Origin of the sequence: Streptococcus infantis (assembly GCF_047465035.1) — a bacterium.
GTDB lineage: Bacteria > Bacillota > Bacilli > Lactobacillales > Streptococcaceae > Streptococcus > Streptococcus infantis_T.
The window spans coordinates 57,672-112,100 of the sequence record NZ_JASHAQ010000006.1; the positions used below are offsets into that span (position 1 = coordinate 57,672).

General features: G+C 39.9%; 73 protein-coding genes and 1 pseudogene (2 of these 74 running past the window's edge). 64 read left to right on the forward strand and 10 right to left on the reverse strand.

Annotated elements, in window-relative coordinates:
- The 6 genes from QM406_RS03960 to QM406_RS03985 form a co-directional block, all read right to left on the reverse strand.
- Nucleotides 1-483, reverse strand: partial view of a DUF4097 family beta strand repeat-containing protein gene (locus QM406_RS03960; protein WP_060956328.1) — the 5' portion only. It extends 426 nt beyond the left edge of the window; 483 of the gene's 909 nt are visible here — the first part of the coding sequence; the start codon lies at nt 481-483; its stop codon lies off the left edge, out of view.
- Nucleotides 476-1,069: a DUF1700 domain-containing protein gene (locus tag QM406_RS03965; protein WP_049509999.1), complete on the reverse strand. Its 594-nt coding sequence runs from the start codon at nt 1,067-1,069 to the stop codon at nt 476-478. Before QM406_RS03965 ends, QM406_RS03960 begins: the two co-directional genes overlap by 8 nt.
- Nucleotides 1,056-1,382 (reverse strand): PadR family transcriptional regulator, encoded by a 327-nt coding sequence (locus QM406_RS03970; protein ID WP_000273853.1) that lies wholly within the window; start codon nt 1,380-1,382, stop codon nt 1,056-1,058. Before QM406_RS03970 ends, QM406_RS03965 begins: the two co-directional genes overlap by 14 nt.
- 173 nt (nt 1,383-1,555) lie before the next feature.
- Entirely contained in the window at nt 1,556-1,981 is a 426-nt protein-coding gene (locus QM406_RS03975) for a hypothetical protein (RefSeq protein ID WP_311522872.1), read from the reverse strand.
- Nucleotides 1,982-2,022: 41 nt separating this feature from the next.
- Nucleotides 2,023-3,519: a gliding motility protein gene (locus QM406_RS03980; protein ID WP_311522870.1), complete on the reverse strand. Its 1,497-nt coding sequence runs from the start codon at nt 3,517-3,519 to the stop codon at nt 2,023-2,025.
- 585 nt (nt 3,520-4,104) lie between these two features.
- Nucleotides 4,105-5,271: a CynX/NimT family MFS transporter gene (locus tag QM406_RS03985; RefSeq protein ID WP_414273485.1), complete on the reverse strand. Its 1,167-nt coding sequence runs from the start codon at nt 5,269-5,271 to the stop codon at nt 4,105-4,107.
- 214 nt (nt 5,272-5,485) lie between these two features.
- On the opposite strand from QM406_RS03985, the gene QM406_RS03990 reads away from it, so the two are divergent.
- The 4 genes from QM406_RS03990 to QM406_RS04005 all read left to right on the forward strand — a co-directional run bounded on the left by QM406_RS03990 (nt 5,486) and on the right by QM406_RS04005 (nt 9,598).
- Complete coding sequence (locus QM406_RS03990) at nt 5,486-6,520, forward strand: glycosyltransferase family 2 protein (protein ID WP_311522866.1); 1,035 nt, start codon at nt 5,486-5,488, stop codon at nt 6,518-6,520.
- Nucleotides 6,521-6,576: 56 nt separating this feature from the next.
- Entirely contained in the window at nt 6,577-8,430 is a 1,854-nt protein-coding gene (locus QM406_RS03995; RefSeq protein WP_414273486.1) for a polysaccharide biosynthesis protein, read from the forward strand.
- 144 nt (nt 8,431-8,574) lie between these two features.
- A complete protein-coding gene (locus tag QM406_RS04000; protein WP_414273487.1) occupies nt 8,575-9,009 on the forward strand; it encodes a DUF805 domain-containing protein in 435 nt (144 codons plus the stop codon).
- A gap of 175 nt (nt 9,010-9,184) precedes the next feature.
- Nucleotides 9,185-9,598: a DUF805 domain-containing protein gene (locus tag QM406_RS04005; RefSeq protein WP_414273488.1), complete on the forward strand. Its 414-nt coding sequence runs from the start codon at nt 9,185-9,187 to the stop codon at nt 9,596-9,598.
- A gap of 86 nt (nt 9,599-9,684) precedes the next feature.
- On the opposite strand, the gene QM406_RS04010 is transcribed toward QM406_RS04005, so the two are convergent.
- The 3 genes from QM406_RS04010 to sdaAB are packed head-to-tail and all read right to left on the reverse strand — an operon-like array spanning nt 9,685 to nt 11,902.
- Nucleotides 9,685-10,326: an HAD hydrolase-like protein gene (locus QM406_RS04010; RefSeq protein WP_414273489.1), complete on the reverse strand. Its 642-nt coding sequence runs from the start codon at nt 10,324-10,326 to the stop codon at nt 9,685-9,687.
- 23 nt (nt 10,327-10,349) lie between these two features.
- Entirely contained in the window at nt 10,350-11,222 is an 873-nt protein-coding gene (sdaAA, locus tag QM406_RS04015; RefSeq protein ID WP_414273490.1) for an L-serine ammonia-lyase, iron-sulfur-dependent, subunit alpha, read from the reverse strand.
- A gap of 8 nt (nt 11,223-11,230) precedes the next feature.
- Nucleotides 11,231-11,902 carry an L-serine ammonia-lyase, iron-sulfur-dependent subunit beta gene (gene sdaAB / locus QM406_RS04020; RefSeq protein ID WP_001191178.1) on the reverse strand — a complete coding sequence of 224 codons (672 nt, stop codon included), beginning with the start codon at nt 11,900-11,902 and terminating at the stop codon, nt 11,231-11,233.
- Between the two features lie 241 nt (nt 11,903-12,143).
- Between sdaAB and QM406_RS04025 the strand changes: the two genes are divergently transcribed.
- Entirely contained in the window at nt 12,144-12,761 is a 618-nt protein-coding gene (locus tag QM406_RS04025; RefSeq protein WP_414273491.1) for a LysM peptidoglycan-binding domain-containing protein, read from the forward strand.
- A gap of 52 nt (nt 12,762-12,813) precedes the next feature.
- On the opposite strand, the gene QM406_RS04030 is transcribed toward QM406_RS04025, so the two are convergent.
- A complete protein-coding gene (locus tag QM406_RS04030; protein WP_414273492.1) occupies nt 12,814-13,677 on the reverse strand; it encodes a helix-turn-helix domain-containing protein in 864 nt (287 codons plus the stop codon).
- A gap of 875 nt (nt 13,678-14,552) precedes the next feature.
- On the opposite strand from QM406_RS04030, the gene QM406_RS04035 reads away from it, so the two are divergent.
- The 59 genes and pseudogenes from QM406_RS04035 to tkt form a co-directional block, all read left to right on the forward strand.
- Nucleotides 14,553-14,759: a hypothetical protein gene (locus tag QM406_RS04035; RefSeq protein ID WP_414273509.1), complete on the forward strand. Its 207-nt coding sequence runs from the start codon at nt 14,553-14,555 to the stop codon at nt 14,757-14,759.
- A 378-nt stretch (nt 14,760-15,137) separates the two neighbouring features.
- The gene (gene mnmA / locus QM406_RS04040) at nt 15,138-16,259 is read left to right on the forward strand and encodes a tRNA 2-thiouridine(34) synthase MnmA (RefSeq protein ID WP_414273510.1); all 1,122 of its coding nucleotides are present in this window, start codon (nt 15,138-15,140) and stop codon (nt 16,257-16,259) included.
- A gap of 139 nt (nt 16,260-16,398) precedes the next feature.
- The gene (locus QM406_RS04045; protein ID WP_414273493.1) at nt 16,399-16,854 is read left to right on the forward strand and encodes an NUDIX hydrolase; all 456 of its coding nucleotides are present in this window, start codon (nt 16,399-16,401) and stop codon (nt 16,852-16,854) included.
- Nucleotides 16,855-16,862: 8 nt separating this feature from the next.
- Entirely contained in the window at nt 16,863-17,294 is a 432-nt protein-coding gene (locus tag QM406_RS04050) for an NUDIX hydrolase (RefSeq protein ID WP_153224683.1), read from the forward strand.
- Complete coding sequence (mnmG, locus tag QM406_RS04055) at nt 17,284-19,200, forward strand: tRNA uridine-5-carboxymethylaminomethyl(34) synthesis enzyme MnmG (protein ID WP_414273494.1); 1,917 nt, start codon at nt 17,284-17,286, stop codon at nt 19,198-19,200. The genes QM406_RS04050 and mnmG overlap by 11 nt, the downstream gene beginning before the upstream one ends.
- Nucleotides 19,201-19,290: 90 nt before the next feature.
- Nucleotides 19,291-19,425: a hypothetical protein gene (locus QM406_RS04060; protein WP_414273495.1), complete on the forward strand. Its 135-nt coding sequence runs from the start codon at nt 19,291-19,293 to the stop codon at nt 19,423-19,425.
- 44 nt (nt 19,426-19,469) lie between these two features.
- A complete protein-coding gene (locus tag QM406_RS04065) occupies nt 19,470-21,023 on the forward strand; it encodes a damage-inducible protein CinA (RefSeq protein WP_414273496.1) in 1,554 nt (517 codons plus the stop codon).
- A 118-nt stretch (nt 21,024-21,141) separates the two neighbouring features.
- Nucleotides 21,142-23,349 (forward strand): anaerobic ribonucleoside-triphosphate reductase, encoded by a 2,208-nt coding sequence (nrdD, locus tag QM406_RS04070; protein WP_414273497.1) that lies wholly within the window; start codon nt 21,142-21,144, stop codon nt 23,347-23,349.
- 11 nt (nt 23,350-23,360) lie between these two features.
- Complete coding sequence (locus QM406_RS04075) at nt 23,361-23,501, forward strand: hypothetical protein (protein ID WP_000521611.1); 141 nt, start codon at nt 23,361-23,363, stop codon at nt 23,499-23,501.
- A 37-nt stretch (nt 23,502-23,538) separates the two neighbouring features.
- Nucleotides 23,539-24,039 (forward strand): GNAT family N-acetyltransferase, encoded by a 501-nt coding sequence (locus QM406_RS04080; protein ID WP_311522853.1) that lies wholly within the window; start codon nt 23,539-23,541, stop codon nt 24,037-24,039.
- A 4-nt stretch (nt 24,040-24,043) separates the two neighbouring features.
- A pseudogene (locus QM406_RS04085) lies at nt 24,044-24,130 on the forward strand (anaerobic ribonucleoside-triphosphate reductase activating protein); the annotation flags it as partial.
- A gap of 163 nt (nt 24,131-24,293) precedes the next feature.
- Nucleotides 24,294-24,434 (forward strand): hypothetical protein, encoded by a 141-nt coding sequence (locus QM406_RS04090; protein ID WP_000521609.1) that lies wholly within the window; start codon nt 24,294-24,296, stop codon nt 24,432-24,434.
- A 37-nt stretch (nt 24,435-24,471) separates the two neighbouring features.
- A complete protein-coding gene (locus tag QM406_RS04095; protein ID WP_075230998.1) occupies nt 24,472-24,972 on the forward strand; it encodes a GNAT family N-acetyltransferase in 501 nt (166 codons plus the stop codon).
- 5 nt (nt 24,973-24,977) lie between these two features.
- Nucleotides 24,978-25,574: an anaerobic ribonucleoside-triphosphate reductase activating protein gene (gene nrdG / locus QM406_RS04100; RefSeq protein WP_075230997.1), complete on the forward strand. Its 597-nt coding sequence runs from the start codon at nt 24,978-24,980 to the stop codon at nt 25,572-25,574.
- Complete coding sequence (locus tag QM406_RS04105) at nt 25,571-26,194, forward strand: uridine kinase family protein (protein WP_414273498.1); 624 nt, start codon at nt 25,571-25,573, stop codon at nt 26,192-26,194. Before nrdG ends, QM406_RS04105 begins: the two co-directional genes overlap by 4 nt.
- Nucleotides 26,195-26,458: 264 nt before the next feature.
- Nucleotides 26,459-26,767: a 30S ribosomal protein S10 gene (rpsJ, locus tag QM406_RS04110; protein ID WP_001284513.1), complete on the forward strand. Its 309-nt coding sequence runs from the start codon at nt 26,459-26,461 to the stop codon at nt 26,765-26,767.
- An 82-nt stretch (nt 26,768-26,849) separates the two neighbouring features.
- Nucleotides 26,850-27,476, forward strand: a complete 627-nt coding sequence (gene rplC, locus QM406_RS04115) for a 50S ribosomal protein L3 (RefSeq protein ID WP_000160197.1) — start codon at nt 26,850-26,852, stop codon at nt 27,474-27,476.
- Between the two features lie 24 nt (nt 27,477-27,500).
- Nucleotides 27,501-28,124, forward strand: coding sequence for a 50S ribosomal protein L4 (gene rplD, locus QM406_RS04120; RefSeq protein WP_000024549.1), 624 nt, complete (start codon nt 27,501-27,503; stop codon nt 28,122-28,124).
- On the forward strand, nt 28,124-28,420 hold the full coding sequence (locus tag QM406_RS04125; RefSeq protein ID WP_001055347.1) for a 50S ribosomal protein L23: 297 nt from the start codon (nt 28,124-28,126) through the stop codon (nt 28,418-28,420). The genes rplD and QM406_RS04125 overlap by 1 nt, the downstream gene beginning before the upstream one ends.
- Nucleotides 28,421-28,437: 17 nt before the next feature.
- Complete coding sequence (rplB, locus tag QM406_RS04130) at nt 28,438-29,271, forward strand: 50S ribosomal protein L2 (protein ID WP_000512914.1); 834 nt, start codon at nt 28,438-28,440, stop codon at nt 29,269-29,271.
- Nucleotides 29,272-29,375: 104 nt separating this feature from the next.
- Nucleotides 29,376-29,657, forward strand: coding sequence for a 30S ribosomal protein S19 (rpsS, locus tag QM406_RS04135; RefSeq protein WP_000533766.1), 282 nt, complete (start codon nt 29,376-29,378; stop codon nt 29,655-29,657).
- A gap of 11 nt (nt 29,658-29,668) precedes the next feature.
- Nucleotides 29,669-30,013, forward strand: coding sequence for a 50S ribosomal protein L22 (gene rplV / locus QM406_RS04140; protein WP_000818137.1), 345 nt, complete (start codon nt 29,669-29,671; stop codon nt 30,011-30,013).
- A 12-nt stretch (nt 30,014-30,025) separates the two neighbouring features.
- A complete protein-coding gene (gene rpsC, locus QM406_RS04145; protein ID WP_000529936.1) occupies nt 30,026-30,679 on the forward strand; it encodes a 30S ribosomal protein S3 in 654 nt (217 codons plus the stop codon).
- A 3-nt stretch (nt 30,680-30,682) separates the two neighbouring features.
- Complete coding sequence (rplP, locus tag QM406_RS04150) at nt 30,683-31,096, forward strand: 50S ribosomal protein L16 (RefSeq protein WP_000960948.1); 414 nt, start codon at nt 30,683-30,685, stop codon at nt 31,094-31,096.
- A gap of 9 nt (nt 31,097-31,105) precedes the next feature.
- Nucleotides 31,106-31,312, forward strand: a complete 207-nt coding sequence (gene rpmC, locus QM406_RS04155) for a 50S ribosomal protein L29 (protein WP_000772918.1) — start codon at nt 31,106-31,108, stop codon at nt 31,310-31,312.
- 24 nt (nt 31,313-31,336) lie between these two features.
- Nucleotides 31,337-31,597, forward strand: coding sequence for a 30S ribosomal protein S17 (gene rpsQ, locus QM406_RS04160; RefSeq protein ID WP_000440801.1), 261 nt, complete (start codon nt 31,337-31,339; stop codon nt 31,595-31,597).
- Nucleotides 31,598-31,622: 25 nt separating this feature from the next.
- Entirely contained in the window at nt 31,623-31,991 is a 369-nt protein-coding gene (gene rplN / locus QM406_RS04165) for a 50S ribosomal protein L14 (protein ID WP_000616548.1), read from the forward strand.
- 83 nt (nt 31,992-32,074) lie between these two features.
- The gene (gene rplX, locus QM406_RS04170; protein WP_000497691.1) at nt 32,075-32,380 is read left to right on the forward strand and encodes a 50S ribosomal protein L24; all 306 of its coding nucleotides are present in this window, start codon (nt 32,075-32,077) and stop codon (nt 32,378-32,380) included.
- A gap of 23 nt (nt 32,381-32,403) precedes the next feature.
- Complete coding sequence (rplE, locus tag QM406_RS04175) at nt 32,404-32,946, forward strand: 50S ribosomal protein L5 (protein ID WP_000013542.1); 543 nt, start codon at nt 32,404-32,406, stop codon at nt 32,944-32,946.
- A 17-nt stretch (nt 32,947-32,963) separates the two neighbouring features.
- The gene (locus QM406_RS04180; protein WP_001085699.1) at nt 32,964-33,149 is read left to right on the forward strand and encodes a type Z 30S ribosomal protein S14; all 186 of its coding nucleotides are present in this window, start codon (nt 32,964-32,966) and stop codon (nt 33,147-33,149) included.
- A 283-nt stretch (nt 33,150-33,432) separates the two neighbouring features.
- Nucleotides 33,433-33,831, forward strand: coding sequence for a 30S ribosomal protein S8 (gene rpsH / locus QM406_RS04185; protein WP_000245504.1), 399 nt, complete (start codon nt 33,433-33,435; stop codon nt 33,829-33,831).
- Nucleotides 33,832-34,016: 185 nt separating this feature from the next.
- Nucleotides 34,017-34,553, forward strand: coding sequence for a 50S ribosomal protein L6 (gene rplF / locus QM406_RS04190; RefSeq protein WP_000086625.1), 537 nt, complete (start codon nt 34,017-34,019; stop codon nt 34,551-34,553).
- 83 nt (nt 34,554-34,636) lie between these two features.
- Nucleotides 34,637-34,993: a 50S ribosomal protein L18 gene (rplR, locus tag QM406_RS04195; protein ID WP_000624044.1), complete on the forward strand. Its 357-nt coding sequence runs from the start codon at nt 34,637-34,639 to the stop codon at nt 34,991-34,993.
- A 17-nt stretch (nt 34,994-35,010) separates the two neighbouring features.
- The gene (gene rpsE / locus QM406_RS04200; protein ID WP_000874203.1) at nt 35,011-35,505 is read left to right on the forward strand and encodes a 30S ribosomal protein S5; all 495 of its coding nucleotides are present in this window, start codon (nt 35,011-35,013) and stop codon (nt 35,503-35,505) included.
- 13 nt (nt 35,506-35,518) lie between these two features.
- A complete protein-coding gene (gene rpmD, locus QM406_RS04205) occupies nt 35,519-35,701 on the forward strand; it encodes a 50S ribosomal protein L30 (RefSeq protein WP_000057243.1) in 183 nt (60 codons plus the stop codon).
- A gap of 146 nt (nt 35,702-35,847) precedes the next feature.
- Nucleotides 35,848-36,288, forward strand: coding sequence for a 50S ribosomal protein L15 (gene rplO, locus QM406_RS04210; protein WP_000766079.1), 441 nt, complete (start codon nt 35,848-35,850; stop codon nt 36,286-36,288).
- 12 nt (nt 36,289-36,300) lie between these two features.
- On the forward strand, nt 36,301-37,611 hold the full coding sequence (gene secY, locus QM406_RS04215; RefSeq protein WP_075230994.1) for a preprotein translocase subunit SecY: 1,311 nt from the start codon (nt 36,301-36,303) through the stop codon (nt 37,609-37,611).
- Between the two features lie 155 nt (nt 37,612-37,766).
- The gene (locus QM406_RS04220) at nt 37,767-38,405 is read left to right on the forward strand and encodes an adenylate kinase (protein WP_075230993.1); all 639 of its coding nucleotides are present in this window, start codon (nt 37,767-37,769) and stop codon (nt 38,403-38,405) included.
- 117 nt (nt 38,406-38,522) lie between these two features.
- Nucleotides 38,523-38,741 carry a translation initiation factor IF-1 gene (gene infA, locus QM406_RS04225; RefSeq protein ID WP_001029883.1) on the forward strand — a complete coding sequence of 73 codons (219 nt, stop codon included), beginning with the start codon at nt 38,523-38,525 and terminating at the stop codon, nt 38,739-38,741.
- 24 nt (nt 38,742-38,765) lie between these two features.
- On the forward strand, nt 38,766-38,882 hold the full coding sequence (rpmJ, locus tag QM406_RS04230) for a 50S ribosomal protein L36 (protein ID WP_001808836.1): 117 nt from the start codon (nt 38,766-38,768) through the stop codon (nt 38,880-38,882).
- 17 nt (nt 38,883-38,899) lie between these two features.
- A complete protein-coding gene (gene rpsM, locus QM406_RS04235; protein WP_000090783.1) occupies nt 38,900-39,265 on the forward strand; it encodes a 30S ribosomal protein S13 in 366 nt (121 codons plus the stop codon).
- A 17-nt stretch (nt 39,266-39,282) separates the two neighbouring features.
- On the forward strand, nt 39,283-39,666 hold the full coding sequence (rpsK, locus tag QM406_RS04240) for a 30S ribosomal protein S11 (RefSeq protein ID WP_001118385.1): 384 nt from the start codon (nt 39,283-39,285) through the stop codon (nt 39,664-39,666).
- 42 nt (nt 39,667-39,708) lie between these two features.
- Entirely contained in the window at nt 39,709-40,644 is a 936-nt protein-coding gene (locus QM406_RS04245) for a DNA-directed RNA polymerase subunit alpha (RefSeq protein ID WP_000568996.1), read from the forward strand.
- A gap of 11 nt (nt 40,645-40,655) precedes the next feature.
- Nucleotides 40,656-41,042, forward strand: a complete 387-nt coding sequence (rplQ, locus tag QM406_RS04250; RefSeq protein ID WP_000331493.1) for a 50S ribosomal protein L17 — start codon at nt 40,656-40,658, stop codon at nt 41,040-41,042.
- Nucleotides 41,043-41,507: 465 nt separating this feature from the next.
- Nucleotides 41,508-41,774, forward strand: a complete 267-nt coding sequence (locus tag QM406_RS04255; protein ID WP_000644115.1) for an ACT domain-containing protein — start codon at nt 41,508-41,510, stop codon at nt 41,772-41,774.
- Nucleotides 41,775-41,783: 9 nt separating this feature from the next.
- Complete coding sequence (locus tag QM406_RS04260) at nt 41,784-43,121, forward strand: PFL family protein (RefSeq protein WP_049548844.1); 1,338 nt, start codon at nt 41,784-41,786, stop codon at nt 43,119-43,121.
- Between the two features lie 329 nt (nt 43,122-43,450).
- Entirely contained in the window at nt 43,451-43,822 is a 372-nt protein-coding gene (rnpA, locus tag QM406_RS04265) for a ribonuclease P protein component (protein WP_045762469.1), read from the forward strand.
- Nucleotides 43,797-44,624: a YidC/Oxa1 family membrane protein insertase gene (locus QM406_RS04270; RefSeq protein ID WP_000728106.1), complete on the forward strand. Its 828-nt coding sequence runs from the start codon at nt 43,797-43,799 to the stop codon at nt 44,622-44,624. Before rnpA ends, QM406_RS04270 begins: the two co-directional genes overlap by 26 nt.
- Nucleotides 44,625-44,638: 14 nt before the next feature.
- Nucleotides 44,639-45,604 carry an RNA-binding cell elongation regulator Jag/EloR gene (gene jag, locus QM406_RS04275; RefSeq protein WP_049548843.1) on the forward strand — a complete coding sequence of 322 codons (966 nt, stop codon included), beginning with the start codon at nt 44,639-44,641 and terminating at the stop codon, nt 45,602-45,604.
- 55 nt (nt 45,605-45,659) lie between these two features.
- Nucleotides 45,660-46,283 carry an HI_0552 family protein gene (locus tag QM406_RS04280; protein ID WP_414273499.1) on the forward strand — a complete coding sequence of 208 codons (624 nt, stop codon included), beginning with the start codon at nt 45,660-45,662 and terminating at the stop codon, nt 46,281-46,283.
- A 130-nt stretch (nt 46,284-46,413) separates the two neighbouring features.
- Nucleotides 46,414-47,871: a PTS ascorbate transporter subunit IIC gene (locus QM406_RS04285; RefSeq protein ID WP_060956301.1), complete on the forward strand. Its 1,458-nt coding sequence runs from the start codon at nt 46,414-46,416 to the stop codon at nt 47,869-47,871.
- A 22-nt stretch (nt 47,872-47,893) separates the two neighbouring features.
- A complete protein-coding gene (locus QM406_RS04290) occupies nt 47,894-48,175 on the forward strand; it encodes a PTS sugar transporter subunit IIB (RefSeq protein WP_000241466.1) in 282 nt (93 codons plus the stop codon).
- A 76-nt stretch (nt 48,176-48,251) separates the two neighbouring features.
- Nucleotides 48,252-48,737, forward strand: a complete 486-nt coding sequence (locus QM406_RS04295; protein ID WP_414273500.1) for a PTS sugar transporter subunit IIA — start codon at nt 48,252-48,254, stop codon at nt 48,735-48,737.
- Nucleotides 48,738-48,753: 16 nt separating this feature from the next.
- Nucleotides 48,754-49,419 carry a 3-keto-L-gulonate-6-phosphate decarboxylase UlaD gene (locus QM406_RS04300; protein ID WP_414273501.1) on the forward strand — a complete coding sequence of 222 codons (666 nt, stop codon included), beginning with the start codon at nt 48,754-48,756 and terminating at the stop codon, nt 49,417-49,419.
- Nucleotides 49,420-49,422: 3 nt separating this feature from the next.
- Nucleotides 49,423-50,286, forward strand: coding sequence for an L-ribulose-5-phosphate 3-epimerase (locus QM406_RS04305; RefSeq protein ID WP_414273502.1), 864 nt, complete (start codon nt 49,423-49,425; stop codon nt 50,284-50,286).
- A 1-nt stretch (nt 50,287) separates the two neighbouring features.
- Complete coding sequence (locus QM406_RS04310; protein ID WP_006153388.1) at nt 50,288-50,995, forward strand: L-ribulose-5-phosphate 4-epimerase; 708 nt, start codon at nt 50,288-50,290, stop codon at nt 50,993-50,995.
- Between the two features lie 167 nt (nt 50,996-51,162).
- Entirely contained in the window at nt 51,163-52,836 is a 1,674-nt protein-coding gene (locus QM406_RS04315) for a BglG family transcription antiterminator (protein WP_414273503.1), read from the forward strand.
- Between the two features lie 116 nt (nt 52,837-52,952).
- Nucleotides 52,953-54,044, forward strand: a complete 1,092-nt coding sequence (gene ulaG / locus QM406_RS04320; protein WP_006153413.1) for an L-ascorbate 6-phosphate lactonase — start codon at nt 52,953-52,955, stop codon at nt 54,042-54,044.
- 114 nt (nt 54,045-54,158) lie between these two features.
- Nucleotides 54,159-54,429, forward strand: partial view of a transketolase gene (gene tkt, locus QM406_RS04325; protein ID WP_414273504.1) — the start only. The gene runs 1,706 nt beyond the window's last position; only the first 271 of its 1,977 coding nucleotides appear in the window; its start codon is at nt 54,159-54,161; the stop codon falls past the right edge of the window.

Here is a 54,429-nt window from a genome sequence, read left to right on the forward strand (position 1 = left end):
AGCAATTGAAAGGATACGATGGTTTACCTGGGCAGTTAGATTTTTTAAGTCTTTTCCTCTTGGTAATGAGAGAACAACTTCATCATTGCGACTAGAAATTCCGCTTGCGATATAGAGAATACCCTCGATACTAGAACCTATAGAGCGACGTGTAGTTGACTTGGTGTCAGTTATTTCAAGACTTTTCTCTTTGATAGAGTGTTGAAGATTTTCTTTTTCAGAGATGGTTGGATGGTACTGGATGTGAATCTTATCATCGCTTGACTCCGTAATGACAAGCGAATGTTCTGTTAGTGAGATGTTTAGATTTTCAATATCTTGATCAAAAACGAGTTCTTCCATTCGACTTTCAAATACTGGATTTTGAGACATTGCAAGGAGGCTTCTGACTCCGTCTGTTTGGATGCCGATGATCATCATGGAAAAACCAATGATACTGGTAACAACACCAAAGATAAGAAATCCTTTTGTCCATTTACGCATGTCTTTCACCTCTCTTTCCTCTATTAAGAATCCATTGGATAAGTCGAAGGACTAGTAATCCAAAGAAACGGGTCACATAGGAAGTTGCTAGCAAGACTAGGGATGAAGCTCCGATAGCTAGTAAACCTCCACCAAAAATCAGAATAAAAGCAGATGTAGATTCAGCCAGGACGTAGAAGCTTTCAAATAGGAGAATAGCTCCGAGAACCATTCCAGCTGCTGATACAGCAAAGAAGGCTATAAGTACGCTGACAGCAGCGATAAAAATCCCGATGATAGCCATGAGAAGACCAATTCCGACCGGAATTCCGATAGGAGCTGCAAGAAGGGCTAGTAGAGCGATGCGTAAAATATGGCGGTCGTTCTTGCTGGAATTTTCTTCGTTGATTTTCTTATCAAGAAGTGTAGTCAGGACATCATGGGCAGCTTCTTTTGGACTTCCCAAGCTAGCGATAAGCTCCTCCTCACCTTCTGGACCCGCATCATCAAAGAGTTCTTTGAAGTAATCCATGGCTTCAATGCGATCAGATTGAGGAAGCTTCATCAGATAGGCTTCAAGCTGATTCAAATATTCAGTTCTTGTCATGGCGAATGCTCCCTTCTATGATGCCGTTGATAGTGTCAGTATAGAGTGTCCATTCTTCTCGAAGGACAAAGAGTTGCTCCTCTCCGATTTCTGTCAAGGAGTAGTACTTCCGCATCCGACCTTGGTATTCGCGAGAGTATGTAGTCAGATAGCGGTTGGTATCCAGTTTTTTCAAGATGGGGTAGAGGGTGGATTCCTTTATTTTGGCAATGAGTTTAATGGTTTGGCTAATCTCATAACCATAGGAATCCCCTTGTTCTAGGATGGCCAAGATGAGAAATTCAATCAAGGCCGATGATGTTGGAAAATACATGGGGCACCTCCTTTTTTAGTATGTAAAAATTTTATATATAATTATTCTACACATACATCATACATCTATTTGTAAGCCCTGTCAAGCAATATGTGTAAAATTTTTATATATAAAAAATCTCCTAGTAAAAACTAGAAGATTGGAGGCTGTTTTGCATTACTTTGAGGCAATACCTATCTGCAATCCTCATCATAAATGGGCGGAAGATAAAAATACTTGTCTTCAATCTTGATTTTGGCACAGAGGGTGCCGTTTTGATAGACATATCCGTTAAATGGAGGATAGCTATCCAAGTTTTCTAGGATATTCTCAGGCAAAGATCTGAAATTGTAATCCCTCAGAGCCCCAGAACCAATCAATCTTTCAGTCCGATAAGCCTTGATTTCTTTTTCATATTTTTTGAGAAATTCTTCTCGTTTCCTTTCAAAGAGAGCCAAATCTCCGTCATCTAACTCGTAATAGCGTTCGTAACCAGCAATCCAAGAAATATAAACACACAGTAAAGATTTTTCTATCTCAGGAGAGTAGCCAATTGTAAAGTAATTTTCTTTGTCGACCTGCCGATTTTCTACTGTGATAGTCTGTATAAAGTTAGTCATGATAATCTCCGTTTCAGGAATGAACTAGAAAGGCTTCTCATTTAAAAATCCTTTAGCTCATCAAAGATTTCTATAAATTTTTCTTTGTCCATTCCTAAATCTTCAGGTAGTAAATCTAAGATCTCAACTAGGGCACTATAGATATCCTCTCTCTCGATTGTTTCAATAAAACAGTTACGTTTGTCCATTTTATTGAAACCTTGAGTATATTCTCTTATGAGAACTTCTACGTTTGTCATAGTGTTCTCATTGGGGTTTTCTAGAAGCTTTATAAGGCTTGCTCTAGTCTTTCTATATAGAGAGGCTGCTTTTTTTGCATTTGCGGTTGAAATATTTTCTTGTCCATCCCATGAGCGAAATGGATTATCTAGGTTTTGGGCTAGCCATTCAGCTTTCCTCGGTTTTGTTATCCAAAGATTCAGTCCCTTGTCCTGTTGTTTTTTATAATATTTTTTGGCTACTTTAGCGGCATCTTCTGGTAAGCTACTCATCCAAAACATGCTTAATTGAGGTAAATCTTCTGGTTTTGGGATATCCTCTGCAGTAAAGCCAAACAAATCAACGGTTGAAAAATTGATTAACTCTTTTAACTCTGATAATTTATGGAAATTAAGAATATTACCAGGTTTCCCCCACAATCTCAATTCCCTAAGATTTGGATAGTTATTCAAGATTTGTGCAAAGTCTATTTCAAGGATGTTAGAACAATGGATGGCTCCCAAATCCTTTAATCCCAGCACCTTAGGCAGAGAACGATCAAGTTGTAATCGTAAGCTGGCTCCATGATCCTTTACAAGTATCTGACAATTGTCGCTCATGTCTCCTAATAAGAGTAGCTCCTCCAAATCATCATTCAATCTAAGTTCCTCTACACCTGTCAAATCAATGGAAAGTCGGTGTATGGATGTCTTAGAAAAATCCAGTTTTGTTTGTCCATGCTTTTCAAGAACTAGTTCTGTAATAAAAGGAGTCGATTGCAAATATTCATATATATTTTTGTGCCATTTAGTTAATTCTAACTTAGATAAACAAGGGAAGACCTTTAATTCTAATGCGTCTTCAAAAGGCGTCCACTCGTCATTGATATTGTGTTTAGAAATACGATACTCATTTCCTGCAAATGAAACCTTTTCCTTGCTTTTATCTGCTTTCTTAAATAAATCTCTTTTTTCTTTTGGTATTTCTTGCCATTTCAGTTGCCTATAAATATCGTAACCATTCCCCCAAAACATAGCATATGTGTTTGTGCTTTCGGTTGTTAATGGTCTTGTATTCCCAATAAAAATATAATTTGACGGTACATGAATATCAACATTACACAGATGTAAGTTTCTTTCCCAGTACATAAAATCTATATAGAGTGGCTTCAAAGAAGCTAGCTCTTCTTCTTTAATAGGTTGATCTCCTGACCAGTCTAATGACAACAGGACAGCCTGAGGCTTTTTCTCCCCCTCTTCGATCTTGGTTATCTGACAAGCTATGTATTTTTTTAGATGGAAATTGTAAACACAATAGACGTCCCCTGCTTTTGCTAGCATATAAATTTCTCCTTAAATGTTACTACATTTTCAATAGTCTTTTTAGACTTTTAAACAAATACTTGTTTGTAATTGAGTTAAAACAAGTAAAGTTCTTTAAGATTTTATTTTAGATAGATTTCTGGTTTCTCAATGACTGAGCCATCCTTCAATTTTGGGAATTGAAGGATTTTATGATGCAAAAGGCTAACCTCCTTGGAAGGTTTGATTGTTAGATATTCTAGCCTTATCAGATTAATGATTGAAGTTGCGTCCTTACTTTTTAGGATACCAGTAAAAAAGTTGAAATAGCGTAACTATGGTATATCATTTAAAAAGTTAGAGGAATCTACATGGATGTTTTTAGGGGCAAAACAATCCCCTTCAATTGAGAGAGTTTCGACTTCTTTGAGAGATAAATTGTATAGTTGTTTCCATCATGGTCTTCTTTATCAAATTTAAACGATAAATCTTCCTAGGTATATTATAGCATGTTTTAGCTTAACGAAAGTCTTGTGAGGAGGCCTTTCAAACCTTTTTAAAAGAAAAAAGCCAGACAGATGTCTAGCTTGAAAAGTGAGTTTATTGTAGAAATTCTAAAATTTTTTAGAGGATTTTATCCGCTCGATCCACCATAAAGAGGGCGATTGTCATGATGATATCAATTACTAGAAGAATCAGTACCGCTGGAACACAAGACTGGAACATGTTAAAACTGTAACCAAAGAGAGTTGGTCCAAAGGCGGCTAGAATGTAACCACCAGTCTGGGCAAACCCAGATAATTGGGCTGTCTTTTCAGGAGAGCTGGTTTTGATGGAGAAACAAACCATGAGGTAAGGGAAAAGAGCGCTACAAGCAGTACCAATCAAGAGATGGGCTACTAACCAGTAAAGGAAACTATTGCTTGGGTATAAAAGCATGGCAATTCCTACCATACCAGCCAGAGAGATGACTGTTAACATGATTTGACGGTGACGATTGGACAAACGAGTTGTGAGACTTGGAATGGTCATCGAGAAGGGGATACTAATCAGTGAAAAGATAGAAGCCAGAAGACCAGCGTCCGTATGAGCTAGCCCTGCACTGATGGCCATGGTTGGTAACCAGGTCATACTGGTATAGAAGAGTAAGGACTGTAGTCCACCGAAGACAATAATAGCCCAAACTTGCTTGCTTTTTAGGATATTCTCTTTTTCTTTTTTCTCTTCATGCCTTTCTAGGAAATGATTGTGGCCATGGTTGGGGAACCAGACAAATAAGGTTAGTAGGCAGACCAAGGATAGGCAGAGAATCAAGCCCTTCCAAGATGTTGCCTGAGTAATGGGGACAGATAGATAAGAGGCTAGTGCTGTCGCGATTCCCATAGTCGTCACATAAACCGTTGTCAGGAAGCTAATCTTTTGTGGGTAGTTTGCCTGAATCAGGCTAGGAAGAAGTACGTTAAAAATAGCGATACTTGCTCCGATGAGTAAGGTTCCCAGATAGAGAAGGGGGAGATTGAAGATACGAATCACTGAACCCACAGTCAAGACGATAAGACTATAGGTGAAAAGGTGCTCGAGTCCAATTTTTTGAGCCAAACGAGTCGCAAAAGAGGAGAAGAGGGCAAACATCAAGAGAGGGAGACTGGTCAAAACACCAAGTGAACTAACTTCCACGCCTAAACCTTGGGCAATATCTCCTAAAATAGTCGGTAAGGCCGTAAAAGGAGCTCTTAAGACCGCTCCGATTAAGATAATTCCTAGAATAAAAAAGAGTGATCGTTTGTTCATGTGCACCTCAATAAACTGATTTTGATAACAGCTTATTTTAAGGCTTTTTCCCATAGATGTCAAGATGGTGTGAGAAACTCCGCTCCTTAGTTGAGCGAAATCATGGGTAAAAAGAAGGAGAGATTTACTAGTTTTTTTCTGGGATTCAAATAAAAATAGGAAAGTCTGAAAAATTGTGATAAAATAGTGAAAGAAAATATTTAGGAGACTGTAAGTGATTCAACAAATCGATAATTTAATCGTCTCTATTGTGATTAGTGCTTATAATGAAGAGAAGTACTTACCAGGCTTAATTGAAGACTTAAAAAGACAGACATACAATAAAGAAAATATTGAAATTTTATTTATTAATGCAATGTCTACGGATAAGACAACCGATATTATTCAGCGATTTATCTCTGAGGATACCGAATTTAGATCAATTAGATTGTATGATAATCCTAAAAAGAATCAAGCAAGTGGTTTTAATTTAGGGATTAAGAACTCTAATGGAGACCTTATTTTGAAGATTGATGCGCATTCCAAAGTCACAGAGGATTTTGTGAAGAATAATGTTGAAATCATCAATCAGGGGGAATATATCTGTGGGGGGCCTAGACCAACACTTGTGGAAGGTGAGGGTAAATGGTCACAAGCTTTACATATCGTTGAAGAAAATATGTTTGGAAGCAGCATCGCAGATTATCGAAACAGCTCTCAAGACAGATATGTGTCTTCAATTTTTCATGGCATGTACCGTCGAGAAGTTTTTGAGCAAGCTGGTTTAGTCGATGAACAACTCGGAAGAACAGAAGACAATGAACTTCATTATCGTATCAGAAATCACGGATATAAGATAAGATTTAGTCCCAACGTTTTATCTTATCAATATATTCGACCAACATTTAAAAAGATGCTCCACCAAAAGTATTCAAACGGGCTATGGATTGGATTGACAACTCATGTTAAACCAAAATGTCTATCTATTTTTCATTATGTTCCCTTTGCGTTTGTGTTAAGCATTTTTGTAAGTGCTATGTTACTACCTTTTTCTCCATTGTTTTTAGTGCTTCTGTTAGCAGTATATAGTTTACTTGTAATATCTTTGACGATACTTGCTTTATTGAAACATAAAAATGAAGTATTACTGTTAATGCCTTTTATGTTGTTTTCTATTCATTTTGCCTACGGTATAGGTACAATAGTTGGATTAATCAAAGGTTTTAAATGGAGAAAAGGTTATAAATACGAAATTCAGTATTTAAATTAAAATTTCTTAAGCGTGCTTAATTAAACATTTTCTCTGTGTAGGAGGATACCATTCACATGAATAAAAAAATGACAGATTATGTAATTGATCTGGTTGAAGTGTTAAATAAACAACAAAAACAAGTCTTTTGGGGGATTTTTGATGCTGCCAGCATGATTTCCTCAATCATTGTTTCTTATATCTTGTTTTATGGATTGATCAATCCAGCTCCTGTGGACTATGTCATCTATACAAGCTTGACCTTCCTTTTCTATCAAATCATGATTGGATTCTGGGGTCTCAATGCTAGTATTAGTCGCTATAGCAAAATCACAGACTTTATGAAGATATTCATCGGAGTAAGTGTCAGCAGTGTCTTGTCTTATCTTCTTTGTTATGCCTTCTTGCCACTTTTCTCTGTGCGCTTTATTGTCCTCTTTATCTTGTTGACAACCTTCTTGATTCTCTTCCCTCGTATCACTTGGCAGTTGATCTATTCTAGACGTAAAAAGAGTGATGGAGAAGGGGAACATCGTCGTACCTTCTTGATTGGTGCGGGAGACGGTGGAGCTCTCTTTATGAACAGCTACCAGCATCCTACGAGTGATCTTGAGTTAGTGGGTATTTTGGACAATGATGAAAAGAAAAAAGGTCAAAAACTAGGAGGAATCCCAGTCTTAGGATCTTATGAACAGTTACCAGAACTCTCAAAACGTCATCAGATTGAAAAAGTTATCGTTGCGATTCCTTCTCTTGATCCATCCGAGTATGAGCGTATCCTAAAAATGTGTAACCAACTTGGCTTGAAGTGTTATAAGATGCCCAAGATTGAGTCGGTTGTACAAGGATTGCATCCTCAGGTAGGTGGTTTCCAAAAAATCGATATTACGGACCTTTTGGGACGTAAAGAAATTCAACTAGATGAGTCACGCCTAGGCTCAGAAATTACTGGAAAAACCATCTTAGTAACAGGTGCAGGAGGTTCTATCGGGTCTGAGATTTGCCGTCAGGTTAGTCGCTTTAATCCAGAGCGCGTGGTTCTCTTGGGTCATGGGGAAAACTCCATTTATCTGATCTATCATGAATTGATTCGTAGCTTCCAAGGAATTGACTATGTTCCTGTGATTGCAGACATCCAAGACTACGATCGCTTGCTTCAAGTATTTGAGCAGTACCAACCAGCCATTGTTTACCACGCTGCTGCCCATAAGCACGTGCCAATGATGGAACGTAATCCAAAAGAAGCCTTTAAGAATAATATCCTCGGAACTTACAATGTTGCCAAGGTAGTTGATGCCGCTAAGGTACCGAAGATGGTCATGATTTCGACAGATAAGGCTGTTAATCCACCAAACGTAATGGGAGCTACCAAACGTGTGGCAGAGTTGATTGTTACAGGATTTAACCAACGTAGCCAGTCTACCTATTGTGCGGTTCGTTTTGGGAATGTTCTCGGTAGCCGTGGTAGTGTGATTCCAGTATTTGAGCGTCAGATTGCAGAGGGTGGTCCAGTGACTGTGACAGACTTCCGTATGACTCGTTACTTTATGACCATTCCAGAAGCTAGCCGTTTGGTGATCCATGCAGGAGCTTATGCTAAAGATGGAGAAGTTTTTATCCTTGATATGGGCAAACCAGTTAAGATTTATGATTTGGCCAAGAAAATGGTTCTTCTCAGTGGGCGTACTGAAAATGAAATTCCAATTGTAGAAGTGGGAATCCGTCCAGGTGAGAAACTCTATGAGGAGTTGTTGGTATCTACTGAATTAGTTGATAATCAAGTCATGGATAAGATTTTTGTTGGTAAGGTTAATGTCATGCCACTTGAAGTCATCAATCAAAAGATTGAAGAATTCCGTGCCTTGCAAGGTTCAGAGTTGAAGCAAGCCATTATCGGTTTTGCCAATGAAACAACTCACGCTGATTCATAATAAAAGTAAGGTATTATCCCTAGAATTCTTTTTGACAGGAGGGAAGGGATAGTATCTTTTTTCTAGATTTGGAGAGACTTTCAGAGTTTTTTGAACAAACTTGTTATTGAATAGATATAGTAAATAAAAAATTAGGAGTAACTTATGATTAACGCTTATAAGAATTTCTTTAAAGGTTATGTAGATTTTACAGGCCGTTCAACACGTTCAGAGTTTTGGTGGGTTTGGTTAACAAACATACTACTTCTTATCCCTCTCTACTCAGCATACTTTAATGTTATATTTAGCGAAGGAAGCGAGGGTGCTTTTCTTGCCTTGGGTGGCCTTGCTATTATTTACATGATTTTTGGTCTGGCACTTTTCTTGCCTTGGCTTGCGTTGACAGTTCGTCGTCTCCGTGACGCTGGTTTCCATTGGGCACTCATTTTCGTTGGCTTTATCCCAATGGTTGGAGGAATTGCTTTACTAGTCTTGTTAGCTATGCCAAGCAAGGAAGTAGAGGTAGTAATCCTTAATAAAGCTGAAGAAGTTGAAGAAGTTGTGGAAGTTTCACCTTTCGAAGAACCAGACAACAAATAGGATAGTCAAACTTTACCATCTATTTAGCTGACTAGCATTCTTCCTACTAGTAGGTAAATCACTAACACTCCCATATCCATTTGTGGATTGAGGAGTGTTTTATTTTGTAAATATTTGTGATTTCTAGCAGTATCTGATAGACTAAAATATACAACTAAACAATTAGGAGTAACTTATGATTCAGGCATATAAAAATTTCTTTAAAGGCTATGCAGATTTTACAGGCCGTTCAACACGTTCAGAGTTTTGGTGGGTTTGGCTGATGAATAGTATTTTGTTCCTACCCCTTTATATATTCTATTTTCAAATGGCATTGAAGGATTCCCGAGAAACAGATCCTATTTTAGGAGTAGCAATCATAAGTATTTATATGATTTTAGGTATAGTATTCTTTACACCAAGTCTTGCTGTAAAAGTTCGTCGGCTAAGAGATGCAGGCCTTCACTGGGCTTTCATCTTCCTTTACTTTGTTCCAATGGGTGGTATTGCTCTATTAGTTCTGCTAGCTATGCCAAGTAAAGAAGTAGAAATAGTAACAATCAATAGATCTAAAGAAGTTGAAAGCGAAGAAGTTTCCCCTTTTGAATAATTGGACGAGTACGGGGAATGTCATTCTCCTCATTAAAATCAGACAAAAAGCTCCCAAACCTAACTTTTAGGCTGGGAGTCTTTTGTTTAACGTTTTAATTGTAGATGCTGTAAAATGTCTGTTGGGTGGTGAGCAATCCAGTCAGGATGATAGTCCATGAGGTCTTTCTCCTCACCGAATCCCCAGGTTACCGCTAGTTTTTTAATGCCAGTTTCTTGGGCACCAATCATATCAAACTTGGTATCTCCGACAATAACGACTGTTTCGGGAGTTAGATGATGAGTTTCCAGAGCCTGACGAATAACATCTGCCTTGTGTAGGGCTTGAGGGCTTGAACCATAAATGCCATCAAAGAAGTGGTCAATCCCAAAATTGCTTGTCATGTCAACTGCGGTTGGTGTATTCTTCGTAGTAGTGATATAAAGAGGATAATGCTCAGCTAGTTCTACAAGTAAATCTTTGATATGTGGAAAGAGTTGGGCTTCGTACACACCCTTTTCCTTATAATAAGAACGATAGAGCTGGATGGCTTTCTCTATTTGCTCAGCTGGTAAACAACTAGCAAAGCTGGTTTCTAGTGGGGGTCCCATAAAACCTCGAATGGTTTTGGCACCAGGACTAGAAACTCCAAGTTGGTCAAAGGTATAGGTGAAACCATTATGGATACCGATAGAACTATCAACTAGCGTTCCATCTAAGTCAAAAAAGATAGCAGATATAGATGACATTGATTCTCCTCATAATGATGAAATTATTCGCCGAAGATTTCTTTTTGAAGGCGACGACCTGTAGGTGTGGCAGCGAGCCCCCCTTCAGCAGTTTCACGAAAGGCAGTTGGTAAGCTAGATCCTACTTGATACATGGCGTCAATGACCTCATCAACTGGAATTTTCGATTCGATACCAGCTAAAGCCATGTCGGCTGCGATGAAGGCAAAGCTGGCTCCCATGGCATTCCGCTTGATGCAAGGAACTTCAACCAAACCTGCAACGGGGTCGCAAATGAGACCGAGCATGTTTTTGATAACGAAGGCGATAGCCTGGCTCGCTTGATAAGGCGTTCCGCCTGCAGCTAGAGTTAGGGCAGCGGCACTCATGGCTGAAGCTGAACCGACTTCGGCCTGGCAGCCACCTTCGGCTCCCGAGATAGAAGCGTTGTTAGCAATCACGAGTCCAAAAGCACCTGCAGCGAATAAGAAGTCTAGTTGTTGTTCATGAGTTAAATCCAACTTTTGGATAGCAGCAGTGAGAACGGCTGGAAGGCAGCCTGCACTACCAGCAGTAGGTGTTGCACAGACCAGTCCCATCTTGGCATTGTGTTCATTAACGGCGATAGCATTACGGGCTGCAGACAAGACAGTGAAGTCTGATAGGGTCTTTCCTTTTTTGATGTAGTGGTCGAGCTTGGCAGCGTCACCACCTGTCAAACCGCTACGAGATTTATTCTCATTGAGTCCAAGTTCAACGGAAGCTTTCATGACTTCAAGGTTGCGCTCCATGAGAAGGATGACTTCTTCGCGTTCACGACTGGTTAGCTCAAACTCGGTCTTAATCATGAGTTCAGCTACATTGCCTTGAAAACCAAGTTCGGCTTGTTTGACTAATTCTTTGATAGAGTAAAACATATTTTCTCCTATTGAAAGAAATTGACATTGTGCAGATGAGGAATTTTACGAATTTCTTCGATAGATTCATCACAGTTGCGACTATCAACTTCGATAATCATAATGGCTTTCTCGCCAGCCTTTTCTCGGGTTACATTCATCTGAGCGATATTGATGTCAAAGCGAGAGAGGGCCTCTGTTACGTGAGCAATCATACCTGGAACATCTTGATGAACGATGATGATGGTAGGAGTGTTCATGTTGAGGGATACCGCAAAACCATTGAGCTCTGTCACTTGGATATTACCACCCCCGATTGAAATTCCTGTTACACTGATGGTCTTGTGCTCATTCTTAACAGTGATTTTCGTAGTGTTTGGATGAGGTGCGTTGCTATCTTTTTGGATAGTCCAGACGATTTTGATGCCACGCTTGTGGGCGATTTCTAAACTGTTAGGGATTTCTGGATCATCTGTATCCATTCCTAAGATTCCAGCTACAAGGGCAAGGTCTGTCCCGTGTCCACGATAGGTTTTTGCAAAAGAGTTAAAAAGTTGGAATTCGACCTCGGTAGGAGTATCGTCAAAGATAGATGAGACGATTTTCCCGATTCGAACAGCTCCTGCTGTATGACTACTAGATGGTCCGATCATGACTGGCCCAATAATATCAAAGACAGATTGAAAACGAAGTGATTGCATCTGTTTCCCCTTCAAAAGATTCTTACCTCTATTATATCAAAGATTAGATGCAAGCGCTCAATTCCATGATAAAATATCTAAAATCCCCATAAAGCCTCTAAAATCAAGCCTTTTGTAACAAAAAGAGGCTATTTAAGTGAAATAAAACATAGTCTTGTAACATTTCTACATAAAACCGTCAAGAAACAGTAATAATAGTAGGGTATGATGGAAATATAAGAAAGAAGGAGAATCTTTTAATATGAAATCAACAACTAACAAAATTAAAACAGGACTTGTAGGAGTAGCAGCAGCGCTTGCTTTCCTTGCACCATCACTTACTTTTGCACAAGAAACAACAACTTACACAGTAAAATCAGGTGACACTCTATCAGGAATCGCTGAAAAATACAATACAACTGTTGAAAAATTGGCAGAAAAAAATAAGATTAAAGATATTCATTTGATCTATGTAGACCAAGTATTGGTTATTGATGGTGAAGCACCAGCAACTTCAGCTGCGACAGCAGAAGCTCCAGTAGCAGCACCTGCAGCTACTGAAACAACAACTTATGAAGCGCCAGCAGCAAGCGTAACTGTAGCAGAAGAAACTGTTACTACAGCATCAACTTCAGCATCAACTTCAACTGTAAGCGGATCTGAAGCAGAAGCTAAAGAATGGATCGCTCAAAAAGAATCAGGTGGTAGCTACACAGCTACAAACGGACGTTACATCGGACGTTACCAATTGACAGATTCATACTTGAACGGTGACTACTCAGCTGAAAACCAAGAACGTGTAGCAGATGCTTACGTTGCAGGACGTTACGGTTCATGGGCAGCTGCTAAGAACTTCTGGCTTAACAACGGTTGGTACTAAGAACTAACTAGCAGAATAAGATGCAAAAGTCGAGGGATTTCCTCGACTTTTTTTATATTTCCTTTGCTTGATAACAGGTCTCTACTTCCTTTTTGAGGTGAGATAGCATTGAGGTTTCATCAGTTAACTCCAGAAGGGAGAAGCCCTTTTGAATAAGATGATCATTACTAGTACAAATACCTATTCGAACATAGGCGATAGCTAAAATATCGTATCTTCTCTTTTTCTTAGCATCCTCTAGTAAGGTGTAGCAGATTTGTTGACAGGTATTTTTATCTTGATTGTACAAGTAAATGGTGGACAGATTGAGTAGGATTGCCATTCGTAATTCATATAAATGTCGATAGTTTTTATATTCTTCCAAGCGCTGCAAGATTTGTTCAGTGATCAGATGGAGGTGTTCAATGGGAAAGCTGAAAAGGATGGTATTGAGGATTTTTAGGTCACTTTCATACCATGTATCTTGTTTTTCAATTTTTTCCCAAAGCTTTTTGACCGTTTGTTTCACTTGGATTGAAAGCTGTCCTGTTCCATGTTGACGGATATAAATGACAATTTCCAGCATATCTCTGATTTCCTCTATAGGGATATCGTGATGAATCTTAAGATAGTCTTGGCATGTTTCAAATAAATTGACTAGACTACTGGTACCAAAGATGGAACTTGTATTGAGATAGGTTTGCATGATTTCTGTTCGCTGGCTCGGTCTATAGAGATGGCAGATGTATTCAAACTCTTCAAAACTCATATTGATTTGACGGAGAAGAAACTCCATGTTTTCATATTTGGGAGTTGCCTTGCCACTTTCAAACTTGGAAAGGCTGGTTCTTGAAAGGCCATTTCCACAGACCTCTTCTTGGGTCAATCCTTTTGACTCACGTATGTCTTTATATACTTTCCCGAAATCATAGCGCATGATTTCCTCCTTTTCGTGAAAAAAGTTAACAGTAAATAGAATTCTATTAAATATATTGTATCATAAGAATATAGAAAGTAAATAAGAGGTATCATGTAGCTAGAAAATAATAGATTGGAGGTTGTTTCAATGCGTAAAAATAAAGATCTATTTCGGGTAATCATTGTCTTTGTGGCAGGGGTTATGTTGATTCTAGCAACCCCAGTGTTATTTAGAGTTGTTATAGAACTACTGTCAAAATAAAATCTGCATTGATTAGATTCATTAGGATTTAAAATCATTACATGAGAGCTTCTGGATAAATTTAATTTGCTGTAAGATTTGCTTATTTCATCAATTTCTTTTAGTTGGAACTCTGATTTGTAATTTACCATATTTATATTCATAGAAATTAAAGTGAATATCATGAGAAGAAAATAAGAAAGGTGATTTTATCTATAGTAGGTAGAATCTAAAAAATAAATTATGATTCATTTAAAATTTTATATCAAATCCGTTCTTTGTTCATTGGTATTGTTTATCCTTTTAATTCTTTTTATTAAAAATATATATTACCCTGCTCTAAAGATAACTATTGAAGTTATTATGACGTTTTCGATAGGTAGTCTTTGTTATGCCATTTTTTGTAAAACAAATCGTGCTGCTTTTCTGCCAATTTCGGTTGTTTTATTTTTGCTGACTCTCTATTTGCTGGGAGGATAGTATTTTAGCAGGAACTTTGTCAGTTTGCATTTTTCTCTTGGAGAAATTATGACGGTTGAAATTTTAGTGGCTTTAAGTGGAGTAAATTTATTGTTAAGATTTTTCAAAAAAAGAGAAGTCAATAGATTTGCTTGTGGATTATAAAGATGAAAGGTAAAATTGGAATATTTAAAATGAAACATTTTTTTGCAGGAATTGGTGAGATAAGATTTATTAGTTATCTATTGTCTCTACGTGTAGGACTAGCCCCTCTTTTTCATATATATGTTATAGGTTCTGAAATGAGTTTTGTGAAAACAGTATTATCTATTTTGGGAATTATATTTGTTTGTATTTTAACTATTGCTCGAATTTATAGGACTTTTTTCTATAAAGAATAGTTTGGACTTGAAATGTATTTAAAACCAGAGGTTGGTAGATTATCAGCCTCTTTCTTGTCTTCTCCAACCAAGCATGTTATAATGAAAACTGCTCAAACGACCTTCAATCGTTAAGCAAACACGACCTTCAATCGTGAACTAGTCATTTCGTTTATCTTTTATTACGTCGTTAACTCGAAATGAGATGCAAGCTGAGCTTGTCTGATTTATAACCTCAATCAGTCTCCCAGACTGATTGAGCGAACTCAAGTTATGCCTGCGACTCGTTGCCTAGTCCTAAAAGCAAACGAAAAGACTATACTCAAAGAAATTCTATTGAAAGTCATAATAAATAGAATTTTGAAGGGTATGAATAAACGAATAGATGGGAGAACTACTATGAGTGATAACTCTAAAACACGTGTTGTCGTGGGGATGAGTGGTGGTGTTGATTCGTCGGTGACGGCTCTCTTGCTCAAGGAGCAGGGCTACGATGTGATCGGTATCTTCATGAAGAACTGGGATGACACAGATGAAAACGGCGTCTGTACGGCGACCGAAGACTACAAGGATGTGGCTGCGGTGGCAGACCAGATCGGCATTCCCTACTACTCTGTCAATTTTGAAAAAGAGTACTGGGACCGCGTTTTTGAGTATTTCCTAGCGGAATACCGTGCGGGACGCACGCCAAATCCAGATGTTATGTGTAACAAGGAAATCAAGTTCAAGGCTTTTTTGGACTATGCCATGACTTTAGGGGCAGACTATGTAGCGACTGGGCATTATGCCCGAGTAGCGCGTGATGAGGATGGCATCGTTCACATGCTTCGTGGCGTGGATAATGGGAAAGACCAGACCTATTTCCTCAGCCAACTTTCGCAAGAACAACTTCAAAAAACCATGTTCCCACTGGGACATTTGGAAAAACCTGAAGTACGAAAAATAGCGGAAGAAGCAGGACTTGCGACTGCTAAGAAGAAAGATTCGACAGGGATTTGCTTTATCGGAGAAAAGAACTTTAAAAACTTCCTCAGCAACTACCTACCAGCTCAGCCTGGTCGCATGATGACTGTGGATGGTCGCGATATGGGCGAGCATGCAGGCCTTATGTATTATACGATTGGTCAGCGTGGCGGACTCGGTATCGGTGGCCAACACGGTGGTGACAATGCCCCTTGGTTCGTTGTCGGAAAAGATCTAAGCAAGAATATCCTCTATGTCGGACAAGGTTTCTACCATGATTCGCTCATGTCAACCAGCCTAGAGGCGAGTCAAGTTCATTTTACTCGTGATATGCCAGAGGAATTTACGCTCGAATGTACGGCTAAATTCCGCTACCGTCAGCCTGATTCTAAGGTGACAGTACATGTCAAAGGAGACAAGGCAGAGGTCATCTTTGCGGAACCGCAACGCGCGATCACACCAGGACAGGCAGTTGTCTTTTACGATGGCGAAGAGTGTCTAGGTGGTGGTTTGATTGACAATGCTTATCGAGATGGACAGGTTTGTCAGTACATTTAGATTGACAAATTTTCTCAATTTGCTACAATAATAAAAGCAATAGAAATGATGGTCAAAGCTCATGGATGTTGCAGGCTTTTTGTCCTGCACTTCTTACGAGTTTTGACTGTTTTTGTGTCGTTTAAGAGAAAGGATAAAAATGACTCAACAAGACTTTCGGACCAAAGTGGGGGACACGGTCTTCGGTGTTCGGGCGACAGCCTTGATTGTCCAAAATCACAAGCTTCTAGTTACCAAAGACAAGGGCAAGTATTACACTATTGGTGGTGCGATTCAAGTCAATGAGAGAACGGAAGATGCGGTAGTCCGTGAAGTGAAGGAAGAACTGGGTGTCAAAGCTCAAGCTGGGCAACTAGCTTTTGTAGTTGAAAATCGTTTTGAACAAGACGGTGTCTATTATCACAATATCGAGTTTCATTATCTAGTGGATTTGCTTGAAGATGCCCCGTTGACCATGCAGGAAGATGAGAAAACGCAACCCTGTGAGTGGATTGACTTGGACAAGTTTGAGGATATTCAGCTGGTTCCAGCCTTTTTAAAGACAGCCCTACCAGATTGGGACGGACAATTACGACACATCCATCTTAACGAATAGGAGAGAAAATGATGGTTAAGCTTATTGCCCATGTACTTGTTCATAGTGGTGGTGATTATTTACTCATTCAGCGTTCGGAAATTAAAAGAGGACAACCCAACGTTTATCCGACTTACTGGGATATTCCTGGTGGCGGGGTTGAAAAGGGTGAACTTCCGCGAGATGGAGCTCTTAGAGAATGTATTGAAGAAGCGGGAATTAGGCTAGACAGCAGTTCGCTCAAACTTCTTCACGAAGATAGTCAACTGGATACCTCAAAGGATATTGTCTTTACTCGCTTAGTTTATAAAGCAGAGTGGGTTGGGGAGAAGCCAATTATCAGATTAGATCCTGAAGAGCATACGCACTTTAAATGGGTTACTATGGATCAAGCTCTAGAGGAGGAGAAGTTAGTTCCCTATTTGCGAGAAATTTTTGAAAGGTTAAGAAATGACTTATAATTTTACAGAAGAATACGATATTATTGTAATTGGTGCTGGGCATGCCGGGGTGGAAGCATCCCTAGCTGCAAGCCGTATGGGTTGCAAGGTTTTGCTTGCGACCATCAACATCGAAATGCTGGCTTTCATGCCTTGTAACCCTTCTATCGGTGGTTCTGCCAAGGGGATTGTCGTTCGTGAAGTGGATGCACTTGGTGGCGAGATGGCCAAGACCATTGACAAGACTTACATCCAGATGAAGATGCTCAACACAGGGAAAGGTCCAGCTGTCCGTGCCCTTCGTGCGCAAGCTGACAAGGAGCTTTACTCTAAAGAAATGCGCAAGACAGTTGAAAATCAAGAAAATTTGACCCTTCGTCAAACCATGATTGATGAGATTTTGGTCGAAGATGGAAAGGTTGTCGGTGTTCGTACAGCGACCCATCAAGAATATGCTGCTAAGGCTGTTGTCGTGACGACAGGGACTGCCCTCCGTGGAGAAATCATCATCGGAGACCTCAAGTACTCATCAGGACCTAACCACAGTCTAGCTTCGATTAACCTTGCTGATAACCTTAAGGAATTAGGCCTCGAAATTGGTCGTTTCAAGACAGGAACCCCTCCACGTGTCAAGGCTTCCTCTATCAACTACGATGTGACAGAGATTCAGCCAGGAGACGAAGCGCCTAATCACTTCTCATACACTTCACGTGATGAGGACTATGTTAAAGACCAAGTACCGTGCTGGTTGACCTATACCAATGGTACCAGTCATGAGATTATCCAAAATAACCTCCACCGTGCGCCTATGTTTACAGGTGTGGTCAAGGGAGTGGGGCCTCGTTACTGTCCATCGATTGAGGACAAGATTGTGCGTTTTGCGGACAAGGAACGCCACCAACTTTTCCTAGAGCCAGAAGGGCGCAATACAGAGGAGGTCTATGTTCAAGGACTTTCAACCAGTCTGCCTGAGGATGTCCAACGTGACTTGGTACATTCCATCAAAGGGTTGGAAAATGCAGAGATGATGCGTACTGGTTATGCTATTGAATACGATATGGTCTTGCCTCATCAATTACGTGCGACTCTGGAAACCAAGAAAATTTCAGGTCTCTTTACTGCTGGTCAGACAAATGGTACATCAGGATATGAAGAGGCTGCTGGTCAAGGGATTATCGCGGGTATCAATGCAGCTCTGAAAATCCAAGGCAAGCCTGAGTTGATTTTGAAGCGCAGTGACGGTTATATCGGAGTGATGATTGACGACTTGGTAACAAAGGGTACCATTGAACCCTACCGTCTCTTGACCAGTCGTGCGGAATACCGTCTCATCCTCCGTCATGACAATGCCGATATGCGTTTGACAGAGATGGGACGCGAGATTGGTCTTGTGGATGATGAACGCTGGGCACGCTTTGAGATCAAGAAAAATCAATTTGACAATGAGATGAAACGCCTAGACAGTATCAAACTCAAGCCAGTCAAGGAAACCAATGCCAAGGTCGAAGCGATGGGATTCAAACCATTGACTGATGCAGTCACTGCCAAGGAGTTCCTCCGTCGTCCAGAAGTCTCTTACCAAGATGTGGTTGCCTTCATCGGACCTGCTGCTGAAGAATTGGATGACAAAATTATCGAATTGATTGAAACAGAAATCAAGTACGAAGGCTACATCTCAAAAGCCATGGATCAGGTTGCCAAGATGAAACGCATGGAAGAAAAACGTATTCCAGCCAACATCGACTGGGATGATATTGACTCCATCGCGACAGAGGCTCGCCAGAAGTTCAAACTCATTAATCCAGAAACCATCGGTCAAGCCAGCCGTATTTCTGGGGTTAACCCAGCAGATATTTCCATTCTGATGGTGTATCTGGAAGGTAAAAATCGAAGTATTTCAAAAAATTTAGAAAAAAAGGCTGACTAAAGAAAAAGTGCTGAATTCTCTTTTGGGAATTCAGCTTTTTTTGATAGAATCGTCCTCTATTTTCGAATAAAGAGAAAAGGAGGAATGATTATGCTGACGGTAGAAGAAAAAAATTTTTTAGACCACTATAAAAATGCTTCCTATCATCGTTTTTATGAGATTGAGCGCTTCGCTAATCTCTGTCAAAAGTTAGACAAATGGCTACCACAGGCTGACAAGCTCTAGACTTTTTGATATACTAGAACAAATTAAAACATAGGAGAGAATGAATGAACGTATATGGCAGATTAGAAGAGGAACCAACTCCATCTTGGACGGGAATTCAGGATGATTTAGTTGGGAGAGAGGAGCGCTTCGAGGATGAACCAAGTTCATTTGCTCCCTTACCATTATTTAAGATCCTAATCTGGAGCACTCTAGTTGTACTTGTATCTGTAGTTCTTCCTTTCTTGCTAGGACTAACTAGCCCAGAGCAGGCACAAGATTTTTATATGGGATGGGCGATGCACCAGGGGGGAGATATCTACACAGACTATTTTGGAACGAGTGGTCTTCTCTATTACTTTTTACAGTATCTAAGCAAGGGTAGTATTTTGTTTGCAGCCTTTACTTGGCTTGCTCTAGTGGGTGCTGGGATTTTTCTTTTCCGTTCAACTTATACCTTGACGGAGGAGAACAAGCAGTCGCAACAAGTGTTGACCATCTTTTATCTTCTTGCTGGAGGACTTAGCTTTGGCGGTGGTTATGCCACCATTTTGGCCCTTCCATTCCTGTTTTACGCTCTTAGTTTAGTAACAAGGTATTTGGTAGAGTATAATCATGACAAAGGTTTCGTGCGTATTGGGATTAGCCTGGCTCTAGCGTTTTTCTTTGCCCCGCTAGTCACAACTTTATATGCTCTGATCTTATCCTTTGCTTTGTTAGCCTTTAATATTGGGCGTGGTCGCTTGGTTCATGGGTTCTATCAATTCTTTGCAGCTGGTCTTGGGTTCTCACTTTTCTTTTATCCAATTGGTTACTATACGGCTTATAGTGGGAGTTTCGGGAATGCTATTAGTCAAATTCTCTATCCAGTAGATAGTTTGAAGTTTATGTCCAATCCGTCCTTACTGGACAACCTCCTTTTTTATGGATTGTTAACAATTGGTCTTGGAGGATTAAGATTCGTATTTACAGGGCTTTTCCAGTCTAAGCCAAGCAAGCAATACGTCTTATCTATTTTTGCTTCAGTAGCTATCTTATTGTTACTAGGATTGGAAATTTTCTCTACAGAGCCGATTCACGGTAGTCGTCTAGTTACTTTTCTTCCTTTCTTGTCCATTCTTCTATTGACTCACATTCGAATTGGGGAATTAGAAGGAGCCAATCGCCGTAGAAGACATCGAGAAGTTCCTTCAATATGGGCAATATTTCTTCAGGGTAATGTCTATTTGCCGATTTTAGCTTTGGCCTACCTATTTTTGGCTCCTCTAGTCGCCCGTTATGTCCTTCACTCAGAACAATATCAAGAACGAACTCGCATAGAAACTACGGTTAAAGGACAAACGCAGGCAACAGATCGTATTTATCTATGGGATGATTTTACTAATGGTTATAAGACTAGTGAACGTTTAGCAGCTAGTCAGTTGCTATCACCAAAATTATATACTGGCCTTGATGTAAATCGTAGCAAACTTGTCAATGATTTACGTGATAATCAGCCTAAAGTGATTGTGGTCAATACCAAAACAGCTCTCTGGACAGAAGTAGAACAGCTTCTGGCAGAAAGTTATCAACCAGTTCAAAGTGAATTCAAAGACTTTAAACTTTACAAATTAAAATAAAATAATCAATATCTAGTGTAAATTTTATGAAAATATGAATTTTGCTACTAGATATTGATTTTTATTTTTATAGTGATATAATACTTTAAGAAAGAAAATTTAAGAAAAGAGCCTGGATATGATTGTATTAGAAGAGAAAACAAACCCTGATCCAACCTTATTCGTCGAAAAGCGTGACGGTAGACGCGTCATTTTTGATGTAGATAAGATTGACAAAGCCTTGCACAAGGCTGCGGAAAAAGTCATGGATGTAACCCCCTTGGTAGAAAAGCGTCTTAATACTCTAGTTGAACGTATTGTAGAAGAGATTCATAGTCGCTTTCCTCAAGGTGTAAAAATCTATGAAATCCAAAATATAGTAGAACATGAGTTATTGGAAGCTAAAGAATATGCTTTGGCAGAGGAATATATCACTTACCGAACTCAAAGGGATTTTGAGCGCTCAAAAGCAACAGATATCAACTTCAGTATCCATAAACTTCTCAACAAAGACCAGGCAGTTGTCAATGAGAATGCTAATAAAGATAGTGATGTTTTTAATACCCAGCGTGATTTGACGGCGGGGATTGTTGGGAAATCAATCGGTCTTCAAATGCTTCCTAAGCATGTGGCTAATGCCCACCAAAAAGGGGATATCCACTATCACGATTTGGACTATAGCCCTTACACCCCGATGACCAACTGCTGTCTGATTGATTTCAAGGGTATGTTGGAAAATGGTTTTAAGATTGGGAATGCTGAGGTAGAGAGTCCGAAGTCTATTCAGACTGCAACTGCTCAGATATCGCAAATCATCGCTAACGTTGCATCAAGCCAGTATGGAGGCTGTTCAGCAGACCGTATTGATGAAGTCTTGGCTCCTTATGCAGAAAAAAATTACCAAAAACACCTCAAGGATGCTGAGGAATGGGTCCTACCTGATAAACGCGAAGAATATGCTTGGAAGAAAACCCAAAAAGACATCTATGATGCTATGCAATCATTGGAGTATGAAATCAATACCCTCTTTACATCAAATGGACAAACACCTTTTACTTCACTTGGTTTCGGTCTAGGAACCAATCGTTTTGAACGAGAAATTCAAAAGGCGATTTTAAACATTCGTATCAAGGGGCTTGGTTCAGAACACCGTACAGCCATCTTCCCGAAACTTATCTTTACTCTTAAAAGAGGTCTTAACTTAGAGGAAGGCTCTCCTAACTACGATATCAAGCAGTTGGCCCTTGAGTGTGCAACTAAGCGCATGTATCCAGATGTCTTGTCTTATGATAAGATTGTCGAGCTAACAGGTTCTTTCAAAGTTCCGATGGGATGTCGTTCTTTCCTTCAAGGATGGAAAGATGAAAATGGAGTAGAAGTCAATTCAGGTCGTATGAACCTAGGTGTGGTAACAGTCAATCTTCCTCGTATTGCCCTTGAATCTGAAGGCGACTTGAACAAGTTCTGGGAAATTTTCAACGAACGTATGAATATCGCAGAAGATGCTCTAGTTTATCGTGTGGAAAGAACCAAGGAAGCCACTCCAGCTAATGCACCAATTCTTTATCAATATGGAGCCTTCGGACGTCGCCTTGGTAAGGAAGAAAGTGTTGACGAGCTCTTTAAGAATCGCCGTGCTACTGTTTCGCTTGGCTACATTGGACTTTATGAAGTAGCGACAGTATTCTTTGGCAACAATTGGGAAACCAATCCAGAAGCTAAAGAATTCACCCTTGATATCATTCGAGATATGAAACATCGAGTAGAAGAGTGGTCAGACCAATATGGCTATCACTTCTCTATTTATTCGACACCATCTGAAAGTTTAACAGACCGCTTCTGTCGTTTGGACACAGAGAAATTCGGTTCTATTCCAGATATAACGGATAAAGAGTACTACACAAATTCCTTCCATTATGATGTCCGCAAAAATCCAACACCGTTTGAAAAGTTAGACTTTGAGAAGGTTTATCCAGAAGCGGGTGCGTCAGGTGGCTTTATCCACTACTGTGAGTATCCAGTTCTTCAACAAAATCCAAAGGCCTTGGAAGCTGTTTGGGACTATGCTTATGATCGAGTAGGTTATCTAGGAACTAATACTCCGATTGATCGTTGCTACAAGTGTGATTTCGAAGGAGATTTTGATCCAACTGAGAGAGGTTTTGCATGTCCTAACTGTGGCAATAGCGACCCTAAAACAGTCGATGTTGTTAAACGGACCTGTGGCTATCTTGGAAATCCGCAAGCGCGTCCGATGGTGAATGGTCGTCACAAGGAAATTGCTGCGCGTGTCAAACACATGAACGGTTCAACCATTAAAACAGCAGGGCATGAAGTAACAAATTAGAAAGAGATAGCATGGGAAAATATCAATTAGACGATAAGGGTAAGGCCTTGGTTCAACGATTCCACGAAAAGCATTCAAAGGGTGGAGTCAATAAAAAAGATCGAGTAGCCAGCCTTAGAGAACAATTTTTAAATAAGAACAAGAAAAAGTGAGAGTCCCCTCTCACTTTTCTCATAGCGGGAGGTAAAGATGATATTACGCAGACCAACATTGGCAGATAAAGAAACAGTTTTGGAGATGATGGCAGAGTTTGAACAGACTCAATCAGCCCACGATGGTGGCTTTTGGAATGCTGAGGGTTTTATTTACGAAGAGTGGTTGGAAAGTAACCAGAATCATGAAATGGGGATTAATTTGCCTGAAGGGTGGGTGCCTGATATTCAGTTAGTTGCTTTTGCAAAAGATGGTAAAGCAGTTGGATTCCTCAACCTTCGATTGCGTCTCAATGACTTCTTATTGGAAGAAGGTGGTCATATTGGCTATTCCATCCGACCGTCTGAAAGAGGCAAAGGTTATGCTAAGGAAGCTCTCCGTCAGGGCTTGCAAGTTGCTAAGGAAAAGAACATCCATCGTGCTCTTGTGACTTGTAGCACAGAAAATCTAGCAAGCCGAGCTGTTATCTTGGCTAATGGTGGAGAGTTGGAGGATGTTCGAAATGTAACGGAGCGCTATTGGATAGACTTGGAGTAGAAGTATGACATGGAATACACCAAAACCAGGCGAGTGGAAGAGTGAGGAACTTAGTCAAGGGCGTATCATTGACTATAAGGCTTTTAACTTTAAACAGTAGATGTTGTTAAACGAACCTGTGGTTATCTTGGGAATCCACAAGCTCGTCCGATGGTTAATGGTCGTCACAAGGAAATTGCTGCGCGTGTCAAACACATGAACGGTTCTACTATCAAAACAGCAGGACATGAAGTAAGAAGTTAGAAAGAGATAGCATGGGAAAATATCAATTAGATGATAAGGGCAAGGCCTTGGTTCAACGGTTCCACGAGAAACATTCAAAAGGTGGAGGCAATAAAAAAGACCGAGTGGCTAGCCTAAGAGAGCAATTTTTAAATAAGAATAAGAAAAAGTGAGAGTCCGCTCTCGCTTTTCTCTTAGTTGGAGGTAAAGATGATATTACGCAGACCAAGATTGGCAGATAAAGAAACAATTTTAGAGATGATGTCAGAGTTTGAGCAGACTCAATCAGCCCACAATGGAGGATTTTGGGATACTGAGAACTTTGACTATGAAAAGTGGTTGGAAACTAGCCATAATAAAGAAATGGGAATAGGATTGCTGGAAAATCGCGTTCCATCAATTCAGTTCGTATTGTTTGATGAATCAGGCCATGCTTTAGGTTTTTTAAATTTACGGTTGAGACTGAATGAGGGTTTACTGAATTATGCTGGCCATATTGGCTATTCTATCCGCCCTTCCGAAAGAGGCAAAGGATATGCCAAGGAAGCTCTCCGTCAAGGTCTACAAGTGGCTAAAGAAAAGAACATCCATCGTGCTCTGGTGAATTGTAGCGCGGAAAATCCAGCAAGCCGAGCTGTTATCTTAGCTAATGGTGGAGAGTTGGAGGATGTTCGAAATGGAACGGAGCGCTATTGGATAGAGTTGGAGTAGAAAGCATGACATGGAATACACCAAAACCAGGCGAGTGGAAGAGTGAGGAGCTTAGTCAAGGGCGTATCATTGACTATAAGGCTTTTAACTTTGTGGATGGAGAAGGGGTGCGCAATTCTCTCTATGTAGCCGGCTGCATGTTTCACTGTGAGGGCTGTTACAATGTAGCGACCTGGTCTTTCAATGCAGGAATTCCTTATACGCCAGAATTGGAAGAACAAATCATGGCAGACTTAGCCCAGCCCTATGTTCAAGGATTGACTTTGCTAGGAGGAGAGCCATTCCTCAATACAGGTATTCTTTTGCCCCTTGTAAAACGCATTCGAAAGGAATTGCCAGAAAAAGACATCTGGTCTTGGACAGGCTACACTTGGGAAGAAATGATGCTGGAAACTCCAGATAAGCTAGAGCTTTTATCTATGATTGATATCCTGGTCGATGGTCGCTATGATCGGAGCAAGAGAAATCTTATGCTTCAATTCCGCGGCTCTTCCAATCAACGAATTATCGATGTACAAAAGTCTCTCCAAAGTGGAAAGGTAGTCATTTGGGACAAGCTTAACGATGGAAAAGAAAGCTATGAACAGGTGAAGAGAGAATGAAGAAAAAAGAATTAATAGAAAGACTAGTATCAGAAATAGAGTCGGGAAAAGTAAAAACGCTGGGTATCTACGGTCACGGCGCTTCAGGAAAATCAACTTTTGCTCAAGAATTGTACCAAATATTGGATGCTGAAAAGGTAAATTTACTAGAGACAGATCCCTATATTACTTCGGGACGACATTTAGTAGTACCTAAAGAGATACCAGACCAAAAGGTGACAGCATGTTTACCGGTAGCGCATGAGCTGGCAAGTTTACAAAGAGATATTCTTGCTCTGCAAGCGGGTATGGACATCTTGACAATTGAGGAACCTTGGAAGGCTAGCGAGATCTTATCTGGAGCAAAACCAATTCTGATAGTCGAAGGGATGTCTGTGGGTTTTCTACCCAAGGAACTCTTTGACAAAACCATTTGTTTCTACACAGATGAGGAGACCGAATTAAAGAGACGTCTAGCTCGAGATATGACTGTGAGAAATGGCGATGCATCCATTATATTGGCTAGTCAGCAGATGAGACGAGAGCAGTATCTACAATACTATAAAGAAACCGAGTCAAGAGCTGATATCTTGGTAGATCAATCAGATGATAAATTTCAAATTAAAACTAACATTATATAGAAGAAAAGACAGATAATCTAGCACTTAAATATGAAAATTTATTAAAATGGAATAAGAAAACAGTTTCATCTAAAAAATTTAAAAAAACCTGTCAAATCCCTTGCAATCGCAGGGGCTTTGTGTTATTCTATTATGGTGCTGTAAATTACAGCTTTAGCTTTGATGCAAGAGGTTGCGACACGCTCGGTTGCATTGCCACGCAACGCGCGTCGGTTTTCTTGTGGAGCTAGCCTATTATCTTAAATAGACGAAAAGGAGAAAAAGATGGCAAACAAAAAAATCCGTATCCGTTTGAAAGCTTACGAACACCGTACGCTTGACACAGCGGCTGCAAAAATCGTAGAATCAGCTACTCGTACAGGTGCACAAGTTGCGGGTCCAATCCCACTTCCAACTGAGCGTAGCCTCTACACAATCATTCGTGCGACTCACAAATACAAAGACTCTCGCGAACAATTTGAAATGCGTACACACAAACGTTTGATCGATATCGTTAACCCAACTCAAAAAACAGTTGACGCTTTGATGAAATTGGATCTTCCAAGTGGTGTAAACGTAGAAATCAAACTTTAATTTAAAGCTTGATAACTTGAGCATAAAAAACGCTCGTTAAAAACTTTTTGAATAAAAAATATAGAAAAGGAACTATTTTCTCATGACAAAAGGAATCTTAGGGAAAAAAGTGGGAATGACTCAAATCTTCACTGAAGCTGGCGAATTGATCCCTGTAACAGTTATTGAAGCAACTCCAAACGTTGTTCTTCAAGTTAAAACTGTTGAAACAGACGGATACAACGCTATCCAAGTTGGTTTCGATGACAAACGCGAAGTATTGAGCAACAAACCTGCTAAAGGACATGTAGCAAAAGCTAACACGGCTCCTAAGCGCTTCATTCGTGAATTCAAAAACGTTGAAGGCTTGGAAGTTGGTGCTGAAATCACAGTTGAAACTTTCGCAGCTGGAGATGTTGTTGACGTAACTGGTACTTCTAAAGGTAAAGGTTTCCAAGGTGTTATCAAACGCCACGGACAATCACGTGGACCTATGGCTCACGGTTCTCGTTACCACCGTCGTCCAGGTTCTATGGGACCTGTTGCACCTAACCGCGTATTCAAAGGTAAAAACCTTGCAGGACGTATGGGTGGCGACCGTGTAACAATTCAAAACCTTGAAGTTGTACAAGTTGTTCCAGAAAAGAACGTTATCCTTATCAAAGGTAACGTACCAGGTGCTAAGAAATCTCTTATCACTATCAAATCAGCAGTTAAAGCTGGTAAATAATAAGGAAAGGGGAATACAGTCAAAATGGCAAATGTAACATTATTCGACCAAACTGGTAAACAAGCGGGCGAAGTTGTTCTTAACGATGCAATCTTTGGTATCGAACCAAACCAATCTGTTGTGTTTGATGTCATCATCAGCCAACGTGCTAGCCTTCGTCAAGGAACTCACGCTGTTAAAAACCGTTCAGCCGTTTCAGGTGGCGGACGCAAACCATGGCGTCAAAAAGGAACTGGACGTGCTCGTCAAGGTTCTATCCGCTCTCCACAATGGCGTGGTGGTGGAATTGTCTTCGGACCAACTCCACGTAGCTATGCGTACAAACTTCCTCAAAAAGTTCGTCGCCTTGCACTAAAATCTGTTTACTCAGAAAAAGTTGCTGAAAACAAATTTGTAGCCGTTGATTCTCTTGAATTTACAGCTCCAAAAACTGCTGAATTTGCAAAAGTTCTTGCAGCTTTGAGCATCGATTCTAAAGTCCTTGTTATTCTTGAAGAAGGAAACGAATTCGCAGCTCTTTCAGCTCGTAACCTTCCAAACGTGAAAGTTGCGACTGCTACAACTGCAAGTGTTCTTGACATCGCAAATAGTGACAAACTTCTTGTTACTCAAGCAGCTATCTCTAAAATCGAGGAGGTTCTTGCATAATGAATTTGTATGATGTTATCAAAAAACCTGTTATCACTGAAAGCTCAATGGCTCAACTTGAAGCAGGCAAATATGTATTTGAAGTTGACACTCGTGCGCACAAACTTTTGATCAAGCAAGCTGTTGAAGCTGCTTTCGAAGGTGTTAAAGTTGCAAATGTTAACACAATCAACGTAAAACCTAAAGCTAAACGTGTTGGACGTTACACTGGTTTTACTAACAAAACTAAAAAAGCTATCATCACACTTACAGCTGATTCAAAAGCAATCGAGTTGTTTGCTGCTGAAGCTGAATAATCTAAGGAGGAAATATCGTGGGAATTCGTGTTTATAAACCAACAACAAACGGTCGCCGTAATATGACTTCTTTGGATTTCGCTGAAATCACAACAAGCACACCTGAAAAAACTTTGCTTGTTGCTTTGAAGAACAAGGCTGGTCGTAACAACAACGGTCGTATCACAGTTCGTCACCAAGGTGGTGGACACAAACGTTTCTACCGTTTGGTTGACTTTAAACGTAACAAAGATAACGTTGAAGCAGTTGTTAAAACTATCGAGTACGATCCAAACCGTTCTGCAAACATCGCTCTTGTACACTACACTGACGGTGTGAAAGCATACATCATCGCTCCAAAAGGTCTTGAAGTTGGTCAACGTATCGTTTCAGGTCCTGAAGCAGATATCAAAGTAGGTAACGCTCTTCCACTTGCTAACATCCCAGTTGGTACTTTGGTCCACAACATTGAGTTGAAACCAGGTCGTGGTGGTGAATTGGTTCGTGCTGCTGGAGCTTCTGCTCAAGTATTGGGACAAGAAGGTAAATACGTTCTTGTTCGTCTTCAATCAGGCGAAGTTCGTATGATTCTTGGAACTTGTCGTGCTACAGTTGGTGTTGTCGGAAACGAACAACATGGACTTGTAAACCTTGGTAAAGCAGGACGTAGCCGTTGGAAAGGTATCCGTCCAACAGTTCGTGGTTCTGTAATGAACCCTAACGATCACCCACACGGTGGTGGTGAAGGTAAAGCACCAGTTGGTCGTAAAGCACCATCTACTCCATGGGGCAAACCTGCTCTTGGTCTTAAAACTCGTAACAAGAAAGCGAAATCTGACAAACTTATCGTTCGTCGTCGCAACGAGAAATAATTTAAAACTAGTCGCTTAAGCAACTAGGAAATTCCGCCAGCTCGGTAGCGCTCCTTGTGAGCGCAAGCCGCTGTGGTACAAAATTTAAAGGAGAAAATATAAAAATGGGACGCAGTCTTAAAAAAGGACCTTTCGTCGATGAGCATTTGATGAAAAAAGTTGAAGCTCAAGCTAACGATGAAAAGAAAAAAGTTATCAAAACTTGGTCACGTCGTTCAACGATCTTCCCAAGTTTCATTGGTTACACAATCGCAGTTTATGATGGACGTAAACACGTACCTGTTTACATCCAAGAAGACATGGTAGGTCACAAACTTGGTGAATTCGCACCAACTCGTACTTACAAAGGTCACGCCGCAGACGACAAGAAGACACGTAGAAAATAAGGAGAACATAAATGGCAGAAATTACTTCAGCTAAAGCAATGGCTCGCACAGTACGTGTTTCACCTCGTAAATCACGTCTTGTTCTTGACAACATCCGTGGTAAAAGCGTAGCCGATGCAATCGCAATTTTGACATTCACTCCAAACAAAGCTGCTGAAATCATCTTGAAAGTTTTGAACTCAGCTGTAGCTAACGCTGAAAACAACTTTGGTTTGGATAAAGCTAACTTGGTAGTATCTGAAGCATTCGCAAACGAAGGACCAACTATGAAACGTTTCCGTCCACGTGCGAAAGGTTCAGCTTCACCAATCAACAAACGTACAGCTCACATCACTGTAGCTGTTGCAGAAAAATAAGGAGGTAAAATCGTGGGTCAAAAAGTACATCCAATTGGTATGCGTGTCGGCATCATCCGTGATTGGGATGCCAAATGGTATGCTGAAAAAGAATACGCGGATTACCTTCATGAAGATCTTGCAATCCGTAAATTCGTTCAAAAAGAACTTGCTGACGCAGCTGTTTCAACTATTGAAATTGAACGCGCAGTAAACAAAGTTAACGTTTCACTTCACACTGCTAAACCAGGTATGGTTATCGGTAAAGGTGGTGCTAACGTTGATGCACTCCGTGCTAAACTTAACAAATTGACTGGAAAACAAGTACACATCAACATCATCGAAATCAAACAACCTGATTTGGATGCTCACCTTGTAGGTGAAGGAATTGCTCGTCAATTGGAGCAACGTGTTGCTTTCCGTCGTGCACAAAAACAAGCAATCCAACGTGCTATGCGTGCTGGAGCTAAAGGAATCAAAACTCAAGTATCAGGTCGTTTGAACGGTGCAGATATCGCCCGTGCTGAAGGATACTCTGAAGGAACTGTTCCACTTCACACACTTCGTGCAGATATCGATTATGCTTGGGAAGAAGCAGACACTACATACGGTAAACTTGGTGTTAAAGTATGGATCTACCGTGGTGAAGTTCTTCCAGCTCGTAAAAACACTAAAGGAGGTAAATAACCAATGTTAGTACCTAAACGTGTTAAACACCGTCGTGAATTCCGTGGTAAAATGCGCGGTGAAGCTAAAGGTGGAAAAGAAGTAGCATTCGGTGAATACGGTCTTCAAGCTACAACTAGCCACTGGATCACTAACCGCCAAATCGAAGCTGCTCGTATCGCCATGACTCGTTACATGAAACGTGGTGGTAAAGTTTGGATTAAAATCTTCCCACACAAATCATACACAGCTAAAGCTATCGGGGTTCGTATGGGATCTGGTAAAGGGGCACCTGAAGGTTGGGTAGCACCAGTTAAACGTGGTAAAGTAATGTTTGAAGTTGCTGGTGTATCTGAAGAGATCGCTCGCGAAGCGCTTCGTCTTGCAAGCCACAAATTGCCAGTTAAATGTAAATTCGTAAAACGTGAAGCAGAATAAGGAGAAGGCATGAAACTTAATGAAGTAAAAGAATTTGTTAAAGAACTTCGTGGTCTTTCTCAAGAAGAACTCGCGAAGCGCGAAAACGAATTGAAAAAAGAATTGTTTGAACTTCGTTTCCAAGCTGCTACTGGTCAATTAGAACAAACAGCTCGCTTGAAAGAAGTTAAAAAACAAATCGCTCGTATCAAAACAGTTCAATCTGAAGCGAAATAATAGACTAGGGAAGGAGAAATTTCAATGGAACGCAATAATCGTAAAGTTCTTGTTGGACGTGTTGTATCTGACAAAATGGACAAGACAATCACAGTTGTAGTTGAAACAAAACGTAACCACCCAGTCTATGGTAAACGTATTAACTACTCTAAAAAATACAAAGCACATGATGAAAACAATGTTGCCAAAGAAGGCGATATCGTACGTATCATGGAAACTCGTCCGCTTTCAGCTACAAAACGTTTCCGTCTTGTAGAAGTCGTTGAAGAAGCGGTTATCATCTAATCAAACCTGAAAGGAGAAAACTGAAATGATTCAAACAGAAACTCGTTTGAAAGTCGCAGACAACAGCGGTGCACGCGAAATCTTGACTATCAAAGTTCTTGGTGGTTCTAAACGTAAATTTGCGAACATCGGTGATGTTATTGTGGCATCTGTAAAACAAGCTACTCCTGGTGGTGCGGTTAAAAAAGGTGACGTTGTTAAAGCAGTTATCGTTCGTACTAAATCAGGTGCTCGTCGTGCTGATGGTTCATACATCAAATTTGATGAAAACGCAGCAGTTATCATCCGTGAAGATAAAACTCCTCGCGGAACACGTATCTTTGGTCCAGTTGCACGTGAATTGCGTGAAGGTGGCTTCATGAAGATCGTGTCACTTGCTCCAGAAGTACTTTAATTTTCACAGAGCAAAAACAAACAAACACAGTCCCCTGGCTTAGCCAGGGTGCCCATTGGGCGTAAGAATAAAAGGAGAAAAAAATGTTTGTAAAAAAAGGCGACAAAGTTCGCGTAATCGCTGGTAAAGATAAGGGAACAGAAGCTGTTGTCCTTACTGCCCTTCCAAAAGTAAACAAAGTTATCGTTGAAGGTGTTAACATCGTTAAGAAACACCAACGTCCAACTAACGAACTTCCTCAAGGTGGTATCATCGAGAAGGAAGCGGCTATCCACGTATCAAACGTTCAAGTTTTGGACAAAAACGGTGTAGCTGGTCGTGTTGGTTACAAATTTGTAGACGGTAAAAAAGTTCGCTACAACAAAAAATCAGGCGAAGTGCTTGATTAATCACGAAGGAAAGGAGAAGTATAATGGCAAATCGTTTAAAAGAAAAATATCTTAATGAAGTAGTTCCTGCTTTGACAGAACAATTCAACTACTCATCAGTGATGGCTGTGCCTAAAGTAGATAAGATCGTTTTGAACATGGGTGTTGGTGAAGCTGTATCAAACGCTAAAAGCCTTGAAAAAGCTGCTGAAGAATTGGCGCTTATCTCAGGTCAAAAACCACTTATCACTAAAGCTAAAAAATCAATCGCCGGCTTCCGTCTTCGTGAAGGTGTTGCGATCGGTGCAAAAGTTACCCTTCGTGGTGAACGTATGTACGAATTCTTGGATAAATTGGTTTCAGTTTCACTTCCACGTGTGCGTGACTTCCATGGTGTTCCAACAAAATCATTTGATGGACGCGGAAACTACACACTTGGTGTGAAAGAACAATTGATCTTCCCAGAAATCAACTTTGATGACGTTGACAAAACTCGTGGTCTTGACATCGTTATCGTAACTACTGCTAACACTGACGAAGAGTCACGTGCATTGCTTACAGGCCTTGGAATGCCTTTTGCAAAATAATATAGGAGGTATAACTAATGGCTAAAAAATCTATGATTGCTAAGAACAAACGCCCAGCGAAGTTCTCTACTCAAGCATACACTCGCTGTGAACGTTGTGGACGTCCACACTCAGTTTACCGCAAGTTTAAACTTTGCCGTGTTTGCTTCCGTGAATTGGCATATAAAGGTCAAATCCCTGGTGTAACAAAAGCATCTTGGTAATTTAAGATATCAAGGGCGTCAAAACTCCAAGTGAAATAGGAAACTTGACGAAGAAACTTTAGTTTCTAGAAAAGTTTATCTTTTTCACACAGAGTTTAGCCCGGGTTCAGTTGGGCTTGCCAATTTGAACACGAGCTACAGCTTTGGCAAAAAAGATCAATTTGCTTTGGAGCATCGCTCCTGCATCAAATTGCCTATTTTTGCTCTTGCTGTTACGCTCTTTGTATCATGTATTAACTAGCAAGTGCAACTTGCAAACTACTAGTAAGAGGAGAAAAATAAAATGGTTATGACTGACCCAATCGCAGACTTCCTAACTCGTATTCGTAACGCTAACCAAGCAAAACACGAAGTACTTGAAGTACCTGCATCAAACATCAAAAAAGGGATTGCTGAAATCCTTAAACGCGAAGGTTTTGTTAAGAACGTAGAAATCATCGAAGATGACAAACAAGGCATCATCCGTGTATTCCTTAAATACGGACCAAACGGTGAAAAAGTTATCACAAACTTGAAACGTGTTTCTAAACCAGGACTTCGTGTCTACAAAAAACGTGAAGACCTTCCAAAAGTACTTAACGGTCTTGGAATTGCTATCCTTTCAACTTCTGAAGGTTTGCTTACTGATAAAGAAGCACGCCAAAAGAACGTTGGTGGAGAAGTTATCGCTTACGTTTGGTAATATTTAACTCCCAATTTCTTTGTGACTCGTCGTTATCGTGTTGCCTAACCCAAAGTTATTTCTGCGAGACGATGCCTAGATTCACTTTGAAATTGAAACCTAAATGTTCCTTCAAATCGAGAAATCGATTTACCCCCGTGAAAACTGGCCAACATGGCCTGACAATTTAACAGGAGAATAAAAACATGTCACGTATTGGTAATAAAGTTATCGTGTTGCCTGCTGGTGTTGAAATCACTAACAATGACAACGTTGTAACTGTAAAAGGACCTAAAGGAGAACTTACTCGTGAGTTCTCAAAAGATATTGAAATTCGTGTGGAAGGTACTGAAGTAACTCTTCACCGTCCAAACGATTCAAAAGAAATGAAAACTATCCACGGAACTACTCGTGCTCTTTTGAACAACATGGTTATTGGTGTATCAGAAGGATTCAAGAAACAACTTGAAATGCGTGGGGTTGGTTACCGTGCACAACTTCAAGGATCAAAACTTGTTTTGGCTGTTGGTAAATCACATCCAGACGAAGTTGAAGCTCCAGAAGGAATTACTTTTGAACTTCCAAACCCAACAACAATCGTTGTTAGCGGAATTTCAAAAGAAGTAGTTGGTCAAACAGCTGCTTACGTACGTAGCCTTCGTTCACCAGAACCTTACAAAGGTAAAGGTATCCGTTACGTTGGCGAATATGTTCGTCTTAAAGAAGGTAAAACAGGTAAATAATATTGAGTGGTTGATTTTCAGCCACCAATATCATTTCCAACTTTGTGCATAGCACACGATTTAAAACTAAAGAGGTGAAAACTGTGATTTCTAAACCAGATAAAAACAAACTCCGCCAAAAACGCCACCGTCGCGTTCGCGGAAAACTCTCTGGAACTGCTGATCGCCCACGTTTGAACGTATTCCGTTCTAATACAGGCATCTACGCTCAAGTTATTGATGACGTAGCGGGTGTAACGCTCGCAAGTGCTTCAACTCTTGACAAAGAAGTTTCAAAAGGAACAAAAACTGAACAAGCCGTTGCTGTCGGTAAACTCGTTGCAGAACGTGCAAACGCTAAAGGTATTTCAGAAGTGGTGTTCGACCGCGGTGGATATCTATATCACGGACGTGTGAAAGCTTTGGCTGATGCAGCTCGTGAAAACGGATTGAAATTCTAATAGGAGGACACTAGAAAATGGCATTTAAAGACAATGCAGTTGAATTAGAAGAACGCGTAGTTGCTGTTAACCGTGTTACTAAAGTTGTTAAAGGTGGACGTCGTCTTCGTTTTGCAGCTCTTGTAGTCGTTGGTGACCACAACGGTCGCGTAGGATTTGGTACTGGTAAAGCTCAAGAAGTTCCAGAAGCAATCCGCAAAGCAGTAGAAGATGCTAAGAAAAACTTGATCGAAGTTCCTATGGTTGGAACAACAATCCCACACGAAGTTATTTCAGAATTCGGTGGAGCTAAAGTATTGTTGAAACCAGCTGTAGAAGGTTCTGGAGTTGCCGCTGGTGGTGCTGTTCGTGCCGTTATCGAGTTGGCAGGTGTAGCTGATGTTACATCTAAATCTCTTGGCTCAAATACTCCAATCAACATTGTTCGTGCAACTGTTGAAGGTTTGAAACAATTGAAACGCGCTGAAGAAGTTGCTGCCCTTCGTGGTATTTCAGTTTCTGATTTGGCATAAGAAAGGGGATAAAATGGCTCAAATTAAAATTACTTTGACTAAGTCTCCAATCGGACGCATTCCATCACAACGTAAAACTGTTGTAGCACTTGGACTTGGCAAATTGAACAGCTCTGTTATTAAAGAAGATAACCCAGCAGTACGTGGTATGATCACTGCAGTATCTCACTTGGTAACAGTTGAAGAAGTAAACTAATTAAATTTTAGGGGATGTGCAGTATACCATCCCCTAAAACTAGATATAGTCATCTTTGATGACAAACGTATAGGCGAGTTGATAGGAGAGACAACCTTTTCTCTCTTATCGGCGCTAGCATTTTACAAAAGAGGAGAAAATATATAATGAAACTTCATGAATTGAAACCTGCAGAAGGTTCTCGTAAAACTCGTAACCGTGTTGGTCGTGGTACTTCATCAGGTAACGGTAAAACATCTGGTCGTGGTCAAAAAGGTCAAAAAGCTCGTAGCGGTGGTGGAGTACGCCTTGGTTTTGAAGGTGGACAAACTCCATTGTTCCGTCGTCTTCCAAAACGTGGATTCACTAACATCAACGCTAAAGAATACGCAATTGTTAACCTTGACCAATTGAACGTCTTTGAAGATGGTGCAGAAGTAACTCCAGTTGTTCTTATCGAATCAGGAATTGTTAAAGCTGAAAAATCAGGTATCAAAATTCTTGGTAACGGTGAGTTGACTAAGAAATTGTCTGTAAAAGCAGCTAAATTCTCTAAATCAGCTGAAGAAGCTATCACTGCTAAAGGTGGTTCAGTAGAAGTCATCTAAGAGAGGTGACCTATGTTTTTTAAATTATTGAGAGAAGCCTTCAAAGTCAAGCAAGTTCGATCAAAAATTCTTTTTACAATTTTTATCGTCTTTGTCTTCCGTATCGGGACTAGCATTACGGTTCCATGGGTGAATGCCAATAGCTTGAATGCTTTGAGTGGTCTATCTTTTCTAAATATGTTAAGTTTGGTGTCTGGTAATGCCATGAAAAACTTTTCAGTTTTTGCACTTGGTGTTAGTCCATACATTACTGCTTCTATCGTTGTCCAACTCTTACAAATGGATTTATTACCGAAGTTTGTAGAGTGGGGCAAACAAGGGGAAGTTGGTCGTAGAAAGTTGAACCAGGCAACTCGATATATTGCCCTTGTTCTTGCATTCGTGCAATCTGTCGGAATTACTGCTGGTTTTAATGCTTTATCTGGAGCCAAACTTTTGACTGTTCCTCTAACACCACAAGTTTTCCTTGTGATTGGAGCAATCCTAACAGCGGGTAGTATGATTGTAACTTGGTTGGGAGAGCAAATTACTGATAAGGGTTATGGAAATGGTGTTTCCATGATTATCTTTGCGGGGATTGTTGCTTCAATTCCTGATATGATCAAGGGGATTTATGTTGACTACTTTGTCAATGTACCAAGCAGTCGCTTGACTTCATCCCTCATTTTTGTTGCTATCTTAATTGTAGCAGTCTTATTGATTGTTTACTTTACAACTTATGTTCAACAAGCTGAATATAAGATACCAATTCAGTATACTAAGGTAGCACAAGGAGCACCATCAAGTTCCTATCTTCCATTGAAGATTAACCCTGCAGGAGTTATTCCAGTTATCTTTGCTAGCTCAATTACAGCAGCACCAGCGGCAATTTTACAATTTGTAAGTGCATCTGGTCTTGATTGGGCCTGGGTACGTAGTGCTCAGGAGTTACTATCTACAACAGCCCCTACAGGTATCGCTTTGTACGCTCTGTTGATTATCCTCTTTACATTCTTCTATACATTTGTACAGATTAATCCAGAGAAGGCAGCAGAAAATTTGCAAAAGAGCGGTGCTTATATCCACGGTGTCCGTCCTGGTAAAGGGACAGAAGAGTATATGTCAAAACTTCTTCGTCGTCTCGCAACAGTCGGTTCCCTCTTCCTAGGTGTCATTTCTATTTTACCTATTGTAGCTAAGGATTTATTCGGTCTTTCAGAAGTCGTTGCTTTTGGGGGAACAAGTCTTTTGATCATTATCTCAACAGGTATTGAAGGAATTAAACAATTGGAAGGTTATTTATTGAAACGTAAGTATGTTGGTTTCATGAATACAACAGAATAATTGTAATAGAAAAGAAAATTCACTATTGCTCAGAGAGTGGAGTTTAAAAATCAAAGACCTTGTCAGATTTTTATCTCCTCTCTTCTATTTTGTTTTTAAATAGGAGTTGAAATGAATTTTTGCTTCTATTTAAAAACAAAAAAGGAGTTTGAATCATGAATCTTTTGATTATGGGCTTACCTGGTGCAGGTAAGGGTACACAAGCAGCAAAAATTGTTGAACAATTTCATGTTGCTCATATCTCAACAGGTGATATGTTCCGTGCGGCAATGGCTAACCAAACTGAAATGGGTGTCTTAGCTAAGTCTTATATCGACAAAGGCGAGTTGGTTCCAGATGAAGTTACAAATGGTATTGTGAAAGAGCGTCTTTCACAAGATGACATTAAAGAAACTGGTTTCTTGTTGGACGGATACCCACGTACAATTGAGCAAGCTCATGCCTTGGATAAAACTTTAGCTGAATTAGGGATTGAACTTGAAGGTGTTATTAACATCGAAGTAAATCCAGATTGCCTTTTGGAGCGTTTGAGTGGTCGTATCATTCACCGTGAAACTGGTGAAACTTTCCATAAAGTTTTCAACCCACCAGTTGACTACAAAGAAGAAGACTATTACCAACGTGAAGATGACAAACCTGAAACAGTAAAACGTCGTTTGGATGTTAATATTTCCCAAGGTGAACCAATTATTGCCCACTATCGTGCAAAAGGTTTGGTACATGATATCGAAGGTAACCAAGATATCAATGATGTCTTTGCAGATATCGAAAAAGTATTGACAAAATTGAAATAAAAGCGTTTTTCATGCTTGCAAAATGTCTCTACAAATGTTATACTGAGTTAGTCTGACTTATAATTGTTGTCTCTGTGTCTAGAGGCATCAAATCGAAATTTATGGAGGTACTTTTGCGTGGCAAAAGACGATGTGATTGAAGTTGAAGGTAAAGTAGTTGATACTATGCCGAATGCAATGTTTACGGTTGAACTTGAAAATGGACATCAGATTTTAGCAACAGTTTCTGGTAAAATTCGTAAAAACTATATTCGTATTTTAGCGGGAGATCGTGTTACTGTCGAAATGAGTCCATATGACTTGACACGTGGACGTATCACTTACCGCTTTAAATAATCGAAAAACTTGGAGGGATAAGAAATGAAAGTAAGACCATCGGTCAAACCAATTTGCGAATACTGTAAAGTTATTCGTCGTAATGGTCGTGTTATGGTAATTTGCCCAGCAAATCCAAAACACAAACAACGTCAAGGATAAGATAGAAAGGAGAAAATATGGCTCGTATTGCTGGAGTTGACATTCCAAATGACAAACGCGTAGTAATTTCATTGACTTATGTGTACGGTATCGGACTTCCAACATCTAAGAAAATCTTGGCAGCTGCTGGAATTTCAGAAGATGTACGTGTTCGCGATCTTACACCAGATCAAGAAGATGCTATCCGTCGTGAAGTGGATGCAATCAAAGTTGAAGGTGACCTTCGTCGTGAAGTAAACTTGAACATCAAACGTTTGATGGAAATCGGTTCATACCGTGGTATCCGTCACCGTCGTGGACTTCCTGTCCGTGGACAAAACACTAAAAACAACGCTCGCACTCGTAAAGGTAAAGCTGTTGCGATTGCTGGTAAGAAAAAATAATATAGGAGGTAAAAGTCTTGGCTAAACCAACACGTAAACGTCGTGTGAAAAAGAATATCGAATCTGGTATTGCTCATATTCACGCTACATTTAATAACACTATTGTTATGATTACTGATGTGCATGGTAATGCAATTGCTTGGTCATCAGCTGGTGCTCTTGGTTTTAAAGGTTCTCGTAAATCTACACCATTTGCTGCTCAAATGGCTTCAGAAGCTGCTGCTAAATCTGCACAAGAACACGGTCTTAAGTCAGTTGAAGTTACTGTTAAAGGTCCAGGTTCTGGTCGTGAGTCAGCTATTCGTGCTCTTGCTGCCGCTGGTCTTGAAGTAACAGCAATTCGTGATGTGACTCCAGTGCCACACAATGGTGCTCGTCCTCCAAAACGTCGCCGTGTATAATCATAACCTTACACTGCTTTTCGTTTAAGAGGGAGTAACTAAATGATCGAGTTTGAAAAACCAAATATAACAAAAATTGATGAAAATAAAGATTATGGCAAGTTTGTAATCGAACCGCTTGAACGTGGTTACGGTACAACACTTGGTAACTCTCTTCGTCGTGTACTTCTAGCTTCTCTTCCAGGGGCTGCTGTAACATCTATCAATATCGAAGGTGTATTGCATGAATTTGATACAGTTCCGGGTGTTCGCGAAGACGTGATGCAAATCATTCTGAACATCAAAGGTATTGCAGTAAAATCTTACGTTAAAGACGAAAAGATCATTGAACTAGATGTGCAAGGTCCTGCTGAAATTACAGCTGGAGATATCTTGACAGATAGCGACATTGAAATTGTAAATCCAGATCATTATCTCTTTACAATCGGTGAAGGTTCTTCTCTAAAGGCGACAATGACTGTTAACAGTGGTCGTGGATATGTACCTGCTGATGAAAATAAAAAAGATAATGCACCAGTTGGAACACTTGCTGTAGATTCTATTTATACACCAGTTACAAAAGTCAACTATCAAGTTGAACCTGCTCGTGTAGGTAGCAATGATGGTTTCGACAAATTAACCCTTGAAATCTTGACTAATGGAACAATTATTCCAGAAGATGCTTTAGGGCTTTCAGCACGTATCTTGACAGAGCACCTTGATTTGTTTACAAATCTTACAGAGATTGCTAAGTCAGCAGAAGTGATGAAAGAAGCTGATACTGAATCGGACGACCGTATCTTGGAACGTACGATTGAGGAACTTGACTTGTCTGTGCGTTCATATAACTGTTTGAAACGTGCCGGTATCAACACTGTGCATGATTTGACAGAAAAATCTGAAGCAGAGATGATGAAAGTAAGAAATCTTGGACGCAAGAGTTTGGAAGAAGTGAAAGTCAAACTCATTGATTTGGGTCTTGGATTAAAAGATAAATAAAGGAGGAATAAATGGCTTACCGTAAACTAGGACGCACTAGCTCACAACGTAAAGCAATGCTTCGCGATTTGACAACTGACCTTTTGATCAACGAATCAATCGTGACAACTGAAGCTCGTGCTAAAGAAATCCGTAAAACTGTTGAAAAAATGATTACTCTAGGTAAACGTGGTGATTTGCATGCACGTCGTCAAGCAGCTGCTTTCGTACGTAATGAAATCGCATCTGAAAACTATGATGAAGCAACTGATAAGTACACTTCTACTACAGCACTTCAAAAATTGTTCTCAGAAATCGCACCTCGTTATGCTGAGCGTAACGGTGGATACACTCGTATCCTTAAAACTGAACCACGTCGTGGTGATGCAGCGCCAATGGCGATCATCGAATTAGTATAAAATCATCAATTTTGTTGAGTGTTATGATGATGGGGTCTTGTGCTCTTAGTCTAGCTCTGGTCTACCGCTAGGACTTATGTCCTAGCGGGAACACTCATCATAAGATGATAAGGTAGACGCTTGTTTACGAAATTGTTTTTTACTAAAGAACAATTTCGTAAGCAGGCGTTTTTGAGTATTTTATTAAGAAATATGCTATACTATTGAAAACGAAAATCAACAATGTTCATTTTTTCAAAAATATTCTATAAAGAGGTTATGAGCCAATATACTATCACTTTCAATTTCTAAACTAGCGACTTGGTAAAAAAATACTAGTCTGGTACAAGATCAACTAAGAGATTTCTTAGGGGTTCAACTTGGACAATTGTTCACTATTAAGTGATTTAGTTACTCTATCTCCCCTTTTTTATTTTGTTTTTGGCCGAAATGGATATTGTTCTGTGTTAGAAACGGAGTTTAATCATGAAAGCTATTATTACTGTTGTTGGTAAAGATAAATCTGGAATTGTTGCAGGTGTTGCGACAAAAATTGCTGAATTAGGCTTAAATATTGATGATATCTCACAAACAGTCTTGGACGAATTCTTTACAATGATGGCTGTGGTATCTAGTGATGAAAAGCAAGATTTTACTCATCTTAGAAACGAATTTGAGGTTTTTGGTCAGACTTTGAATGTCAAAATCAATATTCAAAGTGCGGCTATTTTTGATGCTATGTACAATATCTAGGAGGTATTTATGGATATTAGACAAGTTACCGAAACAATCGCTATGATTGAGGAGCAAAACTTTGACATTAGAACCATTACCATGGGGATTTCCCTTTTGGACTGTATCGATCCAGATATCAATCGTGCTGCGGATAAAATATATGAAAAGATTACTACAAAAGCTGCTAATTTAGTGGCTGTTGGGGATGAAATTGCGGCTGAGTTAGGAATTCCTATTGTGAATAAACGTGTGTCTGTAACTCCAATTTCCCTGATTGGTGCTGCTACCGATGCGACGGATTATGTAGTCTTAGCTAAAGCACTGGATAAAGCTGCGAAAGAAATTGGTGTTGACTTCATTGGTGGTTTTTCAGCCTTGGTACAAAAGGGTTATCAAAAAGGTGATGAAATCCTTATCAACTCCATTCCTCGTGCATTGGCAGAAACGGATAAGGTTTGTTCATCAGTAAATATCGGTTCTACCAAATCGGGCATCAATATGACTGCAGTAGCGGATATGGGGCGCGTTATTAAGGAAACAGCTTCTTTATCTGATATGGGGGCGGCTAAATTGGTTGTATTTGCCAACGCGGTAGAGGACAATCCTTTTATGGCAGGAGCTTTTCATGGTGTAGGTGAAGCAGATGTCATCATCAATGTAGGTGTTTCAGGACCGGGTGTTGTCAAACGTGCCTTGGAAAAGGTTCGAGGTCAGAGCTTTGATGTTGTTGCTGAAACTGTTAAAAAAACGGCTTTCAAGATTACCCGTATTGGTCAATTGGTTGGTCAAATGGCTAGTGAGCGCCTCGGAGTTGATTTTGGGATTGTCGATTTAAGTTTAGCTCCAACTCCAGCAGTGGGTGATTCTGTAGCTCGTGTTCTTGAAGAAATGGGGCTAGAGACAGTTGGGACTCATGGAACGACTGCTGCCTTGGCTCTCTTGAACGATCAAGTTAAAAAAGGCGGAGTTATGGCTTGCAACCAAGTTGGTGGTTTGTCTGGTGCCTTTATCCCAGTTTCTGAGGACGAGGGGATGATTGCTGCAGTGCAAAACGGCTCCCTTAATTTGGAAAAACTAGAAGCTATGACGGCTATCTGTTCAGTTGGTTTGGATATGATTGCCATTCCTGAGGATACACCTGCAGAAACGATTGCGGCAATGATTGCGGATGAAGCTGCTATCGGAGTCATCAATATGAAAACAACTGCTGTACGTATTATTCCAAAAGGAAAAGAAGGCGATATGATTGAATTTGGTGGCCTTCTAGGAACGGCTCCAGTCATGAAAGTTAACGGTGCCTCGTCTGTCGACTTCATTGCACGTGGAGGGCAAATCCCGGCTCCAATCCATAGTTTTAAAAATTAAAAAGAAGTGAAATCTGTTTAAGTTGGATTTAAGGATAGACCTGTATACTACTATCATTAAATAAAGACCTCCTAACTTTATTTAATAGAAATCCTAACTTTTTCATAATAATCTCCTACAAAAGTCACTCTTTGGAGTGACTTTTGTTTTATATCAAGAGAAAATAAAGAAAGTAGCATGTTCAAATTTGTAAATTTGTTTAAAAATAAGATGATTTAAAGGATGAAACTAGTTTTTTCATTCTGTAAAACGGGCTAAAACCTTGCTATGATTGGCTTTTTGAAAAATTATGGTATAATAGTAGTAGTTTTAATAGATGGAGTTGAATTTTGAAAAAACGCTTTCGTGTAAAAAAAGAGAAAGATTTTAGTGCAATATTTAAAAAAGGGGAGAGTTTTGCTAATCGTAAATTTGTTATTTATCGATTAGAAAATAATGAACAGCATTTTCGAGTTGGCCTATCTGTCAGTAAAAAATTAGGAAACGCTGTCACGAGGAATCAGATCAAGAGAAGAATTCGACATATTCTGATTGAACATAAAAATCAGCTGGTTGAAAATGTAGATTTTGTTGTGATTGCTCGAAAAGGTGTTGAAATTTTGGACTACGCGGAAATGGAAAAAAATCTACTTCACGTATTAAAGTTATCAAAGATTTACCAGGAAGGAAATGGGAGTGAAAAAGAAATTACAGTTGACTAGCTTAATGGTGCTTGCTTTATTTGTGATGAGCGCCTGCACGGCTAGTGGTACGACGAGTGAGATTACAGCTGAATCAACAGGTTTTTGGAGTAAATTTGTTTATTTTTTTGCTGAAACCATTCGCTTTTTATCATTTGATACAAGTATTGGTCTGGGGATTATTTTATTTACCCTTTTAATCAGAACCATTCTTTTACCAGTCTTTCAGATACAAATGGTGGCATCTAGAAAGATGCAAGAAGTACAACCACTGGTTAAGGAGTTGCGAGAACGTTATCCGGGACGGGATATGGAGAGCCGTACCAAGTTGGACCAAGAAATGCGTCAGTTGTTCAAGCAACATGGTGTCAAACAGTCAGCTTCTCTCTGGCCAATCTTAATCCAAATGCCAGTCTTGTTGGCCTTGTTCCAAGCTTTGAGTAGGGTAGAATTTCTAAAAACGGGTCATTTCTTATGGATTAACCTTGGTGGTGTTGATACGACTTTTGTTTTGCCTATTCTGGCAGCTATCTTTACTTTCCTTAGCACGTGGTTATCCAATAAGGCCATGGTTGAGAAAAATGGCGCCATGACAGGGATGATGTATGCAATGCCAGTAATGATTTTCTTCTTTGCCATGTATTCACCAAGTGGGGTTGCCTTATACTGGGCGGTATCCAATGCTTATCAGGTGCTCCAAACCTATTTGCTCAACAATCCATTCAAGATTATTGCAGAGCGTGAGGCGGGAGTACAGGCTAAGAAGGATTTAGAAATCAAGAAGAGAAAAGCTCTCAAGAAAGCACAGAAAAAGAAAAAGTAAGGAGGAATCTTGTAATGGTATTATTTACAGGTTCAACTGTTGAGGAAGCGATCCAAACGGGATTGAAGGAATTGGGGATTCCTAGAATGAAGGCGCATATTAAGGTTGTCTCAAGGGAGAAAAAAGGTTTCTTTGGCCTTTTTGGGAAGAAACCAGCGCAAGTTGATATCGAAGCAATTAGTGAGACAACTGTTGTGAAGGCAAATCAGCAAGCAGTCAAAGGAGTTCCAAAGGAAGTTAATGCTAAGAACGAACCCGTTAAGACTGTTAGTGAGGCAACAGTAGACTTAGGTCATGTTGTTGAAGCAATCAAGAAAATCGAGGAAGAAGGGCAAGGGATCTCTGAAGAGGTTAAGGCCGAAATTCTAAAAAATGAGAAAGAGGCTAGTACAATTTTAGAGGAGACTGGTCATATTGCCATTCTAAAAGATTTACTGCCAGAAGAATCTAAAGAGCAGGAAGAACAGGAAGAAGTCGAGCAGAATGATGATTTAGAAAATCTAGGTTTGAAGATTGAACCGACCTATGATATTGACCAGGTGGTCGAAGAAGTGACCAACTATGTTCAAGGTATTATTGATGATATGGATGTTGAGGGAGCAATTTCAAGTACCTCAAATCGCCGTTCTATCAATATGCAAATTGATACCAATGAACCGGGTCGTATTATCGGTTACCATGGTAAGGTTTTGAAATCTCTCCAGCTTTTAGCGCAAAATTATCTTTATAACCGCTATTCAAGAACCTTCTATATTACCATCAATGTTAATGATTATGTAGAGCACCGTGCAGAAGTCTTGCAGAGCTATGCACAGAAGTTAGCTACACGTGTCCTAGAAGAGGGGCGTAGTCAGGTGACTGATCCAATGTCTAGTAGCGAACGTAAAATCATCCATCGTATTATTTCACGTATGGAGGGTGTCACTAGTTATTCAGAAGGTGATGAACCAAATCGTTACGTTGTGGTTGATACAGAATAATCAAAGCAAAATCAGGGGCATCCTGATTTTTTGCTAGCTAAGGGAGGTTGATCTTATGTTGAATACAATGAGAGAATATCTAGCTTTCTCTGGTTTACAGTATCAAAAACCCGAGAAGGCAGGTCAAGAAGCTGAAAAAATGCTTTATTTGAGGAGTAAGGGGCAGGAGGCTAGAAAGGTCTTTACACACTTAGCCAAGGCTTTTCAAGAAAGACATCCAGAATGGGATCTCCAAGGGACGAGTCAGTGGATGAATCAAGCCCAACGTTTGCGACCGCATTTCTGGGCCTATCTACAGCGTGAGGGAGAAGTGACAGAGCCTATGTTGGCCCTTCGTTTGTATGGAAGTCCTTCTGATTTTGGAGTTTCACTAGAAGTGAGTTTTATTGAACGTAAGAAGGATGAGCGAACATTAGGCAAACAAGCCAAGGTCCTAGAAGTTCCAGTGGTAGAAGGAATTTATTATTTAGTATACTCAGAGGGAGAAAGTCAAAGGATGGAGGCTACTGAGGAAAATCGTCAAATTTTAAGAGAAAAATTATCCCATCAGGAAGTCCGAAAGGTTTTAGTGAAGGTAGATGTTCCAGTGACAGAAAATTCATCTGAAGAAGAAATCCTAGAAGCCCTACTGGAATCTTATGAAACAATTCTTCCCTTTTATCTAGCTACGAGAAAATAAGATAAGCCGTAAAATATCATAAATCATACAGTCCAAGAGTGAACAGTCCGCTGTGTAATTCTTGGTCTTTTTGTTTCCGTTTTCACATTATATAATAAACTTACAAAAACAATTCAAAAGGAGAACAATTATGGAAGTCATTTCAAGTGTTCTAAATTGGTTTTCTAGCAATATTTTGCAGAATCCCGCATTTTTTGTAGGTTTATTGGTGCTAATAGGATATGCACTTTTGAAAAAACCTGCTCATGACGTTTTCTCAGGTTTCGTTAAAGCAACAGTAGGTTATATGTTGCTCAACGTGGGTGCTGGTGGTTTGGTTACAACCTTCCGCCCAATCTTGGCAGCCCTTAACTACAAATTCCAAATTGGTGCAGCGGTTATTGACCCTTACTTTGGACTTGCTGCAGCAAACAACAAAATTGCAGCAGAATTTCCAGATTTCGTCGGAACTGCAACAACAGCTCTATTGATCGGTTTTGGAGTAAATATCTTGCTTGTAGCTCTACGCAAGATTACGAAAGTAAGAACCCTCTTTATTACTGGTCACATCATGGTACAACAAGCTGCGACTGTATCTCTTATGGTTCTATTCTTAGTCCCACAATTGCGAAATGCTTATGGTACAGCAGCAATCGGTATCATCTGTGGCCTTTACTGGGCAGTTAGTTCAAATATGACTGTTGAGGCAACTCAACGTCTGACTGGTGGTGGCGGATTTGCGATTGGTCACCAACAACAATTTGCAATCTGGTTTGTAGATAAAGTGGCAGGACGTTTTGGCAAGAAAGAAGAAAGTCTAGACAATCTTAAACTACCTAAGTTTCTCTCAATCTTCCACGATACAGTTGTTGCATCTGCTACCTTGATGCTCGTATTCTTCGGAGCCATTCTGTTAATCTTAGGTCCAGATATTATGTCTAATAAAGAAGTCATCACTTCAGGAACTCTATTCAATCCTGCAAAACAAGATTTCTTTATGTACATTATCCAAACAGCCTTCACCTTCTCAGTTTACTTGTTCGTTTTGATGCAAGGTGTCCGCATGTTCGTATCTGAGTTGACAAATGCCTTCCAAGGTATTTCAAACAAATTGTTGCCAGGTTCATTCCCAGCAGTTGACGTTGCAGCTTCTTATGGATTTGGTTCTCCAAACGCTGTCTTGTCTGGATTTGCCTTTGGTTTGATTGGTCAATTGATTACAATTGTTTTGCTCATCGTCTTTAAAAACCCTGTCCTTATTATTACAGGATTTGTACCAGTATTCTTTGATAATGCAGCCATCGCGGTCTATGCTGATAAGCGTGGTGGATGGAAAGCAGCCGTTATCCTATCCTTCATTTCAGGTGTCCTCCAAGTTGCTCTAGGAGCTCTCTGTGTAGCCCTTCTCGACTTAGCATCTTACGGTGGTTACCATGGAAATATCGACTTTGAATTCCCATGGCTTGGATTTGGATATATCTTCAAATACCTCGGTATTGTTGGTTATGTACTTGTATGTCTCTTCTTGCTTGTTATTCCTCAACTTCAATTTGCAAAAGCAAAAGATAAAGAGAAATATTACAACGGTGAAGTTCAAGAAGAAGCTTAGTGTCTAGAAAAGGAGAAATAAAATGGTTAAAGTATTAGCAGCGTGTGGAAATGGAATGGGTTCATCTATGGTTATCAAGATGAAGGTTGAAAATGCCCTCCGTAAGCTTAATCAAACAGACTTTACAGTCAATTCATGCAGTGTCGGTGAAGCAAAAGGTTTAGCAGCAGGCTATGACATCGTAATCGCTTCTCTTCATTTGATCCAAGAATTGGAAGGTCGGACTAATGGGAAGTTAATCGGGCTTGACAACTTGATGGATGATAAAGAAATCACTGAAAAACTCAGTCAAGCACTACAGTAAAAGGTTGGAGGGGGCTGGACAGAAACTGGGAGTTATCGTTTCTGTCCTTCTCCCTCTTTAAATAAAGGAGGCAGATATGAATTTAAAACAAGCTTTAATTGACAATGACTCAATCCGACTAGGCTTAGAGGCTAAAGATTGGAAGGAAGCAGTCAAGGTAGCAGTAGATCCCTTGATTGAAAGTGGGGCAATTTTGTCAGAGTATTACGATGCTATTATCGAATCAACTGAAGAGTATGGCCCTTACTATATCTTAATGCCAGGTATGGCTATGCCCCACGCTAGACCTGAAGCTGGAGTGCAAAGAGATGCCTTTTCATTGATTACCTTACAAAATCCTGTTGTATTTTCAGATGGGAAAGAGGTCTCTGTTTTGTTGGCACTAGCGGCAACAAGTTCAAAAATTCACACAAGTGTAGCCATTCCACAAATCATTGCCTTGTTTGAATTAGAAGATTCTATTGCACGTTTACAGGCTTGCCAGACTAAAGAAGATGTCTTGGCGATGATCGAAGAATCTAAGGATAGCCCTTATCTTGAAGGATTGGATTTGGAAAGTTAGAAAGAGGAATAAAGAAATGACAAAAAGAATACCTAATTTACAAGTTGCATTAGACCATTCAGACTTGCAAGGAGCGATTAAAGCAGCTGTTTCTGTTGGTCAGGAAGTAGATATTATCGAAGCTGGAACTGTTTGCTTGCTTCAAGTTGGAAGTGAATTGGTTGAAGTCTTGCGTAGCCTTTTCCCAGATAAGATTATTGTGGCAGACACAAAATGTGCCGATGCTGGTGGAACTGTTGCCAAAAATAATGCCGTTCGTGGAGCAGATTGGATGACTTGTATCTGTTGTGCAACCATCCCTACCATGGAAGCTGCTCTAAAGGCTATCAAGGCTGAACGTGGAGACCGTGGCGAAATTCAGATCGAGCTGTATGGTGATTGGACTTTTGAACAAGCTCAGCTTTGGTTAGATGCAGGTATCTCACAAGCTATCTATCACCAATCTCGTGATGCCCTTCTTGCTGGTGAAACTTGGGGTGAAAAAGACCTTAATAAGGTTAAAAAACTCATTGACATGGGCTTCCGTGTTTCTGTAACAGGTGGTCTAGATGTAGATACTCTCAAACTTTTTGAAGGCATTGATGTCTTTACCTTTATCGCAGGTCGTGGAATTACAGAGACTGCGGATCCAGCAGGAGCAGCGCGTGCCTTCAAGGATGAAATCAAACGAATTTGGGGGTAAGCCATGGCACGTCCAATTGGAATTTATGAAAAGGCAACCCCGACCCATTTTACTTGGCTAGAACGTTTAAATTTTGCTAAGGAGTTAGGCTTTGATTTTGTCGAGATGTCTATTGACGAACGTGATGAGCGCTTAGCAAGACTTGACTGGAGCAAGGAAGAGCGCTTGGAAGTTGTCAAAGCGATCTATGAAACTGGTGTTCGTATTCCCTCTATCTGTTTTTCAGGCCATCGTCGTTACCCATTGGGATCGAATGATCCATTTCTAGAGGAAAAATCTCTAGAACTCATGAAAAAATGTATCGAATTAGCCCAAGATTTGGGAGTTCGTACGATTCAATTAGCTGGTTACGACGTTTACTATGAGGAAAAGTCACCCCAGACACGCCAACGTTTTATCAAAAATTTGAGAAAAGCCTGTGACTGGGCTGAAGAAGCTCAGGTGGTACTTGCTATTGAAATTATGGATGATTCTTTCATTAATAGCATCGAAAAATATTTGTCTGTAGAGAAAGAGATTGACTCCCCCTACCTCTTTGTCTATCCAGATATTGGGAATGTGTCTGCATGGCATAATGATGTCTACAGTGAATTTTATCTTGGCCATCATGCCATCGCAGCTCTCCATCTCAAGGATACTTATGCAGTGACAGAAAATTCAAAGGGTCAGTTCCGAGATGTACCTTTTGGGCAAGGTTGTGTCAAATGGGAAGAAGCTTTCGATATTTTAAAGCAAACCAATTATAATGGTCCTTTCCTAATCGAAATGTGGTCTGAAAATTGTGAAACTGTAGAAGAAACACGCGCAGCTATTCAAGAGGCCCAAGCTTTTCTCTACCCACTAATTAAGAAAGCAGGTTTGATGTAAGATGAATCAAGTAATCAATGCTATGCGTAAACGAGTCTGTGATGCCAATCAATCATTACCGAAACATGGACTTGTCAAATTTACCTGGGGCAATGTATCTGAAGTCAATCGCGAACTCGGTGTCATTGTTATCAAACCATCAGGTGTAGATTATGACGAATTGACACCTGAAAATATGGTGGTAACTGACCTAGATGGCAAGGTTCTAGAAGGAGATTTAAGACCATCTTCTGATCTTCCAACTCATGTGCAGTTATATAAGGCTTGGCCAGAGATTGCTAGTGTGGTCCATACCCATTCGACTGAAGCTGTTGGTTGGGCTCAGGCAGGTCGTGATATTCCTTTCTATGGAACAACCCATGCGGATTATTTCTACGGTTCAATCCCTTGCGCTCGTAGTTTGACCAAGGATGAAGTAGAAGTAGCCTATGAAAAAGACACTGGTCTAGTTATCGTAGAAGAGTTTGAACGTCGTGGTCTCAACCCTGTTGAAGTACCAGGGATTGTCGTACGTAATCACGGTCCATTCACCTGGGGCAAAAATCCAGAGAATGCTGTATATCACTCTGTTGTACTAGAGGAAGTGTCTAAGATGAATCGTTTCACAGAGCAAATCAATCCAAGAGTTGAACCTGCTCCTCAGTACATCCTAGAAAAACACTACCAACGTAAACATGGACCAAATGCTTATTACGGTCAAAAGAAATAAGAAATTGAATTGAAAAGAGGCTAGGAGCTTTCGATCCAAGCCTCGCTTTTGTAGTTGTCAATATCCCCTGTTCGGAGTTTACAGCATATAATTGCAAAGTCTGTACGAATGTGATACCATTATAAAGTTGTTTTTGGAAGCGATTGACAAATAGAGGAGTATGAATTATGGTTTTAGATAAGGCGAGCTGTGACTTGCTTCAATATTTGATGGATCAAGAAACGTCCAAAACGATTATGACGATTTCAAAAGATCTAGCTCAATCTCGAAGAAAAATCTACTATCACATTGATAAAATCAATGATGCTCTGGATGATGAGAATTTGCATATCATCAGTCTGCCTCGGATTGGTATTTACTTGACCGATGAACAAAGAGAAGCTTGTCGTCAATTATTAGACGAAGTTGATTCTTATGATTACATCATGAGTGCCAACGAGCGGATGCAGCTGATGCTCCTTCTGATTGGTATTTCCAAAGAGAGAATCACGCTTGAAAAACTCATGGAATTAACAGAAGTCTCTCGAAATACAGTCCTTAATGACTTAAATAGCATTCGTTACCAGCTGACACTAGAGCAGTATCAAGTAACGCTTCAAGTTAGTAAATCTCGAGGTTACTATCTAAATGCACATCCTCTTAATAAAATCCAGTATCTTCAATCCCTTCTCTATCATATCTTTATGGAGGAAAATCCAGCCTTTGTTGCTATTTTAGAGGAAAAAATCAAGGAACGATTAGACGGTGAGATGCTTCTTTCCGATGAGGTCAATCAATTTCTCAAAAAACAGGTTCCACTGGTTGAGCAGGATTTGGGGAAAAAAATAAACCATCACGAAGTCACCTTTATGTTACAGGTCCTTCCCTATCTTCTACTAGGGTGTGATACCGTTACTCGAAATCAAGATAAACATCAAGAAATTGATCAAGAATTTTCATTGATTCGAAAGAGGATAGAATACCAGGTATCTAAGAAACTAGGAGAACGCTTGTTTGAAACATTTGGCATCTCGTTTTCAGAATTAGATACATCTCTCTTGGCCATTCTTTTGTTATCCTATCGAAAAGATCGAGACATCCATGCAGAAAGTAAAGATTTTCAACATTTGAGAATAGCTTTAGAAGAGTTTATTTGGTGTTTTGAATCTCAAACCAGAATGGAGATTGAACAGAAAGAAGACTTGTTGAGGAATCTCGTGATTCATTGTAAGGCTCTACTATTTAGAAAAAATTATGGGATCTTCTCAAAAAATCCTTTGACTCGGCAGATTCGTTCCAAGTATAGTGAGCTTTTCGTAATTACAAAAAAATGTGCTGAAGTGCTAGAAGAAACCTGGCAGATTCGATTGACGGATGATGAGATTGCCTATCTGACCATTCACGTTGGAGGATTTTTAAAGTATACTCCATCGATTCAAAACAATACCAAGAAGATTTATATTGTGTGTGATGAAGGAGTTGGCGTTTCTAAACTCTTACTTAAACAATGTCGCTTCTATCTTCCAAACGAACAGATTGGGGCAGTCTTTACCACTGAGCAGTTCAAAAGCGTGGAGGATATTACTCAGGTTGATTTACTTATTACAACAAACGATGAGCTTGAGAGTCGCTTCCCAGTGCTAAAGGTAAATCCTATACTTGAGGCAGAAGATATTTTACGCATGACAGACTTTATGAAGAATAAGGTTCTTAGAAAAGACGGTCGAACCTTCAAGGAAAATCTATCAACCATTATCGGCACCTATATATCGGATAAACATGCAGCGGCAAAATTACAAGAAGAAATTCAACTTTTAATCAACCAAGAATTAGTCATCCAAGCTTTTTTAGATGAATCATAAACATCACAGTCCAATGATGAACACAAGCCTGTGTTTTTCTTGGTCTTTTTTAATATATCGGTCGGTGTTATACTAAGTATGAAATAAATACTTGAACAAAATATGGAGGATTTCAAATGCCAAACGTAAAAGAAATTACAAGAGAATCATGGATTTTAGCTACTTTCCCAGAGTGGGGAACATGGTTGAACGAAGAAATCGAAGAAGAAGTCGTTCCTGAAGGTAACTTTGCCATGTGGTGGCTAGGCAACTGTGGTACTTGGATTAAAACACCAGGTGGTGCTAACGTTGTCATGGACCTTTGGTCAAACCGTGGAAAATCAACTAAAAAAGTGAAAGATATGGTTCGCGGACACCAAATGGCAAATATGGCAGGTGTTCGTAAATTGCAACCAAACTTACGTGTTCAGCCAATGGTTATCGATCCATTTGCTATCAATGAACTCGACTACTACTTGGTTTCACACTTCCATAGTGACCATATCGACCCATACACAGCTGCAGCAATTCTCAATAATCCTAAGTTAGAACATGTTAAGTTTATCGGCCCTTACCATTGTGGACGAATCTGGGAAGGATGGGGTGTTCCAAAAGAACGCATCATCGTTGTCAAACCAGGTGATACTATTGAACTAAAAGACATGAAGATTCATGCGGTAGAATCATTTGACCGTACTTGCTTGGTAACGCTACCAGTGAACGGTGCTGATGAGACAGGTGGTGAACTTGCTGGCTTAGCTGTTACAGATGAAGAAATGGCTCAAAAGGCTGTTAACTATGTCTTTGAAACACCAGGTGGAACCATCTATCATGGAGCTGATTCTCACTTCTCTAACTACTTTGCAAAACATGGTAAAGACTTCAAAATTGATGTTGCTTTGAATAACTATGGTGAAAACCCAGTAGGTATCCAAGATAAAATGACTTCTATCGACCTTCTTCGCATGGCAGAAAATCTTCGTGCAAAAGTCATTATTCCAGTTCACTATGATATCTGGTCTAACTTCATGGCTTCTACCAATGAAATCCTAGAACTTTGGAAAATGAGAAAAGATCGCTTGCAATACGATTTCCATCCATTTATCTGGGAAGTTGGTGGTAAATACACTTATCCTCAAGACCAACACTTAATAGAATACCATCACCCACGTGGTTTTGATGACTGCTTCGAACAAGACTCAAACATCCAATTCAAAGCCTTGCTTTAATATAAAAATTTTTTCTGGAGGTTATCCGTATGTTGCACGATACGGATAATTTTCATATAATAGTACAAATAGAATATGTGATAGACCTATCACCTCAAAGAGAAAGGAAATTCTATGTCAAATCTATCTGTTAATGCGATTCGTTTTCTAGGTATTGACGCTATCAATAAAGCGAACTCAGGTCACCCAGGGGTGGTTATGGGAGCTGCACCGATGGCATACAGCCTATTCACTAAAGAACTTCGTATCAATCCAGCCCAACCAAACTGGATTAACCGCGACCGTTTCATTCTTTCAGCTGGTCACGGATCAATGCTTCTTTATGCCCTTCTTCACCTTTCAGGATTTGAAGATGTGAGTATGGATGAAGTGAAGAACTTCCGTC

What these genes read in the sequence shown, in the direction of transcription:
- rplX (WP_000497691.1), top strand. Translation starts at nt 32,075, where the DNA reads ATGTTTGTAAAAAAAGGCGACAAAGTTCGCGTAATCGCTGGTAAAGAT.
- rpsJ (WP_001284513.1), top strand. Translation starts at nt 26,459, where the DNA reads ATGGCAAACAAAAAAATCCGTATCCGTTTGAAAGCTTACGAACACCGT.
- QM406_RS04000 (WP_414273487.1), top strand. Translation starts at nt 8,575, where the DNA reads ATGATTAACGCTTATAAGAATTTCTTTAAAGGTTATGTAGATTTTACA.
- sdaAA (WP_414273490.1), bottom strand. Translation starts at nt 11,222, where the DNA reads ATGTTTTACTCTATCAAAGAATTAGTCAAACAAGCCGAACTTGGTTTT.
- QM406_RS04255 (WP_000644115.1), top strand. Translation starts at nt 41,508, where the DNA reads ATGAAAGCTATTATTACTGTTGTTGGTAAAGATAAATCTGGAATTGTT.
- QM406_RS04035 (WP_414273509.1), top strand. Translation starts at nt 14,553, where the DNA reads ATGAAACATTTTTTTGCAGGAATTGGTGAGATAAGATTTATTAGTTAT.
- rplQ (WP_000331493.1), top strand. Translation starts at nt 40,656, where the DNA reads ATGGCTTACCGTAAACTAGGACGCACTAGCTCACAACGTAAAGCAATG.
- QM406_RS04075 (WP_000521611.1), top strand. Translation starts at nt 23,361, where the DNA reads ATGGGAAAATATCAATTAGACGATAAGGGTAAGGCCTTGGTTCAACGA.
- QM406_RS04290 (WP_000241466.1), top strand. Translation starts at nt 47,894, where the DNA reads ATGGTTAAAGTATTAGCAGCGTGTGGAAATGGAATGGGTTCATCTATG.
- QM406_RS04010 (WP_414273489.1), bottom strand. Translation starts at nt 10,326, where the DNA reads ATGTCATCTATATCTGCTATCTTTTTTGACTTAGATGGAACGCTAGTT.
- rpsH (WP_000245504.1), top strand. Translation starts at nt 33,433, where the DNA reads ATGGTTATGACTGACCCAATCGCAGACTTCCTAACTCGTATTCGTAAC.
- nrdG (WP_075230997.1), top strand. Translation starts at nt 24,978, where the DNA reads ATGACATGGAATACACCAAAACCAGGCGAGTGGAAGAGTGAGGAGCTT.
- QM406_RS03985 (WP_414273485.1), bottom strand. Translation starts at nt 5,271, where the DNA reads ATGAACAAACGATCACTCTTTTTTATTCTAGGAATTATCTTAATCGGA.
- QM406_RS04280 (WP_414273499.1), top strand. Translation starts at nt 45,660, where the DNA reads ATGTTGAATACAATGAGAGAATATCTAGCTTTCTCTGGTTTACAGTAT.
- rplN (WP_000616548.1), top strand. Translation starts at nt 31,623, where the DNA reads ATGATTCAAACAGAAACTCGTTTGAAAGTCGCAGACAACAGCGGTGCA.
- rplF (WP_000086625.1), top strand. Translation starts at nt 34,017, where the DNA reads ATGTCACGTATTGGTAATAAAGTTATCGTGTTGCCTGCTGGTGTTGAA.
- rpmJ (WP_001808836.1), top strand. Translation starts at nt 38,766, where the DNA reads ATGAAAGTAAGACCATCGGTCAAACCAATTTGCGAATACTGTAAAGTT.
- QM406_RS04300 (WP_414273501.1), top strand. Translation starts at nt 48,754, where the DNA reads ATGACAAAAAGAATACCTAATTTACAAGTTGCATTAGACCATTCAGAC.
- QM406_RS04220 (WP_075230993.1), top strand. Translation starts at nt 37,767, where the DNA reads ATGAATCTTTTGATTATGGGCTTACCTGGTGCAGGTAAGGGTACACAA.
- nrdD (WP_414273497.1), top strand. Translation starts at nt 21,142, where the DNA reads ATGATTGTATTAGAAGAGAAAACAAACCCTGATCCAACCTTATTCGTC.
- mnmG (WP_414273494.1), top strand. Translation starts at nt 17,284, where the DNA reads ATGACTTATAATTTTACAGAAGAATACGATATTATTGTAATTGGTGCT.
- QM406_RS04285 (WP_060956301.1), top strand. Translation starts at nt 46,414, where the DNA reads ATGGAAGTCATTTCAAGTGTTCTAAATTGGTTTTCTAGCAATATTTTG.
- QM406_RS04045 (WP_414273493.1), top strand. Translation starts at nt 16,399, where the DNA reads ATGACTCAACAAGACTTTCGGACCAAAGTGGGGGACACGGTCTTCGGT.
- rpsM (WP_000090783.1), top strand. Translation starts at nt 38,900, where the DNA reads ATGGCTCGTATTGCTGGAGTTGACATTCCAAATGACAAACGCGTAGTA.
- QM406_RS04025 (WP_414273491.1), top strand. Translation starts at nt 12,144, where the DNA reads ATGAAATCAACAACTAACAAAATTAAAACAGGACTTGTAGGAGTAGCA.
- QM406_RS04080 (WP_311522853.1), top strand. Translation starts at nt 23,539, where the DNA reads ATGATATTACGCAGACCAACATTGGCAGATAAAGAAACAGTTTTGGAG.
- rplO (WP_000766079.1), top strand. Translation starts at nt 35,848, where the DNA reads ATGAAACTTCATGAATTGAAACCTGCAGAAGGTTCTCGTAAAACTCGT.
- QM406_RS04310 (WP_006153388.1), top strand. Translation starts at nt 50,288, where the DNA reads ATGAATCAAGTAATCAATGCTATGCGTAAACGAGTCTGTGATGCCAAT.
- QM406_RS04050 (WP_153224683.1), top strand. Translation starts at nt 16,863, where the DNA reads ATGATGGTTAAGCTTATTGCCCATGTACTTGTTCATAGTGGTGGTGAT.
- QM406_RS04005 (WP_414273488.1), top strand. Translation starts at nt 9,185, where the DNA reads ATGATTCAGGCATATAAAAATTTCTTTAAAGGCTATGCAGATTTTACA.
- mnmA (WP_414273510.1), top strand. Translation starts at nt 15,138, where the DNA reads ATGAGTGATAACTCTAAAACACGTGTTGTCGTGGGGATGAGTGGTGGT.
- jag (WP_049548843.1), top strand. Translation starts at nt 44,639, where the DNA reads ATGGTATTATTTACAGGTTCAACTGTTGAGGAAGCGATCCAAACGGGA.
- QM406_RS04180 (WP_001085699.1), top strand. Translation starts at nt 32,964, where the DNA reads ATGGCTAAAAAATCTATGATTGCTAAGAACAAACGCCCAGCGAAGTTC.
- rpsQ (WP_000440801.1), top strand. Translation starts at nt 31,337, where the DNA reads ATGGAACGCAATAATCGTAAAGTTCTTGTTGGACGTGTTGTATCTGAC.
- QM406_RS04060 (WP_414273495.1), top strand. Translation starts at nt 19,291, where the DNA reads ATGCTGACGGTAGAAGAAAAAAATTTTTTAGACCACTATAAAAATGCT.
- QM406_RS03975 (WP_311522872.1), bottom strand. Translation starts at nt 1,981, where the DNA reads ATGACTAACTTTATACAGACTATCACAGTAGAAAATCGGCAGGTCGAC.
- QM406_RS03970 (WP_000273853.1), bottom strand. Translation starts at nt 1,382, where the DNA reads ATGTATTTTCCAACATCATCGGCCTTGATTGAATTTCTCATCTTGGCC.
- QM406_RS04260 (WP_049548844.1), top strand. Translation starts at nt 41,784, where the DNA reads ATGGATATTAGACAAGTTACCGAAACAATCGCTATGATTGAGGAGCAA.
- rplE (WP_000013542.1), top strand. Translation starts at nt 32,404, where the DNA reads ATGGCAAATCGTTTAAAAGAAAAATATCTTAATGAAGTAGTTCCTGCT.
- sdaAB (WP_001191178.1), bottom strand. Translation starts at nt 11,902, where the DNA reads ATGCAATCACTTCGTTTTCAATCTGTCTTTGATATTATTGGGCCAGTC.
- QM406_RS04295 (WP_414273500.1), top strand. Translation starts at nt 48,252, where the DNA reads ATGAATTTAAAACAAGCTTTAATTGACAATGACTCAATCCGACTAGGC.
- ulaG (WP_006153413.1), top strand. Translation starts at nt 52,953, where the DNA reads ATGCCAAACGTAAAAGAAATTACAAGAGAATCATGGATTTTAGCTACT.
- QM406_RS04245 (WP_000568996.1), top strand. Translation starts at nt 39,709, where the DNA reads ATGATCGAGTTTGAAAAACCAAATATAACAAAAATTGATGAAAATAAA.
- QM406_RS04095 (WP_075230998.1), top strand. Translation starts at nt 24,472, where the DNA reads ATGATATTACGCAGACCAAGATTGGCAGATAAAGAAACAATTTTAGAG.
- rplD (WP_000024549.1), top strand. Translation starts at nt 27,501, where the DNA reads ATGGCAAATGTAACATTATTCGACCAAACTGGTAAACAAGCGGGCGAA.
- QM406_RS04315 (WP_414273503.1), top strand. Translation starts at nt 51,163, where the DNA reads ATGGTTTTAGATAAGGCGAGCTGTGACTTGCTTCAATATTTGATGGAT.
- QM406_RS03980 (WP_311522870.1), bottom strand. Translation starts at nt 3,519, where the DNA reads ATGCTAGCAAAAGCAGGGGACGTCTATTGTGTTTACAATTTCCATCTA.
- QM406_RS04090 (WP_000521609.1), top strand. Translation starts at nt 24,294, where the DNA reads ATGGGAAAATATCAATTAGATGATAAGGGCAAGGCCTTGGTTCAACGG.
- QM406_RS04305 (WP_414273502.1), top strand. Translation starts at nt 49,423, where the DNA reads ATGGCACGTCCAATTGGAATTTATGAAAAGGCAACCCCGACCCATTTT.
- QM406_RS04030 (WP_414273492.1), bottom strand. Translation starts at nt 13,677, where the DNA reads ATGCGCTATGATTTCGGGAAAGTATATAAAGACATACGTGAGTCAAAA.
- QM406_RS04065 (WP_414273496.1), top strand. Translation starts at nt 19,470, where the DNA reads ATGAACGTATATGGCAGATTAGAAGAGGAACCAACTCCATCTTGGACG.
- QM406_RS03965 (WP_049509999.1), bottom strand. Translation starts at nt 1,069, where the DNA reads ATGACAAGAACTGAATATTTGAATCAGCTTGAAGCCTATCTGATGAAG.
- rpsE (WP_000874203.1), top strand. Translation starts at nt 35,011, where the DNA reads ATGGCATTTAAAGACAATGCAGTTGAATTAGAAGAACGCGTAGTTGCT.
- QM406_RS04105 (WP_414273498.1), top strand. Translation starts at nt 25,571, where the DNA reads ATGAAGAAAAAAGAATTAATAGAAAGACTAGTATCAGAAATAGAGTCG.
- rpsS (WP_000533766.1), top strand. Translation starts at nt 29,376, where the DNA reads ATGGGACGCAGTCTTAAAAAAGGACCTTTCGTCGATGAGCATTTGATG.
- rpmD (WP_000057243.1), top strand. Translation starts at nt 35,519, where the DNA reads ATGGCTCAAATTAAAATTACTTTGACTAAGTCTCCAATCGGACGCATT.
- rplP (WP_000960948.1), top strand. Translation starts at nt 30,683, where the DNA reads ATGTTAGTACCTAAACGTGTTAAACACCGTCGTGAATTCCGTGGTAAA.
- QM406_RS04125 (WP_001055347.1), top strand. Translation starts at nt 28,124, where the DNA reads ATGAATTTGTATGATGTTATCAAAAAACCTGTTATCACTGAAAGCTCA.
- secY (WP_075230994.1), top strand. Translation starts at nt 36,301, where the DNA reads ATGTTTTTTAAATTATTGAGAGAAGCCTTCAAAGTCAAGCAAGTTCGA.
- QM406_RS03995 (WP_414273486.1), top strand. Translation starts at nt 6,577, where the DNA reads ATGAATAAAAAAATGACAGATTATGTAATTGATCTGGTTGAAGTGTTA.
- rplV (WP_000818137.1), top strand. Translation starts at nt 29,669, where the DNA reads ATGGCAGAAATTACTTCAGCTAAAGCAATGGCTCGCACAGTACGTGTT.
- rpmC (WP_000772918.1), top strand. Translation starts at nt 31,106, where the DNA reads ATGAAACTTAATGAAGTAAAAGAATTTGTTAAAGAACTTCGTGGTCTT.
- rplC (WP_000160197.1), top strand. Translation starts at nt 26,850, where the DNA reads ATGACAAAAGGAATCTTAGGGAAAAAAGTGGGAATGACTCAAATCTTC.